At 72.7% G+C, this 57,671-nt stretch carries 48 protein-coding genes and 1 riboswitch (1 of these 49 only partly in view); of the genes, 26 read left to right on the top strand and 22 right to left on the bottom strand.

Annotation, left to right across the window (positions count from 1 at the left end):
• Nucleotides 1-2,677: the 3' portion of a DEAD/DEAH box helicase gene (locus IN07_RS16010; RefSeq protein WP_156119229.1), read on the top strand. 311 nt of this gene lie to the left of the window's left edge; only the last 2,677 of its 2,988 coding nucleotides appear in the window; its start codon lies beyond the left edge, outside the window; the stop codon is at nt 2,675-2,677.
• Nucleotides 2,674-4,035: an Hsp70 family protein gene (locus IN07_RS16005; RefSeq protein WP_036337191.1), complete on the top strand. Its 1,362-nt coding sequence runs from the start codon at nt 2,674-2,676 to the stop codon at nt 4,033-4,035. The genes IN07_RS16010 and IN07_RS16005 overlap by 4 nt, the downstream gene beginning before the upstream one ends.
• A gap of 254 nt (nt 4,036-4,289) precedes the next feature.
• Here the strand turns inward: IN07_RS16005 and IN07_RS25370 are convergent, their stop codons facing one another.
• Nucleotides 4,290-4,730 carry a hypothetical protein gene (locus tag IN07_RS25370; protein ID WP_156119228.1) on the bottom strand — a complete coding sequence of 147 codons (441 nt, stop codon included), beginning with the start codon at nt 4,728-4,730 and terminating at the stop codon, nt 4,290-4,292.
• Between the two features lie 127 nt (nt 4,731-4,857).
• Between IN07_RS25370 and IN07_RS16000 the strand changes: the two genes are divergently transcribed.
• Both IN07_RS16000 and IN07_RS25365 read left to right on the top strand, forming a co-directional pair.
• A complete protein-coding gene (locus tag IN07_RS16000; protein WP_036337190.1) occupies nt 4,858-5,568 on the top strand; it encodes a hypothetical protein in 711 nt (236 codons plus the stop codon).
• Nucleotides 5,569-5,934: 366 nt separating this feature from the next.
• Nucleotides 5,935-6,111: a hypothetical protein gene (locus IN07_RS25365; RefSeq protein ID WP_156119227.1), complete on the top strand. Its 177-nt coding sequence runs from the start codon at nt 5,935-5,937 to the stop codon at nt 6,109-6,111.
• A 47-nt stretch (nt 6,112-6,158) separates the two neighbouring features.
• Here IN07_RS25365 and IN07_RS15990 read toward each other — a convergent pair whose 3' ends face one another.
• Nucleotides 6,159-11,987, bottom strand: coding sequence for a DUF4011 domain-containing protein (locus tag IN07_RS15990; RefSeq protein ID WP_052091348.1), 5,829 nt, complete (start codon nt 11,985-11,987; stop codon nt 6,159-6,161).
• 275 nt (nt 11,988-12,262) lie between these two features.
• On the opposite strand from IN07_RS15990, the gene IN07_RS15985 reads away from it, so the two are divergent.
• From IN07_RS15985 to IN07_RS25360, 8 genes are all read left to right on the top strand, one after another.
• Nucleotides 12,263-12,556: a helix-turn-helix domain-containing protein gene (locus IN07_RS15985; RefSeq protein WP_052091347.1), complete on the top strand. Its 294-nt coding sequence runs from the start codon at nt 12,263-12,265 to the stop codon at nt 12,554-12,556.
• Nucleotides 12,553-13,800: a type II toxin-antitoxin system HipA family toxin gene (locus tag IN07_RS15980; RefSeq protein WP_036337188.1), complete on the top strand. Its 1,248-nt coding sequence runs from the start codon at nt 12,553-12,555 to the stop codon at nt 13,798-13,800. Before IN07_RS15985 ends, IN07_RS15980 begins: the two co-directional genes overlap by 4 nt.
• A gap of 180 nt (nt 13,801-13,980) precedes the next feature.
• Entirely contained in the window at nt 13,981-14,520 is a 540-nt protein-coding gene (locus IN07_RS15975; protein WP_036337183.1) for a hypothetical protein, read from the top strand.
• On the top strand, nt 14,517-15,812 hold the full coding sequence (locus IN07_RS15970; protein WP_036337180.1) for an exonuclease domain-containing protein: 1,296 nt from the start codon (nt 14,517-14,519) through the stop codon (nt 15,810-15,812). The genes IN07_RS15975 and IN07_RS15970 overlap by 4 nt, the downstream gene beginning before the upstream one ends.
• A 13-nt stretch (nt 15,813-15,825) precedes the next feature.
• A complete protein-coding gene (locus IN07_RS15965) occupies nt 15,826-17,304 on the top strand; it encodes an ATP-binding domain-containing protein (RefSeq protein ID WP_036337178.1) in 1,479 nt (492 codons plus the stop codon).
• 246 nt (nt 17,305-17,550) lie between these two features.
• On the top strand, nt 17,551-17,757 hold the full coding sequence (locus IN07_RS15960) for a ribbon-helix-helix domain-containing protein (protein WP_036337326.1): 207 nt from the start codon (nt 17,551-17,553) through the stop codon (nt 17,755-17,757).
• Nucleotides 17,754-18,125, top strand: coding sequence for a type II toxin-antitoxin system death-on-curing family toxin (locus IN07_RS15955; protein ID WP_036337176.1), 372 nt, complete (start codon nt 17,754-17,756; stop codon nt 18,123-18,125). Before IN07_RS15960 ends, IN07_RS15955 begins: the two co-directional genes overlap by 4 nt.
• Nucleotides 18,126-18,261: 136 nt before the next feature.
• On the top strand, nt 18,262-18,405 hold the full coding sequence (locus tag IN07_RS25360; RefSeq protein ID WP_156119226.1) for a hypothetical protein: 144 nt from the start codon (nt 18,262-18,264) through the stop codon (nt 18,403-18,405).
• 122 nt (nt 18,406-18,527) lie between these two features.
• On the opposite strand, the gene IN07_RS15950 is transcribed toward IN07_RS25360, so the two are convergent.
• A complete protein-coding gene (locus tag IN07_RS15950) occupies nt 18,528-19,943 on the bottom strand; it encodes an ADP-ribosylglycohydrolase family protein (protein ID WP_036337175.1) in 1,416 nt (471 codons plus the stop codon).
• A gap of 153 nt (nt 19,944-20,096) precedes the next feature.
• Here IN07_RS15950 and IN07_RS25355 point away from each other — a divergent pair, with 153 nt between their 5' ends.
• Together IN07_RS25355 and IN07_RS25865 are read left to right on the top strand one after the other, a co-directional pair.
• Nucleotides 20,097-21,152: an NUDIX hydrolase gene (locus IN07_RS25355; RefSeq protein WP_197058503.1), complete on the top strand. Its 1,056-nt coding sequence runs from the start codon at nt 20,097-20,099 to the stop codon at nt 21,150-21,152.
• 105 nt (nt 21,153-21,257) lie between these two features.
• A complete protein-coding gene (locus tag IN07_RS25865; RefSeq protein ID WP_197058509.1) occupies nt 21,258-21,410 on the top strand; it encodes a hypothetical protein in 153 nt (50 codons plus the stop codon).
• 91 nt (nt 21,411-21,501) lie between these two features.
• Here IN07_RS25865 and IN07_RS15940 read toward each other — a convergent pair whose 3' ends face one another.
• Nucleotides 21,502-26,079, bottom strand: coding sequence for a cation-translocating P-type ATPase (locus IN07_RS15940; RefSeq protein ID WP_036337174.1), 4,578 nt, complete (start codon nt 26,077-26,079; stop codon nt 21,502-21,504).
• Nucleotides 26,080-26,504: 425 nt separating this feature from the next.
• Between IN07_RS15940 and IN07_RS15935 the strand changes: the two genes are divergently transcribed.
• Nucleotides 26,505-27,050, top strand: coding sequence for a DinB family protein (locus tag IN07_RS15935; RefSeq protein WP_036337322.1), 546 nt, complete (start codon nt 26,505-26,507; stop codon nt 27,048-27,050).
• A gap of 382 nt (nt 27,051-27,432) precedes the next feature.
• Nucleotides 27,433-28,167 carry a matrixin family metalloprotease gene (locus IN07_RS15930; RefSeq protein ID WP_231558412.1) on the top strand — a complete coding sequence of 245 codons (735 nt, stop codon included), beginning with the start codon at nt 27,433-27,435 and terminating at the stop codon, nt 28,165-28,167.
• A gap of 206 nt (nt 28,168-28,373) precedes the next feature.
• On the opposite strand, the gene IN07_RS15925 is transcribed toward IN07_RS15930, so the two are convergent.
• From IN07_RS15925 to IN07_RS24085, 4 genes are read right to left on the bottom strand one after another with little or no spacing between them, the layout of a single operon-like run.
• The gene (locus tag IN07_RS15925) at nt 28,374-30,053 is read right to left on the bottom strand and encodes a GAP1-N2 domain-containing protein (RefSeq protein WP_036337168.1); all 1,680 of its coding nucleotides are present in this window, start codon (nt 30,051-30,053) and stop codon (nt 28,374-28,376) included.
• On the bottom strand, nt 30,050-31,234 hold the full coding sequence (locus tag IN07_RS15920; RefSeq protein ID WP_036337159.1) for a TRAFAC clade GTPase domain-containing protein: 1,185 nt from the start codon (nt 31,232-31,234) through the stop codon (nt 30,050-30,052). Before IN07_RS15920 ends, IN07_RS15925 begins: the two co-directional genes overlap by 4 nt.
• A gap of 1 nt (nt 31,235) precedes the next feature.
• Complete coding sequence (locus IN07_RS25350) at nt 31,236-31,373, bottom strand: hypothetical protein (RefSeq protein WP_156119224.1); 138 nt, start codon at nt 31,371-31,373, stop codon at nt 31,236-31,238.
• Nucleotides 31,374-31,388: 15 nt separating this feature from the next.
• On the bottom strand, nt 31,389-32,492 hold the full coding sequence (locus IN07_RS24085) for a serine/threonine-protein kinase (RefSeq protein ID WP_052091344.1): 1,104 nt from the start codon (nt 32,490-32,492) through the stop codon (nt 31,389-31,391).
• Nucleotides 32,493-32,741: 249 nt separating this feature from the next.
• Here IN07_RS24085 and IN07_RS15910 point away from each other — a divergent pair, with 249 nt between their 5' ends.
• From IN07_RS15910 to IN07_RS15900, 3 genes are all read left to right on the top strand, one after another.
• Complete coding sequence (locus IN07_RS15910; protein ID WP_156119223.1) at nt 32,742-34,469, top strand: putative bifunctional diguanylate cyclase/phosphodiesterase; 1,728 nt, start codon at nt 32,742-32,744, stop codon at nt 34,467-34,469.
• Between the two features lie 101 nt (nt 34,470-34,570).
• Entirely contained in the window at nt 34,571-34,840 is a 270-nt protein-coding gene (locus IN07_RS15905) for a type II toxin-antitoxin system Phd/YefM family antitoxin (protein WP_036337156.1), read from the top strand.
• On the top strand, nt 34,840-35,271 hold the full coding sequence (locus IN07_RS15900) for a type II toxin-antitoxin system VapC family toxin (RefSeq protein WP_036337154.1): 432 nt from the start codon (nt 34,840-34,842) through the stop codon (nt 35,269-35,271). Before IN07_RS15905 ends, IN07_RS15900 begins: the two co-directional genes overlap by 1 nt.
• A gap of 140 nt (nt 35,272-35,411) precedes the next feature.
• Here the strand turns inward: IN07_RS15900 and IN07_RS15895 are convergent, their stop codons facing one another.
• Entirely contained in the window at nt 35,412-35,891 is a 480-nt protein-coding gene (locus tag IN07_RS15895) for an allene oxide cyclase barrel-like domain-containing protein (RefSeq protein ID WP_036337148.1), read from the bottom strand.
• Nucleotides 35,892-35,917: 26 nt separating this feature from the next.
• Nucleotides 35,918-36,286: a hypothetical protein gene (locus tag IN07_RS15890; protein WP_036337141.1), complete on the bottom strand. Its 369-nt coding sequence runs from the start codon at nt 36,284-36,286 to the stop codon at nt 35,918-35,920.
• Between the two features lie 283 nt (nt 36,287-36,569).
• Here IN07_RS15890 and IN07_RS15885 point away from each other — a divergent pair, with 283 nt between their 5' ends.
• The 4 genes from IN07_RS15885 (at nt 36,570) to IN07_RS15870 (ending at nt 43,508) form a co-directional block, all read left to right on the top strand.
• Nucleotides 36,570-38,525, top strand: coding sequence for a GAF domain-containing sensor histidine kinase (locus IN07_RS15885; RefSeq protein WP_156119222.1), 1,956 nt, complete (start codon nt 36,570-36,572; stop codon nt 38,523-38,525).
• The gene (locus IN07_RS15880; protein WP_197058502.1) at nt 38,522-39,163 is read left to right on the top strand and encodes a response regulator transcription factor; all 642 of its coding nucleotides are present in this window, start codon (nt 38,522-38,524) and stop codon (nt 39,161-39,163) included. The genes IN07_RS15885 and IN07_RS15880 overlap by 4 nt, the downstream gene beginning before the upstream one ends.
• Before the next feature lie 108 nt (nt 39,164-39,271).
• Nucleotides 39,272-41,953 carry an MGH1-like glycoside hydrolase domain-containing protein gene (locus IN07_RS15875; RefSeq protein WP_036337312.1) on the top strand — a complete coding sequence of 894 codons (2,682 nt, stop codon included), beginning with the start codon at nt 39,272-39,274 and terminating at the stop codon, nt 41,951-41,953.
• Nucleotides 41,954-42,098: 145 nt separating this feature from the next.
• Nucleotides 42,099-43,508, top strand: coding sequence for a hypothetical protein (locus IN07_RS15870; RefSeq protein WP_064972425.1), 1,410 nt, complete (start codon nt 42,099-42,101; stop codon nt 43,506-43,508).
• An 84-nt stretch (nt 43,509-43,592) separates the two neighbouring features.
• On the opposite strand, the gene IN07_RS15865 is transcribed toward IN07_RS15870, so the two are convergent.
• The 11 genes from IN07_RS15865 to IN07_RS15815 form a co-directional block, all read right to left on the bottom strand.
• Nucleotides 43,593-44,348 (bottom strand): hypothetical protein, encoded by a 756-nt coding sequence (locus IN07_RS15865; RefSeq protein WP_036337138.1) that lies wholly within the window; start codon nt 44,346-44,348, stop codon nt 43,593-43,595.
• Nucleotides 44,341-45,060, bottom strand: a complete 720-nt coding sequence (locus tag IN07_RS15860; protein WP_081975452.1) for a helix-turn-helix domain-containing protein — start codon at nt 45,058-45,060, stop codon at nt 44,341-44,343. Before IN07_RS15860 ends, IN07_RS15865 begins: the two co-directional genes overlap by 8 nt.
• Before the next feature lie 43 nt (nt 45,061-45,103).
• Nucleotides 45,104-45,421: a DUF1905 domain-containing protein gene (locus tag IN07_RS15855; RefSeq protein ID WP_052091357.1), complete on the bottom strand. Its 318-nt coding sequence runs from the start codon at nt 45,419-45,421 to the stop codon at nt 45,104-45,106.
• Nucleotides 45,421-45,801 (bottom strand): VOC family protein, encoded by a 381-nt coding sequence (locus IN07_RS15850; protein ID WP_036337135.1) that lies wholly within the window; start codon nt 45,799-45,801, stop codon nt 45,421-45,423. The genes IN07_RS15855 and IN07_RS15850 overlap by 1 nt, the downstream gene beginning before the upstream one ends.
• Before the next feature lie 111 nt (nt 45,802-45,912).
• Nucleotides 45,913-46,875 carry an ROK family protein gene (locus tag IN07_RS15845; RefSeq protein ID WP_036337134.1) on the bottom strand — a complete coding sequence of 321 codons (963 nt, stop codon included), beginning with the start codon at nt 46,873-46,875 and terminating at the stop codon, nt 45,913-45,915.
• Entirely contained in the window at nt 46,872-47,603 is a 732-nt protein-coding gene (locus tag IN07_RS15840; RefSeq protein WP_036337132.1) for a copper homeostasis protein CutC, read from the bottom strand. Before IN07_RS15840 ends, IN07_RS15845 begins: the two co-directional genes overlap by 4 nt.
• On the bottom strand, nt 47,600-48,562 hold the full coding sequence (locus tag IN07_RS15835) for an asparaginase (RefSeq protein ID WP_156119221.1): 963 nt from the start codon (nt 48,560-48,562) through the stop codon (nt 47,600-47,602). The genes IN07_RS15840 and IN07_RS15835 overlap by 4 nt, the downstream gene beginning before the upstream one ends.
• Nucleotides 48,552-49,421, bottom strand: a complete 870-nt coding sequence (locus IN07_RS15830) for an amino acid ABC transporter permease (RefSeq protein WP_052091341.1) — start codon at nt 49,419-49,421, stop codon at nt 48,552-48,554. Before IN07_RS15830 ends, IN07_RS15835 begins: the two co-directional genes overlap by 11 nt.
• Nucleotides 49,418-50,062 (bottom strand): amino acid ABC transporter permease, encoded by a 645-nt coding sequence (locus IN07_RS15825; protein WP_036337129.1) that lies wholly within the window; start codon nt 50,060-50,062, stop codon nt 49,418-49,420. The genes IN07_RS15830 and IN07_RS15825 overlap by 4 nt, the downstream gene beginning before the upstream one ends.
• 59 nt (nt 50,063-50,121) lie before the next feature.
• The gene (locus IN07_RS15820; RefSeq protein WP_036337128.1) at nt 50,122-51,081 is read right to left on the bottom strand and encodes a glutamate ABC transporter substrate-binding protein; all 960 of its coding nucleotides are present in this window, start codon (nt 51,079-51,081) and stop codon (nt 50,122-50,124) included.
• Between the two features lie 81 nt (nt 51,082-51,162).
• Entirely contained in the window at nt 51,163-51,903 is a 741-nt protein-coding gene (locus tag IN07_RS15815; RefSeq protein WP_456237883.1) for an amino acid ABC transporter ATP-binding protein, read from the bottom strand.
• A gap of 140 nt (nt 51,904-52,043) precedes the next feature.
• Between IN07_RS15815 and IN07_RS15810 the strand changes: the two genes are divergently transcribed.
• Nucleotides 52,044-53,222 (top strand): ROK family transcriptional regulator, encoded by a 1,179-nt coding sequence (locus tag IN07_RS15810; RefSeq protein WP_036337125.1) that lies wholly within the window; start codon nt 52,044-52,046, stop codon nt 53,220-53,222.
• Between the two features lie 137 nt (nt 53,223-53,359).
• Nucleotides 53,360-55,204, top strand: coding sequence for a bifunctional metallophosphatase/5'-nucleotidase (locus IN07_RS15805; RefSeq protein WP_197058500.1), 1,845 nt, complete (start codon nt 53,360-53,362; stop codon nt 55,202-55,204).
• Nucleotides 55,205-55,316: 112 nt separating this feature from the next.
• Here the strand turns inward: IN07_RS15805 and IN07_RS15800 are convergent, their stop codons facing one another.
• Complete coding sequence (locus IN07_RS15800) at nt 55,317-55,853, bottom strand: C40 family peptidase (protein WP_052091340.1); 537 nt, start codon at nt 55,851-55,853, stop codon at nt 55,317-55,319.
• 16 nt (nt 55,854-55,869) lie between these two features.
• Nucleotides 55,870-56,022, bottom strand: a riboswitch (cyclic di-AMP (ydaO/yuaA leader).
• 521 nt (nt 56,023-56,543) lie between these two features.
• On the opposite strand from IN07_RS15800, the gene IN07_RS15795 reads away from it, so the two are divergent.
• The coding region (locus IN07_RS15795; RefSeq protein WP_231558411.1) for an HNH endonuclease signature motif containing protein at nt 56,544-57,671 on the top strand (1,128 nt) is incomplete at its 3' end.

Below are 57,671 nucleotides of genomic sequence, written 5' to 3'. Positions count from 1 at the left end.
CGCCAACAAGCTCCGTCCGAGGATGATCCTTGCCGATGAGGTCGGCCTCGGGAAGACGATCGAGGCGGGACTCATTCTTAAAGAGCTGCGAGCCCGCGAGCAGGTCTCGCGGGTTTTGATCGTCAGCCCTGCCAGTTTGACCCGACAATGGCAGGCGGAACTCACCTCGAAATTCAATGAGCCTTTCGAAATCATAGATGGCGCTGCGGCGAAGTACCTGGGCCGCGGGGGAGTGAATCCCTTTGCGCTGCGTGACAACGTCATCTGTTCGCTGCCGTTCGCGGCGAATGAGAAACGAATGGCTCAAGTCTTGGATGCGGAGTGGGATCTCGTCATCTTCGACGAAGCTCACCGCGTGCGCCGGACGAGGCAGAAAGAGACGGTCGCCTACAAGCTTGCTGATGAACTGAAGGAGCAGGTCAACGGGCTGCTCCTGCTCACCGCAACCCCAGTGCAGCTGGATCAGTACGAACTGTATTCCTTGATCCAGCTAGTCGAACCGGGTATCTTTCGCAACGAAAAGGCTTTCGAGAAGCAGCGTCTCGAGATCCCTATGCTGAACGACCTGATGAAACAGCTCGAAGCCTGGGACACCCTCGATCTCACAGAGCGTGAAGCCCTCTTTAGGCGCGAGAAGCGCCGACTCCAGCGCGCTGGTTGCACGTCTCCGGCCGATCTGGATGACGACGACGTCCTGACGCGGGTGATCGGGCGCGTCGTCGGTCTGCACCCACTGGCCGACGTCATGGTCCGTAACCGCAAGGCGGAGCTAGGACTGGCGGGTAGGCGGAGAGCCAGAACGGAGCTGGTCGAACTCACGGCCCTGGAGCAGGAGCTCTACGCCGACGTCATCGAGTACATCCGTGAGGGCTACAACCGCGCGCGGTCGAGCAAGAACAGCGCGGTCGGCTTCCTCATGGTCACCTACCAGAAGATGCTGACCAGTAGCTCTCACGCGCTCCGGAAGAGCTTCAGGCGTCGTATCGCGGCCCTGCAGGGGGATCGCCAGAGGGTCATCGCAGCAGCGAGGGCGGCAGCAAAGCTGATTGATGAGCTGGCGGATGACCCCGAGGAACTCGGTCTCGTGAGCGACGCAGCCGCAGGGGTCCTCGTGGACGCGTCATACATCGATGTGGAAATCAGGCAGTTGACCGAGCTGGCGGCGCGGTTGGACGACGTGCGGGACAGCAAGATGTCCAAGGCCGTGAAGGTCTGCCAGCGAGTGCTGGAAGACCCCGTTGCGAAAATCGTGATCTTCACGCAATTTGTGGAGACCCAGCTCGCCCTCGCGCAAGCGCTGCGCATCAACGGGTTTGACGTCGTGTTGTTCAACGGCGGCCTCGACGCGGAGGACAAGGAGCGCGCCGTTCGGCGTTTTCGTGAGACCGCGTCGGTGCTTGTCAGCACCGAGGCCGGCGGTGAGGGGCGGAATCTCCAGTTCGCGAGTCACTTGATCAACTACGATCTTCCCTGGAATCCGATGAAGGTCGAGCAGCGCATTGGTCGGCTCGACAGAATCGGCCAGAAGCGACAGGTGAATATCTACAATCTCGTCGCGAGCGGGACGTTGGAAGAGCGCGTGTTGGACGTGCTGCATGACCGCATCCGCCTGTTTGAGGAATCGATCGGTGCCTTGGATCCCATCCTGGGCAACATCGAAAAGGACATCGCACGGCTGGCGCTGTCCGACGAGGCCGATGTCGCCCGGGACTTCTCCGCCTACTCGGAGGAGCTCGAGAAGCAGGTTCGGCAGGCGCAAGCCGTCGAGAAGCGATTGGCCGACTTTGTCCTCGACCGAGCTAGCTTTCGACGCGATCAGCTGAACGAGCTGCAGAAGCACTCGGCGATGGCCACGCAGGCCGACGTAGTGGCCTTCTGTCGCGACGTCCTTGATCAGCACGGCGGCTTCGTCAGTGAGCATGACGATGGTGGCGACTCCGTCGTCCTCTCGCCGCGGGCCATGAACAAGCTCGGCCTGCAGCAAACCAGCTTTCGGGGCGTCTTCGACACAGCGGAAGCGCTGCGTCGGGACGATCTTGACTTCTTCGCATTCGGTCACGCATTGGTCGACAAGCTCGTTGCCTTCGGTGCCTCACTCGAGAACGCGACCGTGGGGTGCCGGCGATCGATGTCCGTGCCGTCCGGGACCTGGGTGGAAGTGGTCTACGAGGTTCGTGTTCGCGGCCTCACCGACCGTGGGGCGCTCGTGCGCCACCTAGTCGGCGAGGACCTCGAGGTGCTCAGCGAGCTGATGACCAAGCGGCCGGCTGACGTGGCCGAGGACGGTGAGGTGCCGAGCTGGACGCCGTCAGCTGTGGCGGCAAGCCAGCGTCTCTGGGACACAGAGTTCGGCGTGCAACGCCAGGAGCGGCTCACTGAGTTCGAAGAAGTACGACAGCAGTTGCTCGATCGCGAGGAGAGCCTCTTCGCTTACCGACGCGACCGGTTGGAGCTCCAGGTCACGCAGGACCGCGAGTGGCTGGAGGCCAGAAGCGGTCCGGACATCAGTGCCAGTGACCGTCGGGTGCTCCCCGCGCGGAAGGGCAAGCTAGCGAAGAATCTTGAGCGTCTCGCGGAACTGGAGGATCGCTTTCACATCGAGTGCGAGGCGATCCGTGCCCGGGAGCTGCAGATGGACTCGACCGTTGCTTGGGCCTCTGTCGTGGTGGGCTCGTGAAGCAAGCCGTCGCTTACGGGATCGACTTCGGAACCAGCAACAGCTCGATCGCTGTTGCCTTTGCTGACGGCTCCACCGACGTTATTGCAGCGGAGCGAGCGGGTGCACCGACACTGCGCTCACTGGTCTACCTGCACCGTGACGGGCAGCGCCTGACGGGCGACGACTCCGTCCGCGCATACCTCACGACGGCAACTGCCCAGACCGCGTGTGGGCGGTGTTCTTTCGTGGACCGGACGCGCGACGGCGCAGTCACGGACTGCCGGCAGCACCACAGGGGTGGCAGTTGCCGGGACAGCCGGTTGCTCGCTCAGGTCAAGCGGGACCTGTCGTCGGAGCACATCGACAGAACCAACAGCTGGACGCGTGACTTCGAGTTGACGGAACTGGTGGCCGTTGTCCTCAGGCGCTTGAAGAAGACTGCCGATCGTGCGACTGGGGAGAACGTCCGGCGCGTGGCCATCGGCCGTCCTGTTCGCTTTCCCGGTGTCGAGAAGCAGCCTGCCCGGCTCCAGGCGCTCGCCGAGCAGCGGCTGTACGACGCCGCTGTGCTGGCAGGCTTCACCGACGTCGACCTCGTTGCGGAGCCTCAGGCTGCCGTCACCGTTGAAGAAGTCAGCGACGGCTTGATCGTGTGCACGGATTTCGGAGGTGGAACCTTCGACGTCGCAGTTCTAGCCAAGAAGGAGAACCGCGGCACGGTCTTGGCGCTCGGGGGGCAGGCCGTCGGTGGCGAGTCGTTCGACAGCCGACTGTTCGACCTCAAGGTCCGCTCGGCGCTCGGGCTTGACGGTCAGGCGGTCAACGTTGACAAGAGTCTGCGTGTACCGGGTTGGCTTCGGGCCGGCCTCAGCTCGCTCTCCGGCTGTCAGGAGCTGTTGCACGACCAGCGGGTGGGACCACTTCTTCGGGATCTCTCGGCGCATGGCGCCAAGGGGGTTGCCGAGGCGCTACGGGAGCTCCTTTACGGGGGCCAGGCGTGGGCATGCCACAAGGCCGTCGAGGACGCCAAAATTCGCCTCTCGAGTCAGCGGGAGGCCCGCATCACCCTGCGCCGACTGCCGCATCTGAACATCGATGTCACCGTGCAGCGGTCGGAGTTCGAGCAGGCCATCCAGTCCGAACTGCGTGCGGTGGAAGGGTGCATCGTGGGCACGCTGGCGAGGGCAGGCGTGGAGCCTCAGCACGTCAGTTACGTGACTCGAACCGGTGGTTCGTCGAGGATTCCGGCCTTCGAGGCGACGCTGACATCGATGTTCGGGGCCGGGAGGATCGTCGACCGGGATGCCTTCACAACAGTAGTGACGGGCTTGGCGCAGTACGCGTACTCCGAGTGGGCGTCATCGAGGAATGCGTGACCGAGCCCTTCGTTCCAACCGGACGCGAGTTCGATGACGGAGACCTGTCCAAGTTCGAGCCCGTCCGTTCGCCACGCCTACCGGGGGAGAAAAGTGCGGAAGCGGCTGCTCGTCGCGTCCACGAATTCGTGCTCGAGGTGAGTCCCCAAGTGGATGAGGAGCGTCCCCTGGACAGCGCTTGAGCGCGATGTCGGATCAGCGGAATCGCCCTGCCGGTCCACCAAGCCGTCCCCAATCACTTCGGCGGGTCGCTCCTACTGCTCCGTGCGGCCGCAGGCGGACGGGCTGGTAGGGAAGCCGAGGCGATCGGCTTCCGCTGCGGCGGCGAACAAGTCGTCGACCACGCGGCGCAAGTGTTCCGTAACGCTGCTGAGGCCCAATCGGTCGCGGACGGCCGCGGCCACAGCGGCGTAGGACCAAAGCAGTTTGCGTTCTGAGGCGTTGAAGGTCGACCAGAATGCTGGTCCGTAGGAGCGCAGGTCGGCGGCGACGCAAGAGGCGTTGTGGATCTTGTCGGCGGCGGTGACAAACAGCGCCTCGTCTGACTTCTTTCTGGCTCGCGAATACCGACGACGTAGGCGCGCTGCCGCTCCTCCCAGGAGCCTTGCCGCGCTGCGCGGTGGCTGGCGGCCCATTGTCGTGGGCTCCGCCGAGTTCCCGATGCTCAGCCCGCGCTCGGGTGGCTGGTTCGTCACCGGGTCAGGCTCCCTGCGCCTTGTCTCTGAGGTGGTCGCCGCCGCGGTCCATGGGGACGACGGGCTTGGCTCAATCCGCTACCACGCCGTGTCATGATGCCGCTTCGTCGCGTCACGGGGGAATGAGATGACTCTGCACGAGAAGTCTGCACAGCAGCCAGTCCCAGCGGGGAGGCGCTCCCTCTGGGAACGGTTCAAGGCGGGCGGTTGGTACTACGTCGTCGTCCTGGCTTCGGCAGGCATCCTCGCGCCGATACCCATGTGGCACGCATGGACGCGGCTCCGCACGCGCTACCTGCTGATCATGGCCAGCACGTACACAGCTGTCGCTATTCTCCTGGTCTACGTGCTGCCCAGCTCGTCCGAGCGCGCTGCGGACGGACAGCCTGCGAGCAATGTCGGCGGGCTGGCCGCTGTTGCGCTCATGATCTCGGCGTGTTTCTTGCTCGTTCGGCCCCGCCGTGAAGTCTTCGGCCTCGGACAGCCGGTGGCGTACCACGAGGACCCAGCCGTGCAGCGCGCACTCGACGGACGCGCCCGACGTGACAGGGCCCGGGCGATCGTCGAGAGCGACCAGCCGCTGGCACGTGAGCTCCGCATCGGTCGTCCAGACCTGCCGCGGGACTACGACGACGGTGGTCTTGTCGACGTCAACAGCGCTCCCGCCCACGTCGTTGCTGACGTGTGCGGGATCGACGCACGCTGGGGCGAGGAGATCGTTGCGGCCCGCGAGCTGCGGTGCGGCGGCTTCTTTCACATCGCCGAACTGCTCATCGAAGTCCAGATGCCTGGGCACGTGGGCGAACGGATCCGGGACCGCGGCGTCTGCATCGCTTAAGCGCTCCCGTCAAATCGCTCTGTCGGATCCCTGTCTCGAAACCCGCGTCCGGTCGTTATGGGGCGGCCGCCCACCGTCGTCTCATCACGGCTGGATGGTGACCGTCACCGGGACGTGGTCGCTGCGACGCGGATGGCGACCCACGTGTCGAAGTCGCCCGACTCGACCGCCGCCCCGTCCGCCCAGGCGGAGGGCGCGAACACGTGGTCGATGTGGAACGGCTGGTCCTGCCGGGCGGTGGTGAAAGTACGTCGGCTCGGTTGGCTGCTCGCCGAGCACGAGCCTGTGGGCCACCGGATCCGGACCATCTGTCGCCGTCGCTAGGCCCTCGACTTCCCTCAGCCGCCGAGAGACGAGGACGTCCCCATGGCCAAGACCGTCGCGAAGTCCAGCAAGAAGTCCGACAAGCTCGCCGCGAAGCTCAAGGCCAAGGCCAAGGCCAAGGCCAAGGCCAAGGCCACCGAGGCGAAGGCCAAGGCGAAGGCGAAGAAGGCGAAGTCCAAGGCGACGAAGGCCAAGGGCAAGAAGGCCAAGCAGAAGTAGTGGCGGCGCGGTCCCGCTCCCTCGGGGTGGGCGGGACCGGCGCGCGATCAGGCGGTGAGCAGGCCGGATGCCGTGGCTGTCAGTCGGCCGGCGGACGTGGCAGCGACCAGGGCCGACTCCAGGACGGCGATCTGGGCTGCGGTGCGGCGGCGGTAGCCGAAGACCTCCAGCGTCTGCGCGAACAGCTCGTCCTTCGTCATCCCCGCACTGGCCCGGCACAGCGCGACCATCGCGTTTCCGATCTCTTCCGGCGCCACCTGCTCCATCGGCCGGGTCGCCGCCGGGTCACGGCGGAAGCCGGTCCATGATGACCGGTCGAGCCCAGCGGGCCACACGAAGTCACCGACCCGAACCGACGCGAACACCAGTGCCGCCAGCGCGTCCTTGCGCGCCTGCGCCACCCGGCCCAGGCCGAACGCGCCGGCCGTGAGCCGGGCCAGCCGGTCGAGGTGGATCGGCCCCTCGGCCTCGGCGCCGGCCTGCAGCACCCGCCCCACCCGCTCGGCCACCCGCCGGTTGCCCAGTTGGTCGAGCAGGCTGCGCTCACCTGCCGGCTCCGGCGTCCACGGCACGAACGGCTCCTCGCAGTCCAGCACCGTCGCCGACGACTTGACCGCCACCGGCTCCGGCGCAGCCGCCGACGTGGGCGCCGGCTCCGGCGCCACCGGCTGGATGGGGAGCGGCTCCGCCGCGGGCGGGGGAGCGACCGGGGTCTGTGCGGCGGCGACCAGCCGCTCCACCACTGCCTCCTGGTCGGCCAGCCAGGCCGGCAGCCACACCCGTTCCACCGCCGGCCAGCGCAGCATCCCGCCGAGCACCTCCACCGGCAGCCCGTCGCGGTCACCGACCGTCCTCCGCCTGGCCCACGCCGGCCCGTCGAGCAGCACGGCCAGCACCGGCACGTCCGGGGCCGAGGCCAGCGACACGGCCAGGTCCACCTTGAACTCCGACAGCCCGACATCGGTCCGCACGATCAACCCACGAGCACGCAGCGCGGCGGCGACGTCGTCCCGGTGCCGGTCGGGGAGCGAGGCGAACCGGGCGTCCCGCGGCAGCGCGTCGGTGCCGTGCGCCGCCAGGTCCAGGTACGCGCGCAGGTGCTTGATCCCCACCGACGAGGTCTGCTCGGCCCGCAGGTCGGCCGGGTCGAAGGAGGAGAACACCACCACCTGCCGCCGGGCGCGGGTGATCGCCACGTTCAGCCGCCGCTCACCACCCGCCTTGTTCAGCGGCCCGAAGTTCAGCGGCAGCTGTCCCCGGTCGTTGGCGCTGAACGCGGTGGAGAACAGCACGACGTCCCGCTCGTCGCCCTGCACGTTCTCCAGGTTCTTGACGAACAGCCCCTCGCCGTCGGTGCGGTCCAGCGCCTCGACGAGCCGCTCGTCACCGGCGTCCCGCAGCAGCGCATCGATCAGCGCCCGCTGCTGGGCGTTGAACGTCACCACGCCGATCGAAGGCGGCTCGTCGGGGGAGAGGGCGAAGCGGCGGCGGATCTCCGCCACGATCGCCTCCGCCTCGACCGGGTTGGTGCGCAGCAGCTTGCCCGCCCCGGACCGGTGGAACGTGCCGTCCACCCGCACCAGCGAGACCCCGCGGCCGTCCGGGGCCGAGGAGGCCGGCCCGTGCACCGGCGCCGGGAACGAGGACAGCCGGTTCTCGTAGTACTGGCCGTTGCTGAAGGCGATCAGCGACTCGTCCTGGCTGCGGTAGTGCCAGGACAGCCACTGCCGCGGCACCCGCGCCTGCACGCACTCCGAGAGAATCGATTCCTCGTCCTCCACCGCGGTGGCCAGGTCCTCGGGCAGCGCGTCGTCGTCGGTCGTCGGCTCGGCGAAGGACGTCGGAGGCATCTGCTTGCTGTCCCCGACGACGACCGCAGCGTGCGCCCGGCCCAGCGCGCCGACCGCGTCGGCGACCCGGATCTGCGACGCCTCGTCGAACACCACCAGGTCGAACAGCCCGGCCCGGGCCGGGAAGAAGCGGGCCACCGAGTCGGGGCTGACCAGCACGCACGGCATGACGGCGGTGACCAGCTCGCCGTACTCGGCGATCAGCCCGCGCACGCCCAGCCCGCCGCGCTGCCGGTTCAGCTCCCGCTGCAGCGCCCCGACCCGACCACCGCGGGCGGTGACGTCGAAGGACCGCGCCGAGACGACCGATGCGGGCAGGGCGGCGGTCAGGTGCCGGCGCACCGCCCGGGACGCCGCGGTGAACCGGGAGATCGCCCGCTCGTGCACCGGCGCGTCGAAGGCGGCCAGCCCGGTGGCCTCCTCCCGTTCGGTCATCGCGGCGCCGGCCAGCCCGAGCTCGAAGGAGCGGACGGCGTCGTCGGCCGGCACCGCGCCGGACAGCAGCGCCGAACGGCCCTCACCCAGCCCGGCCGCGCGTAGCGGCTCGACGGCGGCGACCAGGTCCAGCCACCGGCGCAGCGACGGCACCCCGGGACTCGTGACCGCCCGCTCGGCGCGGGTCGCCTGCCACCGGGCGAACAGCCCGTCGGTGCCCGCCCACGCCGCGAGCTGCTCGGGCGTCGACCGGCAGGCGGTCAGCAGCTGCTGCACCGCCTCCTGCGCGCGGCCGACCGCCGCGGCGGCCGACGGGTTGGTCGCCGGCCCCTGGGCCAGCAGCGCGCGCAGTGCCCCGGGGAAGCCGTCGCCGCCCTCGACCACCGCCCCGGCCAGCCGGAGCCAGTCGACCTCCCGGTCGACCAGGCCGGGATCGGTCAGCGGGTTCCAGTCGCTGGGCACCTGCAGCCCGGGGATCGCGGCGGCCCGGGCGGCCAGCGCCCGCGCCGCCGTCTGCGCGGCGAGCAGCGCCGACGCCAGCGCCGGCACCGCCTTCGGCGCGACCTCGCCGGTCAGCACCGGAGCCAGCGAGTCGCGGACGGCGATCAGCCGCTTCTTGCGGCCGAAGAAGCCCGACTGCGTGGCGGCCTCCCCGGCGGCAGAGATCTCCGCCAGCGGCAGGTCCAGCGCGGCCGGCGTGGCTCCGTCCACGCCCGGTGCCACGCAGAACGTGGCGACGTCGGCCGACAGCGCGGCCGTGTCGTTGCGCCAGCGTGCCGAGCGGGTCTCGTCCAGCACCGCCAGGTCGACCGGCGGGCCGTCCAGCACCCGGGCCAGTCCGATCAGGTCGCCGGGCGTGCGCACCGCGGCCAGCACCGGCGCCAGCCGCGCCGATCCGAGCAACTCGGCGGCGGCGGCATCGACCGCAGCAGCGGCGGTCGCGGCGGCCGGCACGTCGATGTCGGCGACGTCCACGAAGCCCCACGGGTGGCCCGGCCGCGGCCGGGCCAGGTCGGCGACGTCCGGGAGTCCGGCCAGGGCGCGCCGTACCGCCGTCACGTCGTCGGCCGTCAACCCACCGACCGCAGCCGGGGAGACGGGCAGCGGCGGCACGGAGTCGCCCACGCTGAGCACTCCGGTGTGCGCGCTGTACAGCGACAGGCCGGCGGCGTTCTGCTCGTGCAGCCGGGTGGCGTACCGGGCCAGCGAGCGCCGGGCGGAGCGGAGGTCCTCCCCGTCGGCGGCCAGCCCCTGCTCGTCGACCTGCACGGCGTGCTCCAGCGCCGCGCGGATCTGGGCCCGCACCACAGCTGGCCGGCTGCCCTTGTCGTGCAGGTCGAGCGCGAACGGGCCCATCCCGACGGCGTCCAGCCGCCGGGCCACGACGTCCAGCGCGGCGCGCTTCTCGGCGACGAACAGCACCCGCTTGCCGTCGGCGACCGCCCGGGCGAGCAGGTTGGTGATGGTCTGCGACTTGCCAGTCCCCGGCGGGCCCTCCAGCACGAACGTCCGGCCGGCGGCGGCCTCGGCGACCGCGGTCAGCTGCGAGGCGTCCGCCGGCACCGGCACGCCGGCCGCGAGCTCGTCGAGGTCGACCGAGCCGTCCGCGGCGACCGGATCGTCGAACGGATCGGTGGGGGAGTGCACCAGGTGGGCGACCAGCGGGTTCTCGCTCAGCGTCGCCCAGTGCTCGTCCAGGTCCTTCCACAGCCGGAACTTCGCGAACGCCAGGATCGCCAGGTCGGCGGTCGGCTCGACCCGGTACGGCAGCCCCTGCTCGACCAGCGCGATCCGCATCGCCTGGAGCGCGGCGTCCAGGTCGATGCCGGCGCCGTCCTCGGTCGGTTCGGCCAGGCCGGGCACGCTCAGGCCGTGCAGCTGGCGCAGCTTCTCCAGCAGGCAGTAGTTGGGCGTGCTGGTACCGGACTCGTCCACGGTCAGCCGGTACGCGCCGGACCGCGAGTGCGCCTTCAGCACGACGGGCACCAGGATCAGCGGTGAGCGCAGCGGCCGGCCGTCGAGCTCCCAGGCGAGGCTGCCCAGCGCCAGGTACAGGTTGTTGGCGCCGGTCTCCTCCAGCACCGTCTTCGCCTTGTAGGCCATCGCCCGCATCCGGGTCAGATACGAGCTCTCCGGGACGTCGACGTACAGGCCCCGCCGGTCCAGCAGCAGCTCGGTCAGCTGCTCCTGCGGCAGCTCCCGGGCCGACCGCAGCCCCCGCTCGCGCTGGACCGCGGCCAGCTGGTCGCTGGGCAGCAGGGTCAGCGGCGTCCCGCCGTTGACCAGGTCCTCCAACGCGCCGAGCTGCGCATCGGGCACGGTCAGCGCAATCCCGGCGCGCGGCGTGTAGTTGATCAGGCGGTTGCGCAGGCTCAGGTCCAGCAGTGCGTTCTTCCACTGCGCGATCCGCGGCGGAGCGAGCTCCCGGGCCTCGTGCTCCGCCGCCGTCCCGGCATCAGCCGGGCGGGCCGGGGTGCTGTGCACGGCCGGCCGGTACTCGACCACCTGCACGGTGCCGTCGGCGTCGCGGGTGCGGGCCGGCAGCGGGAGGACGCCGTCGCGCCGAGCGCGGTAGACGTCGACCACCCCGATGACCCGGTCGAGGTCGCCGGTGAGCCAGGCCGCGTACGACGGGCGGTGCAGCTCGTCGAAGCCGACGGGCTCCGAGTGGGCGGACTGAGCGCGGGTGGTGAGCATGGTCGTCTCGACCAGCCGGATCAGCCCCAGGTCGACCAGGTTCACCAGGCTGGCGACGTCGGTGGTCGCGGAGCTCTGCGCCGACAGCTCCTCGCGCCAGTAACCGAGGAAGGCATGTCCCTCGACCAGCCACAGCAGCGGCCGGATGCCGGCCTGCTCCAGCGCGGCAGCCAGGACGACGACCAGGTCCAGGCAGGTGCCGACCCGCTCGTCGAGCACCTCGCCGGGCGTGCGCACCTTCTGCCCGGCGTCGGCCCAGCTGGCCGGTGGTTCGCTGTAGCGGACGTCGCGGGCCTGGACGGCGGCGCAGATCGCGGACGCGACCGCGTCCACCCGCTCGGCGCCGGACTGGTAGCCCTGGATCGACGGACTCCCGGTCTGCGTGCGCAGCACCTCGGCGGCCTCGGCGACCAGCGCGGTGATCGACGGGTGGTTGGGCAGGACGTGGGCGGCGAGCATCTCCATCGCCAGCTCCAGCGGAGTGGCCAGCCACTGCGCCGCGGCCAACACCTGCACCGGCACGCGCGCCCGGCCGAGCACCTCGCTGTCCTTCTCGACCAGGACCGACAGCCAGCCGGGACGGCGTTCCTCGACCTGCAGCATCGCCGCCGGGTCCAGCCGCAGGCCGACGTCGGTGAGCACCGTGGTGTGCCCGGGGTCGATGTCGGCGAACAGCTCGACGGCCTCGCCGATCGGGCCCGCGGCGTCCCGGACGCCCACGTGCACGCTGGCGTGCCGTACCGGCTCGCCATGCCCGGTCAGCACCAGCTGGGAGACCACGACGATGCCGTTGTGCGCGAGCGCGTAGCTGAGCACGGGCACAGCCGTGACCTCGACGCTGACCCTCGCCGCCATGTCGATCGCCGCCGGCCGGACGTCCACGGGGTCAGTCATGCGCCTTGTCTACCGGCCTGCGGCGACGAGTCCGGGTCAGGCCGTGACGGGTGTGGCAGGTGGGGCGCCAGCGGACGAAGCCCGTCCGAAGGGAGGCGGTGTCAGCGGGATGCGGCGGCGACTGTCGTTGCTACAGCAACGACTAGCTCGTTGGAGAGAGAACTGGGTAGATCGATGCGCTTTGTCGTTACGATCGCAACGATAAAGACCCATCAATGAGGTGAGCAGCCCATCGAGGGCCTTATCTTCGCTACAGCAACGACAGGGAGGATCACGTGTCATCACCTGCGGGCCCGCGGCGTCGCCGCAAGGACGATCTGACCGGGGTCGGTCAGGTGGTCGCCGACCGGCGGCTCACGCTGAACCTCACCCAGGCCGAGCTCGCCGACCTGGCCGGAGTCGGCGTCTCCTCCGTCCGGACGCTGGAGACAGGGGCCCACACGTTGACCCTCGCGGTCGCCCTGGCCGTTCTCGACGCCCTCGGGCTGGTGCTGGCCGTCGGCCCACGGCCCGCGCTCGACGCGGTCCCGGACGCCGTGCTGCTCCGACCCGGGACCGGCTCCCGGTGACCACGCCGTCCGTCGCCGACCTGGTCGGTGTCGCGGAGGCTGACGTCTACAAAGCCGGCCTCCTGGCCGGCCGACTGCGCCGGGACGGCGATGACGTCGAGTTCCGCTACACAGACGACTACCTGGCCGATGCCGCCCTGCCGGCGATAGCCGTCTCGCTCCCCAGGAACGCCGAGCCGGTGCGCGCCACCGCAGGGGCAGTCCCGCCGTTCTTCGCCGGCCTGCTCCCGGAGGGTGCTCGCCTGCAAGCGGTCATGGCTGGGGCCCGGACGTCGATCGACGACCACCTCACCCTGCTGCTGGTCGTGGGTTCCGATGCCATCGGCGACGTGCAGGTGCTCCCGAACGGCGCGCCACCCACCGACCCGGCCCTGCTATTCGATCCGGACAAGGCGGGGACGAGCGACTTCGCCGACGTCTTCGCGCGTGCCACGTCCACCGATCCCGACCAGCTCGAGCGGGTCGCGCTGCCGGGGGTGCAGGTCAAGGTCTCTGCGGCGATGCTCTCCACCCCGGTCGGCACCACCTCCGGCCCCGCCATCCTGAAGCTCGACCCGAACGGCTACCCCCACCTGGTCGAGAACGAGCACTTCTTCCTCGGCATGGCCCGCGCATGCGGCCTGCCGGTGCCGAACCACCGGCTGATGTCCGACCGAGCCGGTCGGCTGGGCCTGTTGGTGGAGCGCTTCGACCGGATCAAGGCAGCCGGCGCGCCGCCGCGCCGACTGGCGCAGGAGGACGCCTGCCAGGTGCTCGGCCGCTACCCGGCAGCGAAGTACCGGCTCACCTTCCAGGAGGCGGCGACCGGTCTGGCCCGCGCCGTCGAGGTGGCCGGTGGCTCGAGACCGCTGGCGCTGCGTCGCATCCTGGAGACAGCGGCCTTCAGCTACCTCATCGGCAACGGCGACCTGCACGGCAAGAACCTGTCCATCCGGCAGGCGCCGTCCGGTCTGTGGGAGGTGACCCCCGCCTACGACCTGCTGTCCACGCAGCCGTACTCGTCCTGGCGCGACCCGATGGCGCTGCCGATGTACGGCCGGGCGAACCGGCTGAGCCGCCGGTGGTGGCTCGACGCGGCGCAGCGACTCGGCCTGGCCGAGCGGGCCCTCGCTCGCGCGCTCGACCGGCTCGTCGACGTCGGCCGGGCACACCTCGACCGACTGGACGAGATCGGCTTCGGCGATGCGACGACCGACCGGCTCCGGGACCTGATCGCGACCCGGTGCGACGAACTCGCAGGCTGAGGGGACCGGAGTCCCGGGGCGATGGAGGTCGACCCGGTCAACCCTGCAGGTCCGAACACCTGGCCCGCGAGCGGCGCCTGAGCCGCGTGTGGCTCATGGGACGAATTCGTTCCGCAGACGCCGGATCCCGTCGGTTCGCCATGTCATGGTCCGCCTCGTTGCACCCAGAGCGGGGGACGCATGAGCGGGATCATCGTGGTCGATCAGCCGACCGACGAGCAGGTGGCCATCTGGCAGGTGAGCGTCGGTGACGGCCTCGAGTCGACGATGGCGGGCGCCTGGGTCCTCCCGGCGGACGACGAACGGATCGACGGGCTGGTGCGCGGACGCCTCCTGGTGACCACCGAGTCAGCCTCCGGGCGGTTCGGCTCCGGAGCCGGTCCTGCGGCTCTCGCGACGGCTGTCCGCCAGGAGATCGCCGACCTGGACCGGGCCTTCGCCGGGCACCTGGCGTCGCTTCCGTCGGCCCGCCGGAGCCTCGTCCGTCCGCGGTGGCCTTCCGTTCCCGACACGGCCACCGCCGAGGCCGCCGGCGATCCGCTCGCCTCGCGGGCCCTCACCCTGGCCCGCTGGGTCTCCGACCTGCTCACCGCGTGGGACGAGGTGGAGAGCCAGCGGCTCACCCGGCCGTTCCTGCTGTCCTCCGGCGGGGAGGCCGCCCGCGAGCACCCGCCCGGCTGGCCGGCTGCGCCGGGGACGACGCAGGAGGAGGCAGCGTGAGCGTCGCCGTCCTGGACCTGGAGACCACCGGCCTGCGCCCCGGCGTCGACCGGGTGGTCGAGGTGGGCGTCGTCCTGCTCGACGACCGCGGTGAGGTCGAGGGCGAGTTCTGCACCCTGGTCAACCCCGGGCGCGACGTCGGACCCACCTCGGTGCACGGCATCTCCGCCCGCGACGTCGCCGACGCACCGGCCTTCTCCGACATCGCCGGCTACCTCAGCCACCTGCTGGCCGGCCGGCTCGTCGTGGCGCACAACGCCCTGTTCGACCTGCGGTTCCTGGGCCGGGAGTTCGGCCGCGCCGGCGTGCCGATCGGGCTGTCGCCGTCGCTGTGCACCATGCGCCTGGCCCCGCTGTTCTTCGGCGCGGGCACTCGCTCCCTGCAGGCGCTCTGCGACTACATGTCCATCCCGTTGGAGGCACACGCCGCGCTGAACGACGCCCGTGCGACCGCCGAGCTGCTCCTCCGGATGCTTGCCTCCGACCTCGGCACCGAACCGCTGGTCGGCGCCGGCCTGGCCGTCCGGTTCGCCGCCGATGGCGGCTACGAGGGCTTCGAACCGCTCGACGCCGTCTGGGCCGACCTCGTCGCCCGGGCGGTCGAACCCGGCCCGTGCTCGCCCTGCGCCCCCTGTCCTTCGGTGCCCCGGGACGCGGCCACCGCGCTGTCCCGCCGGCGTGATGGCTACCTCGGCGGGCTCGTCGCGGCCCTGCCCGCGCTGGACGGCGCACCGCCGAGCATGGCGCCCTACCTGACCGTGCTGGACGAGGCGCTCGAGGACCGGCTGGTCAGCATCACCGAGGCCGATCAGTTGTTCTCCCTCGCCGCCGAGCTCGGCTGCGGACCAGACCACGTGCGGGCCGCGCACCGCCTCTACCTCGATGCGCTGGCCACCACGGCGCTCGCTGACGACGTGGTCACCGACGCCGAGCTGGCCGACCTGCGACGTGTGGCCGAGCTGCTGGGGATGGAGAGCCGGGACGTCGACGTCGCGCTGACCATGGTCCGCTCCGGCGCGAAGGTCTCGCTGCCTCGCCGGCCCGGGCTGTTCTCCGCGGGCGACAAGATCGTGTTCACCGGCGAGATGTCCCGCAGCCGCGCCGACCTCGAGCAGGCTGCTCGGGGCGCCGGCCTGGAGCCGATGTTCTCGGTGTCGGGCAAGACGAGCCTGCTCGTTTGCGCCGATCCAGACTCCCAGTCGGGCAAGGCCCGGAAGGCTCGCAGCCTCGGGGTGCGGGTCATCGGGGAGGCGGTCTTCTGGGAGTCGCTGTCCCTGGCGGGCGCCCGGTGAGCAGCAGGCCCGCGTGACCGCGCGCGTGTACCCGGTGGAGCCGGCCTTCGAGTCACCCGCCGAGCAGTCGTTCGTCCAGACGCTGCGCGACCAGTTGCCCGACGACGCCGTCCTGTTCTGCAACCTGCGCTTCACCGACCGGTCGTTGCGCGACTTCCTGTACCGGCACCCACGGTGGTCCCGGGGCAACCCGCGGTCAAACCACTTCGTCGCGCTGCCGACGACCGTGCTGCCCACCGACTTCGCGGCTCCGGACGCGCCCCGCTGGCTGGTCATCGACAGCACGGAGACCAGCCACGCGGCCGGCCGGATCGAGTCGGCGCTGCGCCGCACCGAGGAGGAGCACGACGCGCCGACCCCGGACGACGTCGAGCTGCTGGTCGACTGCCTGGCCGGGACGGCGATCCCGCAGGCCGACCTGGTCGCCGACCTGGCCGAGCGGGAGGCAGCCTGCGACCTGCTCACACACGCACAGGCGAAAGTGCTCGACTACCTGAGCGGCAACCCCAGGGTGGAGATCCGCGGCGGTGCCGGCTCCGGCAAGACCTGGCTGGCGATCGAGAAGGCCCGGCGACTCACCGCGGACGGCCAGCGGGTCGCGTTGATGTGCTACTCCCGCGGCCTCGCCGAGTACCTGCGGCGGCGCGTGCTGACCCTCCCGACGCGGCAGCGACCGGTGTACGTGGGCACCTTCCACAACCTCGGGATCAGCTGGGGCGTGGCTCCCGGCTCCGACGACGACAGTTCGTACTGGGAGCAGCAGCTGCCCGAGACGATGGCGTCGCTGGCGGAGGGGCTGCCGGCGGAGGAGCGGTTCGACGCCATCGTGATCGACGAGGCGCAGGACTTCGCCGAGTCGTGGTGGCCCGCCGTCCTCGCGGCGCTGCGGCGTCCGGACGACGGCTGCCTGTACGTGTTCTCCGACGAGGGGCAGCGGGTGTTCGCCCGGCAGGGCCGGCCTACGGTGCCGCTGGTGCCGATCGAGCTGCCGGAGAACCTGCGCAACACCAAGCAGATCGCCGGCACGTTCAGCAGCCTCGCGCCGGCGCAGATGCGGATCCGTGGCGGCAGCGGCGTCCCGGTGCGGTTCCTCCCGTGCGCGGCGGAGGACGCAGTCAGCGTCGCTGACGACGCAGCCGACGCGCTGCTCGACGAGGGCTGGCCGCCGGAGTCGCTGGCGGTGCTGACCACGTACAGCCGGCACCCGGTCCAGGTCGAGCGGCAGGCCGCCGGGCAGGACGCCTATTGGGCGACCTACTGGGACGACGATGACCTCTTCTACGGGCACGTGCTCGGCTTCAAGGGGCTGGAGCGGCCAGCGGTCGTGCTCGCGGTGAACGGTTTCCGGAGCGAGGAGCGGGCGCGGGAGATGCTGTACGTCGGGCTCTCCCGGGCGCGTGACCTGCTCGTCGTCTGCGGCGATCTCGAGCTGATCCGCCGCGTCGGCGGGGAAGCCGTCACGCGGCGGCTGACCTCGGGACCTCCCCGATGACCGCGCCCAGGAGCCTCGATGCAGCGGAGGTGGCGACGACGCCAGCCCGGACGCCGCCGACATGACGTCGAACGCCTCGAGCGCGGCGCACGGCATCGAGGACGACCCGGCCCTCGAATCGATGCTCGACGACTGCTCCACCGTGGTGGCCCCGGGGTCGACGTCCACGTGGACCTCGACGCCTCGCCGATCGGCCAGGCGGCGTCTCGCACGCCCTTGGTGGTATCACTTCGGTACCATCGAACGATGGCCATGACCCTGCGGACCGACGACGAACTCGAGCGCGCACTCACCGCGCTCGCGGAGGCGGAGGGCACCTCGCGCCAGGAGATCGTCCGGCGCGCCGTCCTGGAGCGGTATGAGCGAAGCGGCCACGCCGCTCGCGTTCAGGCGAGCTCGGGCCGCCTGATCGAGAAGTGGGGCGACGTGCTCGACCGGCTGGGCACGGTGTGAGCCAGGTCGAGCACCTCGAGCTAGACGACCTCCTGGCTCTCGTCCGGGCGCTGGACACCGGCCCGGTGCGGGATGTGGGCCTGCTGGACTCCGCGGCTGCGCGGCCCCGGGCGACGGCTTTCGGAGAGCCGGCCTACCCAACGTTGTCGCTGCAGGCCGCCGCGCTCCTCCACTCACTGGTGGGCAACCATGCGCTCGTCGACGGGAACAAGCGACTGGGCTGGTTGGCCACAGTCGTCTTCCTCGACCTCAACGCCCACGAACCGGAGCTGAGCGACGACGCCGCCTTCCAGCTGGTCATGGACGTGGCGGCCGGCTCGGCCGAGGTCGAGGAGATCGCCGAGCGACTTCGGGTCAGGTCGCGCTGACCCGCCGCGGATGCCGGGCATGACGAGCGGGTCACCCGAGGGGCAGGTCACGGGCGACGCCGCCGGCCGCAGCGACTCAGCGCGACGCACGCGCCGGCGTCGGTGTCCCCGGTGCGGGCAGCTCGGGGCACTTCCCGTGATCTACGGCCTTCCAGACATCACCGCGATGGACCTCGCCGCCGAGGGCAAGCTCATCCTCGGCGGCTGCATGCTCGGGTCGGATGATCCCGACTGGCTCTGTCTGCCCTGCGCGAAGGGGCCGGATCCGCAGACCGACTGACCGGTCAGCTCACCGCGGGACGACGACCGTCTCCGGCACGTGGTCACTCCGACCACTTTCACCCAGGTGTCGAAGTCGCCCACCTCGACCTTCGCCGCTCGTAGCCAGGCCGGTCGGCTGACTCAGCCACTCGCTGCGCCGGTCGACCGGGGCAGGCGGTCCAGCGCGGCGGTGAAGCTGTCGTTCCACAGACCCAGGTACGGCCACGCGTCCAGCACCCTGGCCGTCGCCTCCGCGGCCGACAGGCCCGCCGTCCGGCGCAGCCACGCCCGCAGCACCAGCCCGGTGCGGGACGCCCCGCCGTGGCAGTGCACCAGCACCGGCCGGCCCTCGGCGCGTAGCGCCGCGATGTCGTCGAGGACGTCGGCCAGCACGGCGTCCAGCTCGCTGTTCGCGTCGTCGTCGGTCAGGTACGCGTACCGCTGCACGTCGTGCCCGAAGGGCTCGCCGGTGCGGCACAACGAGACGACGGCGAAGTCCCGAGCGCTGATCCGCGCACCGTCCAGGTCGGCGGCCCATACACCGGGCAGCACCTCGCGCGGCTCGATCCGAGCGCTGCGGGCCGCTACGTGTCGGTTGGTCGGGCTGCCGTCCAGGGTCATGGCGAGGGCGTGCAGGTCGGCCAGGTCCCAGCGCTTGTCGGCGTAGCCCGGCACCCGGCCGTGGACGACGGAGGTCCACCGCATCGGGATGCCGGCGATGCCGAGCATCGCACCGGCCAGCCCGCCGGCGACGGCGGCCACCGTGTCGGTGTCACCACCGAGGTCGATCACCCGGCGCAGCAACGTGGCGAAGTCGCTCGCGCCACGCAGCGCCCACACCGCCGAGCCGAGCGTCGGCCACACCGCGCCGTTGCTCTCGGTCGCCTGGTCCGGCGTCCAGTCCTGTGCCAGCACGGTCGCCCAACGGCCGCGGTGCTCCGGCGTCACGAGCTCCAGCGTTGCGGGTATCGCGGCCAGTGGGTCGCCGCCGTCCAGCGCCACCCGCACCAGCTCGTGGAAGACCGCGCAGCCCTCACCGGCCGACGGGTCGCCGTGGGTGAGGGCGGAGATCCGCCGGGCGGCGTCCATGGTGGCCTCGGTGCCGGACCGGGCGAACCAGATCGCGGCCGGCGTCGTCCGCATCAGCGAGCCGTTGCCGGCCGCGTGCCCAGACCGGGCGAAGTGCTCGGCCGCGGCGACGTCCCACGGCCGACCGGAACCGAGGACGGCGCGGGTCTGGTTCCCGGCGTCCGGCGCGCCGGCGCGCAGCCAGGTGCGGAACCGGTCGAAGAGGTCGGCCTCGTCCAGACCGTCCCGCTCGACCAGGGACGCCGCCACCAGCAGCGCCATCTGGGTGTCGTCGGTGAACTCGCCCGGCTCCCGGTCCACCGATCCGCCGCCGCACATCTCGGTGGCCACCCCACGGGCTTCGGTGGGGAAGCGGGCGGAGAACTGGCCGGCCGGGCCGAAGTCGAACGGCGCGCCGAGAGCATCGCCGACGGCGGAACCGATCAGCGCGCCGGCGACGCGTTGGTCGCGCGGCATGGGTCTGGGCATCTGGCCTCCCTCCCGGTGGCACGGCGTGCAACCGCGTACGAGTCAGCCGCACACACGCCCTACGGTCAACGGGTGAGTGACCAGGGTGAGCAGAACCGTTCATCGGCGGGTCACCAACGCCCGTCCGTCGCGGTGGACACCGCCGTCCTGACGGTGGACGTACGGAACGGAGCTCTCGGGGTCGTCCAGCACCAACGCCCCGACGGCGGGGAGTGGGCGCTCCCCGGGACCTTCCTGCACGAGGGGGAGACGCTGGCCGACGCCGTCCTCCGCTCGCTGTCGGAGCAAGTGGGCCTCCGCGGGACGCGCCCGCAGCAGCTGCACGTCTTCGAGGATCCCGAGCGCGATGACCGGGGCTGGGTCCTCTGCGTCGCGCACGTCGTCCTGGTGCTCGCCGAGGACGTCGACCCGGTGGTGGCGAGCCGGGACGACGTCCGGGTGGTGCCCGTGGAAGACGCAGTCGGGCAGCCGTTCGACCACGACGTGATCGTGCGCCTGGCCGTCGACCGGGTGCGCCAGGACTACGCGCTGCACCCCGACCCGGCCGGCCTGCTCGGCGAGTCGTTCACCCTCAAGGGCCTGCAGGCGCTGCACGATGCGGTGGCACCGCAGCCCGGGCCGGGGGAGAGCCGGCCGTCCATCGACACGTTCCGGCGCTACATGGTCGGCAAGGGGCTCATCCAGCCCACCGGGGAGTTCGCCCGCAAGGAGCGGCCGGGCGCCATGGGCAAGCCGGCCGAGCTCTACCGCCGCGCCGGGGAGAGCCGGGACCTGACCGACGGCCTCGGTGTCCGCCCGGTGCGCAAGGAACGCGACCGGGCCGACCGGCCGGTGGACGACGCGGGTCCGGCTCGTACGTTCGGTGAGCTGGGTGCGCCCAACGTGGCACCGGCGATCCAGCGGCTCGTGGACGAGGTCGGCGCACAGGTGCCGGTGACGCTCACGGTGATGCCGCACTACGTGGCCGTGCGGCCGGCGGGGGAGGAGCGGGTCGCTGCCTACGCCCGGCCGCAGACGCTCTCCGTCGGACTCGACCCGGACGCCGCGGTCACCGTCACCGACGACCACCCGGACTTCCGGCTCGAACGCACCTCAGCGGCGACGCACCACGTGCACGTGCCCGCGTCCGCGCTGGACGAGGCGGCGCGCCGGCAGGTGGCCCGCGCGGTGCTGGAGCAGGCCCTCGCCCGCATCGCCGGCGCGCACTGAGCCTCGGGGAACCCGCCGGGAGTGGATCTCGTCGTCCTGGGGCACAGGTCCGAGGATCGCGGCCAGCACCGGCCGCTTCACCAGAGGGAGACCACCATGGCAGGCATGATCCGCAAGCTCCTGATCTCCGGCGTCGCGTCGAAGGTCATCCAGGAGGCCCGCAAGCCGCACAACCAGGCCAAGATCAAGAAGGCGATCGCGGACTTCCGGAACAAGCGCGGCGGCGGAGGTCGCCCGGGCGGCACCACGCGCTACTGAGCCGGGTTCCGGGGCCGCCTGCGGCTCCCGGCCGCCGGTAGCCGCGTTCCTCGAGGCCGGCCCAGCGGCGATCGATGCACGGCCGGGCGACTCACGCCGGGTGGCTGCGCCACCGGGCGATGAGGCCCGGGACCAGTTCTGCGCCCGCGGCACCGACGGCGGCCGACCCGAGCACCACCGACCACGACACCGGGTCCAGCGGCGTACAGCCGAAGAACCGGCTCACCCCGGGGGTCTGCACGATCCCCACGAGGACGGCGAGCGAGCCGGCCACGGTGGCCAGGACCAGTGGGCTGCGCCGACCCGACCACGCGGTCTGCGCCAGTTGGGTGGTGATCAGCGCGGCCAGACCCATCGTGCTGGCCCGGCCGGGCAGCGGCCCGGTCAACCGGCCGACGACCCAGGCGCCGGTGGCGCCGGCCGTCGTCGCCGCTCCCCGGACCAGCACCATGTGCCGGACCGCGTCGGTGAACCCGCGGTGGGGACCGGCCCGCAGCACGGCGGCGAGCGGGTGCCCGGCGAGCGGGCCGTCGTCGTCCCCGGCCGGGACGTGCCGCGGCGCGGCGACCGCGACGGCCAGCGCCGGGAACATGTCGGTGAGCAGGTTGACGAGCAGCAGCTGGCGAGTGCCCAGCGGCGCCCGCCCCCCGACGGCGGTGCCGAGCACGGTGAACGCCACCTCGCCGGCGTTGCCGCCGACGAGGATCGACACCGCGTCGCGGACGCGGGACCACATCGCCCGGCCCTCGGCGATCGCGTCGACCAGCCGAGTGAGGTCCAGGTCGGTGAGCACCAGATCGGCAGCGGCGCGGGCGGCCGGCGACTCCGCGCCCTCGACCCCGACGCCGACGTCGGCCAGCCGGATCGCCGCGGCGTCGTTCACCCCGTCGCCGGTCATCGCGAGCGTCGCCCCCGCCCGGCGCAGCGCGGCCACCAGGGTGACCTTCTGCTCGGGCGAGAGCCGGGCGAACACGGCCGTCTCGCGGACGATCCGGGCCCGCTCGGTGTCCGACGCCCGGGCCAGTTGAGCGCCGGTGACCACTCGGTCGGCGTCGGGGACGCCGGCCTCGGCGGCGATGGCGCTGGCGGTCCCCGGGTGGTCACCGGTGGCGACCACCACCCGGACGCCGGCGGCCCGCAGTTGCTCCACGGCGCGCACCGAGGACTCGCGCAGTGTGTCGGCCAGCCCGATGAACCCGCGCAAGGTCAGCCGGTCGGCTGCCTCGTCGAGGTCCTCGGGCAGGCCGTCGACCGCGCGGTCGGCGACGGCGAGCACCCGCAGCCCGTCGCCGGTCAGCTGCCGGACGCGGTCGCGCACCTGCGGGTCGTCGGCGCAGCGGCGGAGCACCACCTCCGGGGCGCCCTTGACCACGAGCCGGCCGTCCCGGACGGCGGCGGAGAAGCCGCGGCCCGCGGTGAAGGCCAGCGCCTCGTCCGGCGCGCCGTCGTGACCCAGACCGCGATCGGTGGCGGCCGCCACGACCGCGCGGTCGGTCTCGTGCGCCCGGTCGTCGCCGTTGCCCATGCCCGCGGCGGCCAGCCGGAGCAGCTCCGGCTCGGCGGCCTCGTCGTGGGCGGCGCCGCCGTCGGTGCCGCCGTCCGGACCGACGGGGACGAGACGCGCGACGCGCAGCCGGTTCTCCGTCAGCGTGCCGGTCTTGTCGAAGCAGACGGTGTCGACGCGGCCGAGCGCCTCCAGCACCCGGGCGCTGCGCACCACCGCACCGCGCCGGGACAGCCGCCGGGCCGCGGCCTGCTGGGCGACCGTGGCGACCAGCGGCAGCCCCTCGGGGACCGCGGCCACCGCAATCGCCACCCCTGCTGCCACCGACTCGCGGAGCGGGCGGCGCCACAGCAGGCCCAGCGCGGTGACGGCCGCGCCACCGGCGAGCGTGAGCGGCAGGACGGCGCGGGTGAGTTCGGCCAGCCGGGCCTGCACGCCGGCCGGCGGAGCCGCGCCCCCGGCGGCGCGCGCGGCCCGGCCGGCCTGCGTGGCCTGACCGACGGCGACGACGACGGCCCTGCCGCGGCCGGCCACCACCGTGGTCCCGTCGAAGAGCATGCAGCTGCGGTCGGCGACCTCGGCCCCCGGAGTCGGGGCCACCGACTTGGCGACCGACAGCGACTCGCCGGTGAGCCCGGATTCGTCGACCTCCAGGTCCTCGACCTCGAGCAGCCGGGCGTCGGCGGCGACGACGTCGCCGGGTTCGACGAGGACGACGTCGCCGACGCGCAACGCGGTCGCGGGCACATCCTCACTCCCGCCGTCGGTCTCCCGGCGTGCGCAGTGGCCCTGGTCGAGCAGCAGCGCTTCCAGGGCGGTCTCGGCGCGCAGCCGCTGCAGGCCGCTGACGACGGCGTTGATCCCGGTGACGCTGCCGACCAGGAACGCGTCGGTGGCCTCACCGAGGACCGCGGTCGCCGCCGCGCCGGTGGCCAGGACCGGAGTCAGCGGATCGGCGAGCTCGGCGGAGACCGTGCGGGCGAACCGGGCCGGTATCCGGACCGCGGGCACCTCGGCCACCCGGCGGGCCGCGGCGGGCACGCGGCCGGGCCGGTGCTCGGACTCCCTGGGCAGGTCGGCCAGGCGGCGCACGACCTCGTCGGGCTCCAGCGCGTGCCAGGGGGTGTGCGCGGTCGGTGCCGGGACAGGGCGGCCGGCGGCACGCACGGCGACCCAGCTCCCGGTGGTCATCGTCATGACGGTCGCCCACTTGCCCGGCGTCGTGGCCCGGCGCTGGCCGTAGCGGGCGCTGCCGACAGCGGCGAGCAGGCCGCCGAGGACGTTGCCGGTCAGCGCGGTGCCGGCCGCGCGCCGGCTGACCGCCTTCGCATCGGGAACGGCGGCGACGATGCGGCAGGCGTCGGCCAGCCCGGGAGCGGTGACCAGGTCGGCACCCCAGGCCGGGCCCCGGCCCTCGAGAACCGGGGCCACCGCGATGTCGGAGGCCAGCAGTGCCGGGCCGTCCACCGCGGACACCAGCAGGACGCCGCGCCCGTCGGACTGCAGCCGCCGGACCGTGTCGACCAGGCCCTCCTCGGCGGAGGTCACGTCGTCGGCCAGGCCGGCGATCTCCCGCGTGCCGACGTGCCGGGAGAGGACCAGCCGGAGGCCGGCGTCGGCGGCGGTGGTGAGCAGCGACTCGGCGTGCGGGTCGAGCTCGGGGGCGACCATGGCGGTGCCGACCCGGCGGCGGCCCTTCAGGAGCGAGCGGACCTCGCCGCCCGGTGCGTCGGACGGCGTACGTGGTGGGCCGAGCCGGAGCCGGCCGGTGCCGTTCCCAGCAGCGGCGTCGGCATCGGCATCGTCGTCGGCGAGCAGGCGGGCGGCGGCCGACCAGACGTCGGCGTCGTCCCATCCATCGGCCTCGGCAGTGGCCTCCACGACCGTCGGCGGTCCGGTGCACAGCGTCCGGCCGTCGACGACGACGGTGTCGATGCGGTCGAGCCGGCGGTAGGCCGAGCCGTCCAGCGGAAGGATGCCGCGGCGGGACAGCAGGAGGTCCAGGACGGCGGCGAAGGACTCCCGGCCCTGGACGGCGGCCTTCGGCGTGAGGGCCTTGAGCAGGTCGGCGGAGCGGCCGGGGCGGCGGGTGAGCGCGACCAGACCGAGCGCCGCAGCGAGTTCGGTGGGCGCCAATCGTTCGCGGTAGGTCTCGATCGGGCCGGCCGGCAGGGACCCCGGTCGCGGGCCGGGCGGCTGCTCGGGCGCAGCGTCGTCGGGCGCGGGTCGGCAGAGCTCCCGCTCGCGGCGCCGCCAGACCTGGCGGCGCGCGCGCATCTCCAGGGCCCGCTGGATCGCGGCGGCGGCATTGAGCGCCGGCACGGTGGGGCTCTGGGTGAGGGCGTGCAGCAGCGCGCCGGTGCCTTCGAAGACCAGGTCGGTGCCGATCGGTCCGACGCGGTCGGAGACCGCCCGCTTGAGCCACTGCTGGGTGTCCAGCAGCGCCATCAGCAGGGTGGCGTGCCGGTGCACCGCGGGGATCGGCAGGACCTTGGCGGCGGCGGCCACGCCGACGGCGGCGGTGTCGACGGCCGCGGCGAGGACGGCGGCCAGCAGCGGTTCGAGGTCGGCCGGGTGGTCCGGGCGCTGCGGGAAGACCCCCGTGGCGCCGCGGGCCTGCTCGATCTCGGTCACCACGCCGACGACGTCGTCGAGGGTGACCCGGCGGGCGTCGACGGCGACCAGCACCCGGCCGACGACGTCGTTGACCGTCGCCCACTCGACGCCCTCGAGCCGCTCCAGCTGGCGGCGCAGGGCGGTGCGGGCCTCGGGAGCCTCGTCGTCGGCGGGCGCCTCGACCTCGATCTGGAGGCGGTCGCGGTCACCCCAGACCCGTCGCGTGTGGCGGGCGAGCGGCGGCTCGACCATGCCCCTCGCCGCGTCGACCAGGTCGTGCAGGTGGCCGCCGGGGAAGGGGTCGGCCCCGGTGACCAGGGTGCCGACCGCCCGGGTGCCAGAGACGGCGACGTCCCTCGCGAGGTGGATGGAGCCGGTGGCCACGGTGGCCCCTGCTCTGGCGACCCGGGAGGTGACCGAGGCCGTCTCGCCCAGCAGGCCGGCACCGACCACCACCGGCACGGCGGCCAGCGCAGCGGCGCCGGTGGCGAGGCGCGTGGCCTCGCGGGCGGCGCTGCCGGCCCACGTGATCAGGCGGAGCGGAGCCATGGGAACCCCCGTATGACGACGGTCACCAAACGGTACGTCGTCGGCCGGTCCTTCGCGTCGGTGTGGTTCGTGCGGCCGATCCCGGCAGTCGCGTCAGCGGGGTCCGCTACCCGACGGCGAGGCAGGTCGGAACCCGGGGCGCGGAGTGACCCATGGGGTGACTCACGGTCGGCCGTCGTCCGGATCAGCCGTTCGTCGGTGTCATGCTCCGACGGCGACGTTCGCGTCCCACGCCGAGCGGTTGTTCGTGGAGGCGCTGCAGGAGAAGCTGCCCGACGACGCCGTCCTGTTCTGCGCTGCGCGCCGTGCTCGACGCGCTGGACGGCACGGGCGCTCAGGGGAGTGCCGGGACGTGAATCACGGACGCCGGCGATGAGCGGGACGGAACGGCACCCCAGCGGCGGATGACCGGCGAGGATGACGGTGTGCCAGCCGACCGCCGTCCGGCGTTGCCGCCGCTCGCCGGCGAGGAGCACGTCTGCCTGTCGTGCCCGTTCTCCTACGTCGATCACGACGTCGACCGCGCGTCAGCGGTCATCGCGGCCATCCCGGCCCGAGCCCGGGCGCTGTTCGGCTCGCTCGACGATGCGACGTGCCGGCAGCCCGGCCCGGACGGCGCCTGGTCAGCGGTGCAGTACCTGTGCCACCTGCGCGACGTCTATGCCACCTCCACCATCCGGCTGCACCGTGCGCGCACCGAGGACGACCCGGCCCTCGAACCGATGCTCAACGACCTGCGGGCCCGCCGCTTCGGCTACCGCGACGCCGCCGTCGAGCCAGCGTTGGACCAACTGCAGGCCCACGTCATCGGCTTCCTGGCCGAGATCGAGCGAGTCCGACCCGGAGAGTGGGGCCGCCCGGTGCACCGCCTCCCGGACGAGCACCGCAGCGCGCGGTGGCTGGTCCGGCAGGCAGCGCACGAGGGCGTCCACCACCTCCGCGACATCACCGAGGTCTCGCGGCAGCACTGACGGTCGCGGGGGCTTCGCGTGCGCTCCGCGGGAGCCGACTGCGCGTGGCCTACGCATTTGGTTGTTGCACCACATCCGTGCTCACCCGTGCGGGCGACGAGGGCTCCACGCGGAACCGGCGGTCGGCTACGAACAGCAGCGGAACACGATCGGCCGACGATGGGGTGCAGTGCGCCAGCACGACGACCGGTCGCACGCACCCACCGGACTGCGCACCTCACCGACGGGTCGGGTCCCGCAGTGGGTCCTCGACGAGTCCGTCGGTCGGACCAGCCCGGTCGAGCCGTGGCGGGCCTGGACGCCAGCGCAGCCACCCGCTCGCCGCACAAGGAAGCGGCGGACGTGGACGGGCATCGGGGGAGCGCTGCTGGTGGTCGCTGTCGTGGGGTCTGCCGCCCTCACGTTCGAGCTGCTGCCCGGCCTCGAGGCGACAGCCACTGATCGCACCGGGCCGACGGCCGGCATCGAGGCGGCCGGCAGGCCGCTGGGCACGCCTCTCGCCCCTCCTGCGGGCGGCGGGACCCACCAGTTCGCGCAGCTGCAGGACGACGGGGTGACGCCGATCGCCTACGACCCGTGCCGGCCGGTGCACTACGTCGTCCGGCCGGACAACGAGCCGGTCGGCGGCGACCTGCTCATCTCCGACGCCGTCGCCCAGATCTCAGCGGTCACCGGGCTGCAGTTCGTCGACGACGGCGCCACCGACGAGGCCCCGAGTGACCAGCGCGATCCCTTCCAACCCGACCGTTACGGCGACCGGTGGGCGCCCGTGCTCGTCACCTGGGACACGGTCGCCGAACAGCCCGACCTCGCCGCCGACGTCGCGGGCCTGGCCGGCAGCCTCTCCGTCTCGTCCGGCGAGGGGCCAGGCGTCTACGTCACCGGCCTGGTCGAGCTCGACGCCGCCCAGTTCACCGAGATCCTCAGCCGACCGGGCGGTCAGGCGGTCACCCGCGCGATCGTGCTGCACGAGTTCGCGCACCTGGTGGGCCTGGACCACGTCGACGACCCGACGCAGCTCATGTACCCGACGACCTCCGCCGTCCTCGACTTCGCCGCCGGTGACCTCACCGGCCTGAGCCGGCTGGGCGCGGGAGCTTGCGTCCCCGCTGTCTGACGGTCGACAGCCCGGCGCCCGGAAGCGGAACGTAGAGACAAGGGGAGCGATCGCCAGTGCATGGGCGCACGAGTGCCCACCGACACCCTGTCCCCCGACGCTCGTGCTCTGGTGCGCCAGTACAGCCAGAGCACGAGCGTGCGCCGACGACGTGTCGCTGACCAGCGCCGGCGAGCTGCTGTGGTCGGTTGTCGGGTGCGCGAGGTTTACCGGCGACGCCGCGGCCACATCCCGGTCTTCCGGCGCCCTTCGGATGCCTCCCCGCCCCCACCCGCGCCGAGAGCACCAGCGGCGAGCCGGGCGACCTCACCCGGCCAGCCGTCGTCCCCGGTCAGCACCAGGAAGTTGCGGGCCACGATCGCGGCGACCTCCTCGTCGGCCAACCCCGAGCGGAACAGCACGTCGCGCAGCGCCCAGCCCTGCCCGGCCAGATCACTGGCCGCCACGGTGACCGCCAGCCGTTCCACCATCGACGCCGCCAGCCGCTCCGCCGCCCAGGGCAGCGCCGACCGCACCACCGACGGCGGGGTGGAGCCACCGAGGGTCAGGAACCAGTCGGGGTCCTCCAGCAGCAGGTGCCCGAACAGCGATGCGGAACTCGCCGGCCAGGCGTCGACCCCCGCCCACTCCCGCACCAGCGCCTCCTGCACCACCGGCCGGCTGGTGGCCAACCGGGCCAGCCCTGCGAGGTCGTCGGTCAGCTCCAGCAGTGCCACGGGCTGGGGGAGCGTCACCGACTCCTCGACCAGCGCGGCCGCGGCCCCGCCGACCTCGGTCAGCCGGCGGCCGCGCGCCAATTCGTCGACGAAGGCCTCGCACAGCTCCGCCCGGGTCAGCCCGGTGAAGCCGGTCGGTACGGCCGCCCTGGCCGCGCCGCCGAAGACGGCGGTCAGCGCGGCGTCGAGCTCCCGGTCGCGCAGCCGGTCCCAGGCATCGGGGTGCTGGGCGAGCGCCGTTCGCAGCGCCGTTTCGACCTCCGGGGACGACGCAGCCACCGCGCAGGCGACGTCCACTGCGTCCGGGGAGGACAGCCACCACCCGGCCTTCTCCGACTCCAGCACCCCGACCAACTGGGGCGGGGTCAGCGACGCGGGGTCCATCCCGGTCCAGGTGTCGGTGAACAGCCACCGGTCGAGGGTCTCCAGCTTGCGCACGTTGTCCGAGCACAGCTCCTTCTTCGCTGCCGCCTCCAGCAGCGCCCGTGCCCGTGCGGTGTCCTGCCCGTCGGGCACGACGTCGTTGGGCACGTCCGACCCCACGTGCACCCGCACCGGAGCCGCGTCGCCCGAGGCGGACGCCGTCCCCACGTGCAGGGCGACGGCCGAGGCCAGCGCCCGCGGCAGCACGTCGAAGACCGCCTCGGCGACGTCGCGCCCCGAGGCCGTCCGGGCCGGCAGCCCGACCACCCCCGCACCGGCGGCCACCGCAGCGAGCACCAGAGCCACGCAGGGCACGAGGGAGTCGACGTCGTCGGCGGTCAGGGCCGACAGCGACCGGCGGGCCGACGGCACCTCCACCGCCGGCGCCTCCCGCGAGGGTTCGGCCGCTGCCGGGAGTCCGTCGAGGAACCCGCCGCCGCTGCGGAACGCCAGCACGTCCCGGGGCGTGACCCGGCCGGCGCCGTCCCAGAGCAGGTGCACCAGGTAGTTGCCCGGCCGGCCGAACGCGTCGGTCCCGGCCGGGACCTTGCGGTAGGCGATCCGCCCGCCGGCGGTGTGCAGCAGGCCGAAGGACTCCTCGACGTCGAGGGAGATCAGCGGGCCGAGCGTCGCGCGGCTGTCGCCGACCTCCGCAGGCCAGTCCGGCGACAGCTGGACGACGCCGAACCCCGGCCCCTCCAGCGTCCGGCTTGCCGACGTGTAGACCAGTTGCGGGCAGGTGGTCATCGGCGCAGCCGATCGGCGGCGCGGGGCGAGACGCCGTCCAGGTCCAGCCCGTCGCTGGGCAGGAAGCGGTGCCGCGCCAGCAGGACCAGCAGCGGTTCCAGGCAGCCCACCGGGCTGATCGAGGGATAGGCGCCGTCGCTCGCCTCCGACCCGGTCGCGGACACCGCGTGCACGGTCGGGTCCGGCAGCCGGGTCAACAGTGTCGTCAGCAGGTTGCTGCCGCCGTTGACCTCCAGGAAGTCGACCAGGCGGGCGCTGTTGTCGCGCACCTCCTCGAACAGGCTGGGCAGCCCGGTGACGCTGATCTCCGGGTTGCGCAGCGTGTCGGCCGGGAAGTCCGGCCGGGTGAGCAGCTTGTCGGCCTTGCTCAGGATCACCCCGGTCGAGACCCCTTCCAGGAAGCCGTCCCGGCGCAGTCCGCGGGCCGAGCGCAGCAGATCGGCCAGGTTGACCAGCATCTGCGTGGGCCGGGCCATGCCCAGCGCGCCCTCGCCGGGGTCGGCCACCGTCTGCAGCCCCGGGAACATCCCCGGCGAGAGGACGACGAGCACCGCGCTGGCCACGTACAGGAACTTGCTGAACTGCCCCAGGTCCTCCTTCCGGTAGAGCTGCTCCCCGGAGGCGTCGAACAGGACGACGTTCATCGACCGCTCCGGCCCGCCCTGCGTCGCCCGCCGCAGCACCAGCGTCAGCGGCTCCGGCGACTGGCCCTGCTCCAGCAGCGGCGGGGTCAGCGGCAGTTGCCGGTGGTCGACCAGCAGCGGCTGGTGGTACTGCCGTTCGAACCGGTCGGCGCTGTACTCGTCCAGCTCGACCGAGATGTCCAGCGGGGCGAGAGCGCCGGCGTGCAGCGCGTCGATCAGCACCGTCAGGTAGGTGCTCTTGGAGGCGCCGGTGAGGCCGACCACGCCGACGACGACGGTCGGCCGGGTGGCGTAGTCCGGCGGCAGCCGGTGGCCGTTCGGGCAGACCGGCACGGCGTCCACCGCGTCGGAGGCCGCCGCCCTCGCCTGGGACGACGGGCCGGGCGCGGGCTGGCCACCCCACCGCCCCTCGCTGAAGCGCTGCCACGCGCTTCGCCGCGGGACCGGCACCGGCTGCGGCCCGCCGAACGGGCTGCGCAGCAACGGCACGGGGAACGACTCCAGGCACCGCGGGCAGACCAGGTCCTTCTTCGCCATCTCAGGCCACCAGCGAGACGTAGCCGAGCAGCGTCGTGATCGCGAACACCAGCAGCAGCACCCGCTGCCGCCGCAGGTACCGGTGCCGACGTGCTTCCAGCGCCTGCTGGGCCATCGCCCGCTGGTACAGACCGGACACGACGCCTCCTCGGGATCAGAAGATGATGAACGTGACGACGGTGAGGACCACGGCGGTCACCAGCCCGAGCACGACGGCGCCGGCGATCGCGGCCGCGTAGCCGGTGGGGGTGTCGGCGATCGCCCGCTCCAGCCGGGAGAGGTGGTAGCGGACTGCCTCCCGGACGGCGACGACGGACCGCAGGTCCTGCAGCACCGTCCGGGGGGAGGGGATCTCCGACGGCTGCTCCAGCCAGCGGGTCTGCTGCTCGACGTCGCGGGCCAGCTCCGAGATCGTCGGCCGCCGGTCCGGTGGGACCCGCAGCGCGTGGGACACCGGGTCGAGCAGGTTCGGCGGCACGGCGGAGAGGTCCACCCGGCCGGCCTGCAGCTCCAGCCAGTAGTCGGCCGGCGCCAGCTCGTCGTCCGGATCGACCGGGTGCCGGGCCCCGGCCGCGTAGGCGATCACCATGCCCCAGCTGTAGACGTCGCTGGCCTCGGTCAGCGGCAGCCCCTGCAGCTGCTCCGGGCTGGCGAACAGCTTCGACCCGAGACCGGCCAGCGCGGTGGTGACCGTGCCGGCGGGCCGCTCGGCACCGAGGTAGCGGCTGATGCCGAAGTCGACGAGGAACACGTCCCGGTCGGTGATGATGATGTTGGCGGGCTTCACGTCGCGGTGGACCACCTCGGCCGCGTGCGCGTCCCGCAGTGCGCGGAGCAGTCCGATGGCGATCCGGCGCAGCTCCTCGGCGTTGAGGCCGCCCTCCCGGGAGGCGAGGAACTCGTCCAGCGGCGTCCCGGCCACGTACTCCTGCACGTAGTAGGGGCTGGCCGCATCGAGGTCCTGGTCGACGATCTGGGCCACCCGGGGACTGCGGATGCGGGCGGCGTTCTCGACCTCGCGGGCGAACCGCCTCCGGACCAGCTCTCCAGCACCGGCCGGCAGGCACTTGACGACCACCAGCGGGTCAGCTGACTCGCTCCGGCCGACGAAGACATCGGCGCCCTGCCCGCCGCGCGGTAGCCGGCACAGCAGCCGGTAGGGCCCGATCTCCGGCGGGTCACCGGCTTCCAGCGGGTGCACGCGGCGGTGCCCGAACCCGTCGGCCAGCCCCTCGGTGGGGGACGAGGCATCTGACATCCTGCCGCGCCCCTCCCGTCGTCGGATCGACCGCGGCCCACGGTAGAGGCCGTACCTGTGCCTGCACCATGAGTCCGGATCGCTCCGCCGTGCCCAGGGTGACCGGCGTCCCGGCCGACGGGCGCGCCTCACCCCGCAGAGGTAGCGGAACCGGCCAGTCCCGCCCGCAAGGTCAACTGCGCCCACCACCGGACCGACCACAACCTGGTGACCTGGTCGACGGCGCCTGCGGTGGCGACACCCCGGATGATGGCGCGCGTCCTCGCGACCTTCTACGTCGCGGCCGGGGTCGCCGGGATGCTCGCCGTCTTCGGTCCGGACGCCGGCCCCGAGGGACGCTGGGCCATCTTCGGCCTGGCCATCGTCGTCCTGGCGTGCGGCGCCGTGGCGTTCCGCTGGGGCCCGCACTGGCCGCGCCGGGTGTTCCACTGGCCGGTCGCGTCGGCCGCCGGGCTGGTCGCCGTCGCGGTGACGGTCAGCCCGGACGCCGCCACCGCGATGGCCGCGGCCTCGATCATGGCCTTCGTCGCCGTCGACGCCTGCTTCTTCTTCAGCCTCCCGCTCGCCTGGCTGCACATGGCGTTCGGGATCAGTGCGGTGACCGCCGCACTGCTCGCCCAGGGCGACGTCCCGGCGTCGATCGCGCTGGGGCTGGACGCGATCATCGTCGCGCTCGGCACCGTCGTCCGCGGCCTGGTCATCCGGGCGTCGAGCGCGAGCCGCGACCCGCTCACCGGGCTGGCCAACCGCCGCGGCTTCGACGACGCCCTGCACGAGCTGCGCACCGCGTCCTCCCGCACCGGTGAGGCGCTCTCGGCCGCCCTGATCGACCTCGACCACTTCAAGCAGATCAACGACACCGCCGGGCACGAGGCCGGTGACCGGGTGCTCTGCCGGATCGCCGACGTGTGGCGCCGGGAACTGCCGCCGTCCGCCGTCTTCGCCCGGCACGGTGGCGACGAGTTCGCCCTGCTGCTGCCCGGCGTCGGTGGTGACGAGGCGCTGAACCTGGTGCGCCGGATCGCCGAGGAGCACCCGGAGATCGGGATCTCCTGCGGTGTCGCCGAGCACCGCCCTGGCGAGGGCGCCGCCGAGCTGATGCGCCGGGCCGACCGCGCGCTGTACGACGCCAAGGCCGCCGGCCGCGGCCGGTGCGAGCTCGAGGGCGGCAACGGCTCGGCGCTCGCCCGCGACCTCGCGGCCGCGCTCGCCGCGGGTGAGGTGGCGGTGCACTACCAGCCGATCGTCGCCCTGCCGGACGGCGTCGTCGTCGGGGTCGAGGCGCTGGCCCGCTGGACCCATCCCGAACGCGGCCCGGTGCCGCCGGAGGAGTTCGTCGCCGTCGCCGAGCAGAGCGGGCTGGTCTTCGCCCTCGGGGCGCACGTGCTGCAGACCGCCTGCGCCGCGCTGGCCGGTGTCCGCACCCGGGCCGGAGAACAGGTCACCCTGGGCGTCAACGTCTCCGGCCGCGAGCTCAACGACCCGGGCTGCGCACAGCGGGTGCAGGACGTGCTCGCCGCGACCGGGTTCCCCGCGCGGCACCTCGCGCTCGAGGTCATCGAGAGCATGCTGGAGGGCGAGTCGCCGGCTGCCGTCGCGACGCTGCACGCCCTGCGCGCCGTGGGGGTGGTGGTGTCCATCGACGACTTCGGCACCGGCTACTCCTCGCTCAGCCGGCTGGACACGCTGCCGGCCGACGTCCTCAAGCTCGACCGCTCGTTCGTCGAGACCGTCAGCTCCTCACCGCGCCGGGCGCAGATGCTGCAGAGCCTGGTGACGATGTGCCGGGGCCTGGGCCTCGACGTGGTCGCGGAGGGGGTGGAGACCGCCGAGCAGGAGGCCGCGGTCCGCGCGATGGGGTGCACGTTCGCGCAGGGCTGGCGCTACGGCCGGCCGGTCCCGCTGCCCGACCTGCTCGCCGGCCTCCGTGCCGGCCACGCCGACCACCTCCTCCTGCAGGTCGCCCGCCCCGCCTGACGGGAGCGGCGCGCCAGCGGGACGACGACGCCCGGGGGCTTGCCGACAGCCCCGGTGAGCACCTAGCTTCTGTACAGCGCAGGTGTACATCGGGAGGCGACATGACCGGATCGGCTGATCGTCCGTCGCACACCGTGAGCGTGGCCGAGGCCCGCTCCCGCTTCAGTGAGCTCCTCGACGCGGCAGAGGCGGGGGAGACCGTCGTCATCACCCGGCGAGGCCAGCCGGTTGCCGAGCTCACGCCGCACCCTCGGGCACCCCGCGCGGGGACGCGTGACCTGAGCTGGCTCGCTGAGGAGACGGCGAAGATCTCCTACGACCAGGTCGACTCCGGTGACCTGGTCCGCGGGATGCGAGACGAGCGGTACTGATGCTCTACCTCGACACCAGCGTGCTCATCGCTCTGGTCACCGCCGAGCCGCGCAGCGCGAGGGTGCGCGCCTGGGCCGAGGGCGTGCCCGACGTCTTGGGTACGTCTGACTGGGCGGTGACCGAGGCCGCGTCGGCGCTGTCGATCAAGCAGCGCTCCGGGCACCTGACCGATGTCGAGCGGTCGGTCGCCGACCGTGCGCTCGCGCGGTTGATCGACGAGAACGTCGAGGTCCTCGGCGTCCATCGGGCCGACTTCCGCGTCGCGGCCCGGTTGTCGGCCCGGCCGGTGCCCCCGCTGCGCGCCGCGGATGCCCTGCACCTGGCCGTGGCCGCCCGGCACGATGCGGTCGTGCACACGCTGGACGATCAGCAGGCAGCCGGGGCGCTGGCCAACGGCATCGACGCCGTGATCCCGGCGCCGCGGGCGTGACCGCACCGGTCCAGCGTCGTCCGATCTGCTGAGTCCGCGGGGACGACGACGGCGCGAGCGCGCAGCGTGCGGCTCTCGGTCGCCTGGTCCATCGCGCAGCCGGGGTGCCGACGCGACGGTGTCGGCACCCCGGGCACGGATCAGCGGACGTGGATCTCCAGGTCGACGATGTCGGTGTCCGGTCGGAAGGTGCCGCGCACCTCGCCGCCGGCGTCGGCGTACCGGCCGGTGCCTCCGGTCACCGCCCAGACGTAGCCGGTCGGCCCCTGGCTCGGGTTCTCGTCGAAGGCGCCCTGCACGGTGATCGTGCCCTTCGGCAGCGTCAGCGTGGCCGCGCAGTGGCCGACCAGCCGGGTCTCGGTGAACTCGGCCAGCGTGCAGCTGCCGGCCGAGCTGCCGATCGACCGCCCGTCACGCCGGACGTCGTCGAGGAACACCTGGGTGTCACCCGCGCTCGGCCCGGGGTCGCCGAGGTCGAGGTCGGTGTTCCGGACGACCTCCGTGGACAGCCGCAGCGGCTGGTCGCCGGCTGCGGCCGGCACGACGGTGAGCAGCGAGCCGGCGACGAGCACCACCCCGGCGGCGCCGATGGCGGCGGGGCGGGACACGGTTCGGGACATGGCACGTCTCCTTCGGGGAGCGGGGATCAACCGGTGAACGCGAGGTAGAGCGCGCCGACCCCGATGAGGACGGCGAGGACGGGGGCGGCGGCCGCGGAGGCGGGCAGCCGGCCGAGCCGACGTTGGGCCGAGACCGCGAGCCCGGCCGCCCCGCCGGCGAGCACCGGCGGCAGCCCGGTCCAGAAGACGACGATCGTGACGACGCCGAGGCCGGCCAGCAGCAGTGCGCGCCGGGCGGTCCGCTCCGGCGCGACGGCGCGGGCCCGCGCAGTGGCCAGACCGACGAGGACGCCCGCGACGGCGACGAACGCGATGAGCAGGGCCAGGCCGCCCCAGCCGCCGTTGCCGCCGTTGCCGCTGAAGTCGATCCCCCACTCGGCGGGGCGGACTTCCACGGTGTCTGTACGTACGTGCCCACCAGCACGCAGACGAGGGCGACGCCCGCGCCGGCGGCGGTCCAGCCGTCCGGTGCCGGCAGGGCTCGGCGGTGGGCAGTGGGGCTGAGGGTGGTCATGGTGGTCCTCCGGGTGCCGGGTGGGGAACGGACGTCGACCACGGTGGCCGCCTGCGCCGACCCGCCGGATGAGCGCGACGACCCGGTCGGGCCGGGAGGACGTCCCGGTCCGACCGGGAGACGAGGATCCCCGTCCGGGACGCCGCCGGGGCCACACTCACGGGATGAGGTCCCGCGCGAGAACCACCGGCTCCGCGGTCGCGGCCGTGGTCCTGTGCGCGGGAGCAGCGGTGCTGGCCGCCTGGGTCGACGCGAGGGCACCACGGCTGGGCGTCTCGGTGTCGGGAGGCGTGTACGCGGTGGGCTGCGCCGCGGTCGGCGCGCTGCTGGTGCACCTCCGTCCGCGCAACTCCATCGGCTGGCTGCTGGTGTCCGTCGGCGTCCTGCAGACGCTCAGCGTCGGGAGCAACGCCTACGGCGGGTACGGCGTCGACGTCGCCGAGCCGGACTGGCCGCTCGCCCACGTGGTCGCCCAGGTCGGCGCGATGGCCTGGCTGCCGTCCCTCGTGCTGCCCGCCACGGTGCTCGTGGCGATCTACCCGTCGGGGCGGCTGCCGGCCCGGTGGTGGCGGTGGCCGGTCGGCGCCGTCGCGGCCGGCCTCGCCGTCCTCACTGCGCTCAGCACCCTCGACCCGGAGTCCTACGACGACGTCGTCCGCTCCCGGCCGGCCCCCGTCTCGCTGCCACCCTCCGCGTGGACGACGGCGGCGCTGGCCGCCGCCGCCGCAGCCGTGCTCGGTGGGGCCCTGGTCATCTGGGCCGGGACGGCGGTGCGGCTGGTCCGCGCCCGCGGGGTGGAGCGGCAGCAGCTCGCCTGGCTGACCGTCGTCGTCCTGCCGCTGATGGTCGTCGTGTTCGTGGTGCCGGTGCCCAACTGGCTGTTCGCGGGGCTGGCGTGGATGGTGCCCGGGTCGGTGCTGGTCGGCGTGGTCTTCTACCGGCTGCTCGGTATCGTCGTCAGCCGGGCGCTGGTGTACCTCGCCCTCACCGGCGCCGTCGTCCTGCTCTACCTGTCCCTTGCCGCAGCGGCGGCCGCCGCGTTCGGGCGCACCCTCTCGCCGGTCACCGGCGCCGTCGCCGCCGCACTCCTCGCCGTGGCGCTGAGCCCCGGGCGCGCCCGCCTGCAGGCCGCCGCCGACCGGTTCGTCTACGGCCGGCGTCGCGATCCGGTGGCGGCGGTGACCGAGCTGGGCGACCGGGTGGCCAGCGCTCCGGAGGGCGACCTGCTGCCCGCGGTCCTGGACACCGTCACCGCGGCGCTGCGGTCCCCGGCGGCCCGCGTCGTCCCACCCGGGACGGCGCCGGCAGCCGAGGGTGCGGTGCCGGTCCCGCTACGGGTCGGCGGGCAGGACGTCGGCACGCTGGTCGTCGCGCAGCGCACCCCTGGTGAGCCGTTCACCTCCGCCGACCGGCAGCTGCTGGCCGTGCTCGCCCCGCAGGTGGCCGTCGTGGTCCGGGCCCTGGAGCTCACCGGGGCACTCGAGCAGGAGCGCGTCCGGGTGCTGTCGGCGACGCAGACCGAGCGCGACCGCATCCGCCGCGACCTGCACGACGGACTGGGCCCGACCCTGGCCGGCATCGGGCTCGCCGTGCAGGCGGTGCAGGCCCAGCTGGGCGACCGGGCCGATCCCGGGTCGGCGGCGCTGCTCGCCCGGCTGAAGGACGAGGTCGACGCCGCCGTCGGCGAGGTGCGGCGGATCCTGGACGGGCTGCGACCGGCGCCGCTGGACGCCGTCGGCCTGGTGGCCGCCCTCCAGCGGCACGCGGCCGCCCTCAGCTCCACCGTGCCGGTGCGGGTCACCGCCGAGGAGCTGCCGCCGCTGCGGCCCGACGTCGAGACGGCGGCCTACCGCATCGCGCAGGAGGCGCTGACCAACGTGGCCCGGCACTCCCGCGCCCGGTCGGCCGAGCTGGGCCTGCGGGCCCGGGACGGCCACCTGGAGGTCGCGGTCGCCGACGACGGCGCCGGTTTCGGGCCGGCCGACCCGGCACGGTGTGACGGCGTGGGGCTGGACTCGATGCGCACCCGGGCGCAGGCGGTGGGCGGGGACCTGACCGTGACCAGCGGCCCGTCCGGTACCCGGGTGGTCGCCGGCCTGCCGCTGGAGGTGTCCCGGTGACCGTCCGCGTCGTCCTCGCCGACGACCACCCGATGTACCGCTTCGGGCTGCGGGCCGTGCTGGACGCGTCGCCGGAGGTCGAGGTCGTGGGGGAGGCCGCCGACGGTGCGGAGCTGCTGGCCCAGGTGGAGCGGTGCACGCCGGACGTCGTCCTCACCGACCTGTCGATGCCGCGGGTGTCCGGCGCGGCCGCGGTGGACGAGCTGTCCCGCCGGCACCCCGCCCTGGGCGTGCTGGTGCTGACCATGCACGAGGACGACGCGTCGCTGTTCGGGGCGCTGCGGGCCGGGGCCCGCGGCTACCTGCTCAAGGGCGCCGACCGGGAGGAGATCGTGCGGGCGGTGCTGGCGGTGGCCGGCGGCGACGCCGTCTACGGAGGGGCGGTCGCCCGCCGGGTGGTCGACGCACTGACCGGGTCCGGCAGTCGGGCGTCGGTGCTCCCGGAGCTCACCGACCGGGAGCGCGAGGTGCTCGACCTGCTGGCCGCCGGGCTGTCGACCGGGCGGATCGCCGCCCGGCTCGCGCTGTCGGACAAGACGGTGCGCAACCACGTCTCCGCCGTCCTCACCAAGCTGCAGGTGCCCGACCGGTCGGCTGCGGTCGCGCGCGCCCGCGCGGCGGGCCTGGGTGGCTCCTGACGGGGCAGCCGGTACGGGCGCGACGGGCGAGGCGGCCACGGGTGAGTCTCGTCTCGGACGGCCCGGTTCGACACGAGGACGCAACGCAGCCGTGGGACCGTGGTCGTCGTGTCTGCCGCGCCGCCTGAACCCCAAGACACCCCGACCCCTCGCAGCGCCGAGCACGCGCGACTGGCCGAGTCGGCCGACATGGGCGCTCCATGGCGGATGTGGGGGCCGTACCTGGCCGGCCGGCAGTGGGGGACCGTCCGCGAGGACTACTCCGCCGACGGCGACGCCTGGGCGTCCTTCACCTTCGACCACGCCGTCGCCCGCACCTACCGCTGGGGCGAGGACGGCCTGGGTGGCATCTGCGACCGCTACGGCTTCCTCAACTTCTCCGTGGCGATGTGGAACGGCAAGGACCCGGTCCTCAAGGAGCGGCTGTTCGGCCTGACCAACGGCGAGGGCAACCACGGTGAGGACGCCAAGGAGCACTGGTGGCCCACCGACGGCACGCCCACGCACTCCTGGATGCAGTGGCTCTACCGCTACCCGCAGGCCGAGTTCCCGTACGCACAGCTCCGTGAGGAGAACGCGAAGCGCACCCGGCTGGAGCGGGAGTACGAGCTCGCCGACACCGGCGTCCTGGACGAGGACCGCTTCTTCGACGTCCAGATGACGTACGCGAAGGCATCGCCGGACGACGTCTGCATCACCGTCAGCGCCACCAACCACGGCCCCGAGGCCGCACCGCTGCACCTGCTCCCGCAGGTCTGGTTCCGCAACACCTGGTCCTGGGGCCTCGACGACCGCAAGCGCACGCTCGCCGCCCAGGACGAGGAGGTCGCGGCGGTCGTCGCCGAGCACGGCTACCTCGGTCGCTGGGTGCTCGCCGCCGACGGCAGCCCCGACGTCCTGACCTGCGACAACGAGACCAACGCGGTTGCCCTTTTCGGCGCCGAGAGCAACGCCAGCGAGTACACCAAGGACGGCATCGACCGCCGCGTCGTCCACGAGGACAAGTCGGCGGTGAACCCCGACCGGACCGGCACGAAGGCCGCGTTCTGGTACCAGTGGGACGCCGTCGAGCCCGGCGAGACCGTCACCGTGAAGCTCCGGCTGACCCAGGCCCAGCCGGAGCAGCAGATGTTCGGTGCGCAGTTCGACGAGGTCCTCGGCCTCCGGAAGGCCGAGGCCGACGAGTTCTACGCCGGCGTCATCCACCCCGGGCTCTCCCACGACGACCGGCACGTGGCCCGCCGCGCCTACGCCGGCCTGCTCTGGACCAAGCAGCTGTACCGCTTCGACGTCGCCCGCTGGCTGGACGGCGACCCCGACGTCCCGGCGCCCGCGTCGCGGCGCGCACGAGGCCAGCGCAACACCAGCTGGCGGCACGTCGCGCTCGCCGACGTGATCTCCATGCCCGACGAGTGGGAGTACCCGTGGTTCGCCGCGTGGGACACCGCCTTCCACACGCTCCCGCTGGCGCACGTCGACCCCGACTTCGCCAAGGAACAGCTCGTGCTCATGTGCCGCGAGTGGGCGATGCACCCCAACGGGCAGCTGCCGGCCTACGAGTGGGCGTTCGGTGACGTCAACCCGCCGGTGCACGCCTGGGCGGCCTGGCACGTCTACCGGCTCGACGGCTACCGCGACCAGCAGTTCCTCATCCGGGTGTTCACCAAGCTGCTGATGAACTTCTCCTGGTGGGTCAACCGCAAGGACGCCGACGGGTCGAACGTCTTCGAGGGCGGGTTCCTCGGGATGGACAACATCGCGCTGTTCGACCGGTCCGCACCGCTGCCGCCCGGCTACCGGCTGGAGCAGTCGGACGCGACCAGCTGGATGGCGTTCTACTGCCAGCAGATGCTCAAGATCGCCCTCGAGCTGTCACAGTTCGACCGGGCGTGGGACGGCGTCGTCACCAAGTTCTTCGAGCACTTCCTCGCGATCTCCGAGGCCATGAACGCCTTCGGCTCGCACGAGGTGTCGCTGTGGCACGAGGACGACGGCTTCTTCTACGACGTCCTGGTCGCACCGGACGGGACGACGGAGTCGCTGCGGGTGCGCTCGATGGTCGGGCTGCTGCCGATCCTGGGCGCCACCGAGATCCCCGCCTGGGTCGCCGAGCGGTTGCCGGACGTCGCCGAGCGGGTGCGCTGGCTGCAGAAGCGCCGGCCCGAGCTGATGGGCCCGCTGCGCAGCCGGCGGGCGCCGGAGGGCCGCAGGCTGCTGCTCTCGCTGGTGGGCAAGGAGAGGCTGCAGCGGATCCTGCAGCGCATGTTCGACACCGAGGAGTTCCTCTCCCCGTTCGGCATCCGGTCGCTGTCGAAGTCGACCGGCCAGGTGTTCGCCAACGTCGGTGGCCGCGACGTCTCGATCGAGTACGAGCCGGGGGAGTCGCGCACCGGGCTGTTCGGCGGGAACTCGAACTGGCGTGGGCCGGTGTGGTTCCCGGTGAACGTGCTGCTGGCCGACAAGCTGCGCACCCTCGGCCGGCACTACGGCGACTCGTTCACCATCGAGATCCCCACCGGCTCGGGCACGCAGTGCACCCTGGTGGAGGCCGCGGACCTGATCGACAACAGCCTCACCCGGCTGTTCCGCCCGGTGGACGGCAAGCGCCCGGCCGACGGCGACCGGATCGAGTCCAGCGACTCACCGCTGTGGCGCGAGCACCCGACGTTCAGCGAGTTCTTCGACGGCGACACCGGTGAGGGCCTGGGCGCCACCCACCAGACCGGCTGGACCGCCCTGGTGGCGCACCTGCTCAACCCTCGCCTCCCCGCCGACCCCCGCTGGACCTAACCCATGCCTTGAACCGCAGGCTCCGTGATACGCAAGTGTCGGGACTGGCGGCGGAAGTGCTAAAGCCCGTGCAACTCAGCGTTCGGACGTCTTCGCTCGTTAGTGTCGAAAACGACTGGCCGACTGATCGAAGGGCGCAACGGGGATGGCTGAAGAGAGTTGGCATGAGGCGCGGTTGATCCCGACGTCGGGGATCAACGGAGCTGAGGAACAGGAGCGTCGCGCCACGTCGGCTCTCCTCGCAGTGCTCACTGCCGTTCGAGAGTTCGGCCGTGGCCTGACGCAGCCCTTCGGCGCGCCAGCGGGCAACATCGAGGCCTTCATCGAGGTCCCGTTCATGCTGGGGGAGAAGCGCTGCTACCCGGACGGGCTCATCAGGGTCACTCGAGGGCAGCGCAGTTGGACGGCGCTCGTCGAGGTGAAGACGGGCACGAACGAGCTGGCCACTGAACAGCTCGAGAACTACCTCGACATTGCACGTGAGAACGGCTTCGACGCGCTGATCACCGTCAGCAACGAAATATCGCCCTTGGCCGGCCAGCACCCCACCAAGGTCGACAAGCGCAAGTTGCGCAAGGTGGACATGCACCATCTGCCGTGGAGCCAGATCCTCGCTGAAGCAGTGGTCCAGAAAGAGCACCGCGGGGTCGCCGACCCAGATCAGGCTTGGATCCTCGGCGAGCTGATCCGCTATCTGGAACACCCGCGATCCGGGGCCCTCGAGTTCGAGGACATGGGCGCGTCGTGGGTGCCCGTTCGCGACGCTGTCGGGACAGGGACGCTGCGGGCCTCCGACAAGGGCGTCTCCGACGTTGCTGCCCGCTTCGATGCGCTGCTGCGGTATGCGTCGCTGCGATTGGGGCGAACACTCGGCACCGAAGTCGTCCCCGCGCTGACCCGACGCGAGCTGGCGGAGCCTGCCCTCCGGACCGCGGCGCTGGTCGAGAGCCTCGTCAAGGAAGGACGGCTCTCCGGTGCCATCCGGATCCCGCATGCAGTCGCGCCACTGAACATCGAGCTGGACCTGCGCGCAGGCCGCGTGACCTGCCATGTCGACGTCGATGCTCCGCGTGAAGGGCGACCGACCACCCGGGTCAACTGGCTCGTTCGGCAGCTGAAGGTGGCGCCCGAGTCCGTCCGCATCGAGGCATTCGCCATGCATGCTCGCGGCGCCGGGGCGACGGAGCTGCTCAAGACAGTCCGTGAGGACCCGGCCGTCCTGGTCCAGGACCCGAAGCGGGAGATCCGCAGCTTCCGAGTTGCGCTCACCAGTTCGTTGGGGACAAAGCGTGGACGAGGCCGGGGAGCGGCGATCGACTCGGTGCTGGACGCGGTGGAGGCCTTCTACGGAGAGGTGCTGCAGAACCTGAAGACGTGGACTGCCGCGGCGCCGAAGATGCGGGAAGTGGCTGATCTGCCCAACGAGACGTCGACTGCTCTCGCGAGTACGGCCCTGTCCTCTCAGGACGGCATCGAACCTGCGTCAACGGCAGCTGAGGACGTGGAGGAGTCCTTCGAGTCTGCTCCCGGTGAGGGAGCGGCTGCCTCCGCTTGAGGCGAGAAGCCGGTCATCGCAATCATGCGATGGCCGGCGTCCCGCTGGTCCTGGCCCGTCGACCAGTCAGCCCCATGGCAGCGGTCAGGGGCACAACAGCTCAAGTGCCGCCTGGCCGTTGCGGCGGGCGTCCTCGGGGAGGAGGAGCCACGGCGGTGCGGTGGGGTCCGCGAGGTGATCGCGGAGGTGCAGCAGCCGCGACCGGTCGCTGCCCGAGGGAGCCCGGTCCTCAAAGGGGTCGATGCAGGCCAGCAGCACGGCGGCGTCGGTCAGGTGCCGGTCTCGGTCCCGGGTGTCCGCTCTGTGCGCCGCGGACTTCAGGATCAGCGCACCGAACGCATCGGGCACGCTGATCGTCGTCGGCTCCAGCCCGGCGATCTGCAGCTCAGCGGACACCGTGCGTCGCAGCGCCTGTGTCCCGCCATCGACCTGCACCAGGTCGTAGCCACGGAACCGCTCGAGCGCGCGGGGTGGAGCGTGATCGGCAGCGACCACGTCCACCACCGACGTCACGAGGTCGATCACGGCGCCGCCCCGTACGAACCGGTGCGCCGTGCCGGTGCGTGGGTCGAGGCTGGGTCGGAGCTGGTATCCCAGTCCCTCCAGCGCTGCGGCCACCTGAGCGGCCCGCCCCCGACCGGTCTCGACGTGCAGCAGGACGTCGACGTCGTTCGTCGGCCGCACGATCGGCAGCCCTGCGACGACGGCGTGCAGCTGGACCATCAGCCCACCGATCAGCGTCCACGCCTCGGCCGGGACCGCAGCGGCCAGCTCGGCGACGTCGGGCCACGGGCGTACCCAGCCGCCGGTTGGAGTGGGTGGTCGAAGCGGCTCAGCCACGCAGGGCCACCAACGCCCGGTCCAGCAGGCGAACACCGGTGGAGCGTTCGCGCGCGTCGATGGATCCAGCGAGGTCCAGTCCGGCCAGCACCCGACGCCGTCCGACAGCGAGTTCGGAGACCACGTCCAGTGACATGCCGGTCGCCCGCAGGACGACGCGGCCGCCTGGCTCGGGTTCGAGTCGGAACCGGCTGACCAGGCGGTTGAGCGCGGCGTCAGCTACGTACCCGTCGAGCCGGTCGACGGCAGCACTGAGGTCGCCGGCGCCCTCGGTCGCGCCCGACCCGACGACCTCCCGGGCCAGCGGGCCGAGCGCGCGCGGGTGGGCGCGGTAGTGGCGACTGTCCGCCCGGTTGCGCGCGCGCGACGCCAGCTCTGCTCCGTCGATCTCGCGGAGGACGGCCCGTAGTCGGGACCCCTGCGCCTGGCCGAGCCACCGGGCCGGAAGGCCCTCCAGCAGCGCAACTGCGGCCCATGCGGTCGGCTCTTCCCACGCCCGGAAGCGACTGCCCGCCCGCTGGGCCAGCCAGTGGGCGACCGACCCGGCGTCGATGCGGTCGATTCCGATCGCCGTCAGGTCGCCGCCCGCGACCAGCCGCTGCACATGACGTGCGGAGACGCCGAGCCGCTCAGCGGCCTGCTGCGTGGTCATCAGCGCCATACGGACAATGTCGGTGCAACGACATGATCGGTCAAGTCGACGCGCAACCATGGAGTGACGTATCGGGCAGCATCCTGCCGGGGAAACCGTCGGATCAGCCGGCCGTCGCTCGAGATCGGGAGCCGACGGGGTGGGCGGTGGTGATGCGCTCCGTCAGGTGCACCTCGACGGTGTCGCCGACCTGCTTGCCGATCGCGTCGCGGAGCGCTGCCGCCACCGGCAGCTTGTGCCGCCCGTCGCCGAGCGCCATGAAGGAGCTGCGGAACGGACGCCCGTCGATCGTCCCGCTGACCTTCACCAGGCCCCGGGTGCCGAAGAAGGCGACCGAGTCGAGCCACACCAGGTAGGTCCACCCGCCGGCCGCCGGGCTCAGCTGCAGCCGGGCGGTGAACCGCTCGTCGAGGGCGGTCATCACGCCCCCTCGACCAGCACGAGGGCGTTCCCGTCCGGGTCGCGGACGGTGAACATCGGCGGGGCCATCTCGCCCATCCGCAGCACCTCGTCGTCGACGTCCACGCCCCGCTCGCGCAGCTGCGCGTGGGCGGCGTCCGCATCGGCCGTGCCCAGCCGGATGCCCGGTGGGAAGCCGCTGTCGGTCGCGATGAGAGCGATCGTCGTCCCCCCGCCGGCCGGCGCCACCTCCACCCAGCGCATGCCCGGACCCAGCTCCGCGTCGCGGACCACCTGCAGGCCCAGATCGTCCACGTAGAAGTCCAGCGCCCGCTGCAGGTCCGTCACCACCACGGTCGTCGTGGCGACCCGGATGACGGTGTCCGTCGTCGTCTGGCTCATGACGTTCCCTCCCTGCCCGACGCGCGCCGCCGGGCAGAGATGAAGATCTCGCTGCTCCAGCCAACTCATCGCGGGAGCGGGGTGAGGGGCCAAAATCGCGACTTCGGCCCCTCAGGGGATGGGGGCGCCGAGGAGGGCGTGGGGGGTCCAAGTCCCGAGGGCGTCGGCGTGGCCGGCGGAGCGAAAGGCCAGGGCGGCGGCGCCGATCCAGCCGGCCTCGCTGCCGAGCTCGGCCACCCGAACCGGCGGGGCGGAGCGCCACGCCAACCCCGCCGCCAGCCCGGCTCGGACCGGCTCCAGCAGGGCGTCACCCGCCGCGGTGAAGCCGCCGCCGAGCACGATCGTCGTCGGGTCCAGCAGCAGCGTCGCGGTCACCAGCCCCTGGGCCAGCACCTGCATCGCCTCGGCCCACACCCGGTCGGCGTCCGCGTCGCGGCCCAGCCGGGCGACGACGTCCTCGGCCGGCAGGGAGACGCCGGAGAGAGCCGCGTAGCGGCGGGCCAGGCCGGCGCCCGACGCGTACACCTCCAGGCACCCGCTCTGCCCGCACGTGCACGCCTCGCCGCCGGGCACCATCGGGATGTGGCCGAGCTCCCCGGCCGCCCCGCCGTCGCCGGTCACCGGCCGACCGTCGGTCACCAAGGCCGCAGCCACCCCGGTACCGATGGTCACCAGCACGAAGTCCTCGACGCCGCGCGCCGCCCCGAGCAGCTGCTCGGCGAGCCCCGCCGTCCGCACGTCGTGGCCGGTCACCACCGGCAGCCCGGTCGCCTCGGCCAGCAGCGCCCGCAGCGGCACATCCCGCCAGTCGAGGTTCGACGCGTAGACGACTGTGCCGCTCGCCTCGTCGAGCATGCCGGGGGTCACCACGCCGGCCCCGACCACGTCCAGGTGCTGGTCACGCGCGGCGGCGGCCAGCGAGCGCAGATGGCCGGCGATGGCGGCGACGGTGTCCGTCGCCGGGTCGGTGGGCCAGCGTTCGACCACCACCGGCCGCCCGTCGCGGGTGACGACCGCGCCCTTCATCGAGGTGCCGCCGACGTCGATCGCCAGCACCGCAGGAGTGGTCGTCACGAGGCGAGCGCCTCGAGCACGGCCCGGATCGGCTCGGCGGAGGTCGCCAGCCGCGGGACGGCGTAGTCGACGCCGGTGGCCGAGCCGGCGGCCGAGGAGACGACCGGCGAAGCCGCCCGCAGGTGCACCTCCGGCACCCCGGTCTCCGCGACGAGCGAGGCCACGTTCGACCCGCGCACCGACCCGCCGGCGAGCACGGTGATCCGGTCGCCCGCCAACTCCACCAACGAGCGGAGCACCGCGGTCCCAGCGGCAGCGGTCGGCGCGCCACCCGAGGTGAGCACCCGGCTCACCCCCGCGGAGATCAGCGTGGGCAGCGCAGCCGGGAGGTCGGGCAGCGTGTCGAACGCGCGGTGGAACGTCACCGGGCACGGCCCGGCGGCCTGGACCAGTCGGGACAGCACGGCGGCGTCGATCGCGCCGTCCGCGGTCAGCGCCCCGACCACGAACCCGACCTGCGCCGATGCAGGCAGCGCCCGGGCGGCGACGATGTCGGCGAGCATCACGTCGACCTCGGCGGGGGAGTACACGAAGTCCCCGGCGCGCGGCCGGATCAGCACCTGCACGCCGATCCGCGACACCTCGGCGAGGACCGTGGACACCAGCCCGATGGACGGCGTCGTCCCACCCTCGGACAGCGCCGCGCACACCTCGACCCGGTCCGCACCGCACTCCTCGGCGATCGTCGCGCCGGCGACGTCGTCGATGCAGATCTCGACCGCGGTCACCGGCCCTCCAGCCAGGCGAGGACGTCGGTACCCGGCTCGATCGCACCGACCGGCACCCCGCCGCCGAGCACCGGGAGGGCGGTCAGGGAGGCAGCGGCGGAGACGTCCACGCCGAGCCCACCGAGCACGGTCAGCGCCAGCAGGGTCGTCGCTCGCGGGTTGCCGTCGACCACCTTCATCGCCACCGCCTGGCCGTCCGGTCCGGCCACGCCGATCACACCCTCCGCGCCGCCCTTGGCCACCGCGCCCGGCACGAGCTCCATCACCGCGGAGTTCTGGTGACCGGTGCCGCCGACGAAGAACGGGTGCGTCCGCATCGCGCCGGCCACCTCGGCAGCCGGACCCTCCGTCGCCAGCGACAGCGCACGGAAGGCCGTGGCCAGCCCGCGCACCGTGGTGCCGAACAGCGGGGCGCCGCAGCCGTCGGTCGCGTCGTGCCGCACCGGCGCACCGGTCCACTCCGCGGTCACCGCGCGCACGTGCTGCTGCAGCGGGTGCCCGGGGTCCAGGTAGGAGGCGGTCGGCCAGCCGTTGACCGCGCAGGCCAGCAGCATCGCGGCGTGCTTGCCCGAGCAGTTCATCCGCACCGTGCTCCGCTCGGCGCCGGCCCGGATGAGCGCGACCCGGGTCGGCTCGTCCTCGGGCCAGTCGACCGGGCACTGCAGCGCCGACTCCTCCAGCCCTGCCCGCTCCAGCAGCCGGCGCACGACGTCGACGTGCGCGTCCTCGCCGGTGTGGCTGCCGGCGGCGATCGCCAGCTCCGGCCCGGTCAGCGGGGCGCCGGCGGTCAGGCAGGCCAGCGCCTGCAGCGGCTTGGTGGTGGAGCGCGGCAGGATCGTGGCGTCGGGGTCGCCGAGGGACAGCGCGACGGAGCCGTCGGCGTCCAGGGCGAGCAGCGAGCCGAGGTGCCGGCTCTCCACCAGTCCCGAGCGGCGGACCACGGCGAGTTCAGCGGACAACGGGGGTCTCCAGTTCACGATCGGCGGCCTGCTCGGCGGGGCCGGACGGCGGCGCCACCTGGCGCCGGACCCGGGTGCGCAGCCGTGCGGCCAGGTAGGACAGGGCGCCGTTGAACACCAGGTAGATCAGCGCCACCACGAGGAAGGTCTGGATGAGCAGCCGGTTGTAGGCGCTGAGCACCTGCGCTCGGTACAGCAGCTCGGTGAAGGCGACGACGTAGCCCAGCGAGGTGTCCTTGATCAGGCTCACCAGCTGGGTGACCAGCGACGGCGTCACGTGCCGCAGCGCCTGGGGGAGGACGACGAAGCGCATCGCCTGGCTGCGCCGGATGCCCAGGCTCAGCGCCGCCTCGGTCTGCCCACGCGGCAGGGCGAGGACCCCGGCCCGGACGATCTCGGCGACCACCGCGGCGTTGGCGATGGTCAGCGGCACGACGAGCTTCCAGAGCACCGGCAGGTTGATCCCGTACGCCGGCAGCCCGAAGAGCATGAGGTAGATCAGCAGCAGCACCGGGAGGGTGCGGGCCACCTCGATGTAGCCGGTGCACAGCCAGCGCAGCGGCCGGTTCTGCGAGAGCCGGCCGATGGCCAGCAGCACCCCGAACGCCCCGGCCAGGACGGCGACCAGCGCGGCCGCCAGCGCGGTGCCGCGCAGCCCGACCAGCAGGTAGGACCAGATCGGCCAGTCGAGGAACGGCGTCCACCGGTCGGCGTCCAGCTGCCCGGTCCGGCCGAACTGCACCAGCGCGAGCGCGAACACACCGGCCAGCGCCAGGGCGCTGACCACCGAGCCGAGCAGGATCCGCCGCCGGGCGCGGGGCCCGGGGGCGTCGTAGAGGAACGCACCACTGTGGCTCATCGGTGGATCGCCACCTTCTTCTCGATCCGCCCGGCGGCCAGCCCGATGGCCAGCGCGAGCGCCATGTAGGTGAGGCCGGCGGCGGTGAAGATCGGGATCGGCTGGGCCGCGACCAGGTTCACCTTGTTCGTCGCGGAGGTCAGCTCGACCACGCCGACGGTGGCGGCCAGGGCGGTGTTCATCAGCAGCGCGATCATCACGTTGCCCAGCGGCTGGACGACGGCGCGCACCGCCTGCGGGACGACGACGTGCCGCAGCGTCTGCGACAGCCGCAGCCCCAGCGCCCGGGCGGCCTCGACCTGCCCGGACGCGACGGTGTTGATCCCGCTGCGCACCGCCTCGGCCACGTACGCCGCCTCGTAGACGGTGAGCACGACGATCACCGTGGTGGTCAGCGGCATCAGCAGCCCGGCATCGGGCAGTGCGAAGACGGCCAGCAGCAGCAGCGCCAGCAGGGGGACGTTGACGAACACCTGCACGTAGGCCCAGGCGGCCCCGCGCAGCACCGGGATGGGGCTCACCCGGGCCACGGTGATCAGCACCCCGAGCACCAGGGAGCCGGCCGCGGAGATCACCAGGATCAGCACGGTCGTCCCCAGCGCCCTCAGCAAGGGGTCCAGGTTCTCGATCACTGCAGTCACGTCGTCGTCCTCTGCTGGCTCTGCTGCTGCCTCAGGGCTGCTGCCTCAGGGGTGCCGGGTCAGGAGCCCGGCACCGAGCCGATCTCCGGCGGCGTCGGGGCGTCGCCCTCGACGACCGTGCCGAGGGTGGCCTCCCAGATCTCGGCCCACGAGCCGTCGTCCTCGATCTCCTCCAGCCAGGTGTTCACGAAGTCCTTGAACTCCGGGTCCTCCGGCGGGAGGCCGATGCCGTAGGGCTCCTCGGTGAACGGCTGGACGGCGATCTTGATGTCGTCGTTGGCGTTCGCCGCGGCCAGCAGCAGGGTGTAGTCCTGCACGTAGGCGTCGCCGCGGCCCTGCACCAGCGCCTGCACCGCCTGCGGGTCGGTGGCGAAGCTGGTCACCTCGGCGCCGGGGGCGACCTCGGGCACCGCGGTGACCGCCGGGGTGTTCGCGCCGACGATCACGTTCTTGCCGTTGAGGTCCTCGATGCTGGAGATGTCCTCGTTGTCGGCGGCGACCGCCACCGCGAGGCCCGAGGTGAAGTACGGGCCGGCGAAGTTGATCTGCTCGGCCCGCTCCTCGGTGATCGTGTAGGTGTTGAAGACGACGTCGACGGTGCCGTTCTGCAGCAGCGCCTCCCGGGTCTCCGACGCCGGCGGCACGATCTCGATGTTCGGCTCGCCCAGGATGTAGATGGCCAGCATCTTCGCCAGGTCGATGTCGAAGCCCTCGACGTCCTCGGGGCTGCTCGGGTCCTGCTGGGAGAGCAGCGGCGCGTCCAGGGCGGCCGCGACGCGCAGCACGCCCCGCTCCTTGATCTCGGCCATCGTGGACTCGGGGAGGATCAACTCGTCGTCGGCGACCGGCGCGTCCTCGTAGACGGCGTCCAGGCCGGAGGCGGCGGTGTCGTCGCCGCCGCCGGGGACGGCGTCGGACGAGGAGTCGGACGAGCCGCACCCCGCGACCGCCACCGAGGCGGTGGCCAGCACGGCGGTGATCAGCGGGAAGCGGCGCCTGGGAAGGCGGATGTCACTCATGCCTTGCCTTTCTGATCAGCCCGGCCGGGGGAGCGGCGCCGGGCGTGGGGTGGGCGGGTCCGCCCGGGGTGCGCTCGGCCGTCAGTGGGCCAGCACGTTGGAGAGGAACGAGCGGGCGCGCTCGCTCCGGGTGGCGTCGAAGAACTCCGCCGGTGGGGCGACCTCGACGATCTGACCGGCGGCCATGAAGACGACGCGGTCGGCGACGCGGCGGGCGAAGCCCATCTCGTGGGTCACCACGACCATCGTCATGCCGTCGGCGGCCAGCGAGGTCATCACCTCGAGGACCTCGTTGACCATCTCGGGGTCCAGCGCCGAGGTCGGCTCGTCGAAGAGCATCAGCTTCGGGTGCATCGCCAGCGAGCGGGCGATCGCGGCGCGCTGCTGCTGGCCGCCGGAGAGCTGGGCGGGGACGCGGTCGGCCTTGTCGGCGATGCCCACCCGCTCCAGCAGCGCCATCGCCTCGCTGCGGGCGGTGGCCTTGCTCGCCTTGCGCACCTTCAGCGGCGCCAGCATCACGTTGTCCAGCACGCTCAGGTGGCCGAAGAGGTTGAACGACTGGAAGACCATGCCGACGTCGGCACGGAGCTGGGCGAGCTGGGCGCCCTCCGCGGGCAGAAGCTGGCCGTCGACCCGGATCTCGCCGGCGTCGATCGGCTCGAGCCGGTTGATCGTGCGGCAGAGCGTCGACTTGCCCGACCCCGACGGCCCGATGACCACGACGACCTCGCGCGGGGCGACCTCCAGGTCGATCGAGCGGAGCACGTGCAGCTCGCCGAAGTGCTTGTCGACGCCGCGAAGGCTGACCATCGGCGTTGTCACGGGCGTGCTCCTCACGGTCGGCGTTGAACGTTGGACGAAGGCTAAGTGGCGATCCTTACAACGAGAAGTCCATGAAGTATTTCCACTTCCGGAGTAAGCGGCCGTTGCTTCGCACGACGGGCGTTGCTTCACTGATCGGCATGCCCACCCCCGCCGGTGACCGGTCGGCCACCTCTCCGAGCGAGGTCCTCTCCTTGGTCCGGCTCGGCCGCGCCACCTCGCGGGCCGACGTCGCCCGCGAGACGGGGCTCTCGGCGACCACCGCGGCCGCCCGGGTGGAGATGCTGATCCGGCGGGGCTGGCTGGTGGAGACCGGCACCGGGCCCTCGGCCGGCGGGCGGCCGCCGCGCCGGCTGGAGATGCGCGGCGCGGCCGGCCTGGTGGTCGCGGTCAGCCTCGGGGAGCGGCACGCGGCGATCGCCGTCCTGGACGCCGCGGGTCGGCAGGTCGCCGAGCGGCACCTGCCCATCGCGGTCTCGGACGGCCCGGAGGCCGTGCTGCGCACCGTGGTGACCGCGGTGGAGGAGGCGGTCGCCGGGCTGGACGACGCCCCGCCGCTGCTGGCGATGTGCGTCGGCGTGCCCGGGCCGGTCAGCGCGCGCACCGGCCTGGTCGTCTCCCCGGCCCGGATGCCCGGCTGGAACGGCGCCGACGTGGCCGCGATCGTGCGGCAGTGGCTGCCGGTGCCGGTCATCGTGCAGAACGACGCGAACCTGATGGCGCTCGGCGAGCACGCCGCCGGCGGGTCGCCGGCCGAGCAGATGGTGTTCGTGAAGGTCGGCTCCGGCATCGGCTGCGGCGTCATCGCCGGCGGGGTGCTGCACCGGGGGAGCGGCGGGTTCGCCGGGGACATCAGCCACACCACCGTGCCCGGCGCCCCGCCGGTTCCGTGCTCCTGTGGGCGGGTCGGCTGCCTGGACGCCGTGGCCAGCGGCGCCGCGCTGGTCGAGCAGCTCGCCGAGCGCGGGGTCGACTCCTCGGGCACCGAGGGGATGCTCGACCTGGCCCGGGACGCGCACCCGCTGACCACTCAGCTGCTGCGCGAGGCCGGCGGCAGCACCGGCACCGTGCTCTCGACCATCCTCAACTTCTTCAACCCCGAGCGGCTGGTGATCGGCGGGCACCTGAGCAGCGCCGAGGCCTTCGTCGCCGGGGTGCGCTCGGCGATCTACGCGCAGTGCCCGCCGATGATCACCGACGGCCTGGAGATCGCGGTCAGCCGCGTCGGCCAGCAGGCCGCCGTGCTCGGCGCCGCCCGGGAGGCGCTGGACCTGGCCTTCTCCCCGGAACAACTGGCCGCGCGCGCCGCCGCCCGCTGAGGTCGGTCGGTCCACCCGGTGCTGCGTGCGCGAACACCTCGTGACCGATGTCGACTTGTCGGCATCTCTCGTTACGTTGGCTCAGCAACCGCACAGCCGGCCCAGCAGGGGCGGCTGACGAGCTTGGGGGAGATCGCGTGCGCAGACGGACGACGGTGACGGTCGCGGCAGCGGTGCTGGCGATGAGCGTCGGGGCGGTGACCCCCGCGGCGGCGAGCCCGGGTGGTCACGACAACGGGCACGGGAACGGCCACGGTCACGGGAACGGCCATGGGAACGGCCACGGCAAGGGGCACGACGGCGGGCACGGCAAGGGGCAGAGCCTCGAGCTCACCATGCTGGCCACCACCGACATCCACGGGCGCGCGCAGGACTGGGACTACTTCCGCGACGCGCCGTACACCGACAGCGCCGGTGACGCGACGGGCCTGGCCCGCGTCTCCTCGGTCGTCGACTCGGTGCGGGCCGAGAAGGGCGCGGACAGCGTCTTCGTCGTCGACAACGGCGACTTCCTGCAGGGCACGCCGCTCACCTACCTCGCCGCCCAGCAGCCGCCGGAGGCCGAGCACCCGATCGCGGCGGCCTACGACGTCATCGGCTACGACGCCCAGGTCGTCGGCAACCACGAGTTCAACTACGGCCTGGACACCCTGGCCGGCTACGTCGACGACGTCGACCACCCGGTGCTCGGCGCCAACGTCATCGACGTCGCGACCGGCGAGCCGTACCTGCCGCCGTACACGCTGCAGGAGATGAAGGTCCGCGGCGCCAAGCCGGTCACCGTCGGCATCATCGGCCTGACCACGCCGGGCTCGGCCATCTGGGACCGGAACAACGTCGAGGGCCAGGTCGAGTTCCGCGACATGGTGGAGACGGCGGAGGAGTGGGTGCCGGTCGTCGCCGAGCAGGCCGACGTCGTCGTCGTCCTCGCGCACGCCGGGGTCGGTGGGACGTCGTCCTACGACGACCCGGCCGTCGGCACGGAGAACCCCTCCGACGTCATCGCCCGCACGGTGCCCGGCATCGACGCGATGGTCGTCGGCCACACGCACCGCGACGCCCCGTCCCAGGTCGTGGTCAACGAGGTCACCGGCGAGGAGGTGCTGCTCACCCAGCCCTACCGCTGGGGCGCCACGGTCAGCCAGGTCGACTTCGAGCTGACCAAGACCCGCGGCCAGTGGGACGTCACCGAGGCCACGGCCACCGCGCTGCGCACCAGGGACTACCCCGAGGACCCCGACGTCCTCGCCGTCACCGACGAGGCGCACCAGGCGACGGTCGACTACGTCAACCAGGTGGTGGCCACCTCCACCGAGGAGCTGACCACGCTGACCAGCCGGTACGAGGACACCCCGATCCTCGACTTCATCCAGCAGGTGCAGACCGAGACCGTCGACGCCGCACTCGCGGGCACCGAGTGGGCCGACCTGCCGGTGCTGTCGATCGCCGCGCCGTTCAGCCGGGAGGCGGTCTTCCCGGAGGGCGACGTCACCATCCGGGACATCGCCGGGCTCTACGTCTTCGACAACACCCTGGAGGCGGTGGAGATGACCGGCGCTCAGGTGCGCGACTACCTCGAGGAGTCGGCGAGCTACTTCACCCAGGTGCCGGCCACCGGGCCCGTCGACCCGGAGACGATCACCAACGCCGACGGGACGCCGGACTACAACTACGACGTGCTCTCCGGCGTCGACTACGACCTGGACGTGTCCCGGCCGGTCGGCGAGCGGGTCACCCGGCTGGAGATCGACGGTGAGCCCGTGGCCGACGACGCCCGCTTCGTCGTCGCGGTGAACAACTACCGGCGCTCGGGCGGCGGCGGCTTCCCGCACATCTCCACGGCGCCGGTGGTCTACAACGAGCAGCTGGAGATCCGCCAGCTGCTCATCGAGTGGGCCCAGGAGCGCGGCGTGATCGACCCGGCCGACTTCTACGTGGAGAACTGGCAGCTCGTCCGCGACGGCGAGCTGCTGCTCGACTGACCCTCCGGAGGGGCCGGGGTCGCGACCCCGGCCCCTCCGACACGACGAACGCCCCGCTCCCCGGTCTGGGGGAGCGGGGCGTTCGTCGTGCGCCTGCCCTCGGGCGAGCGGGTCAGACCAGACGACGCGCGGAGTGGTAGCCCCACATGGTGTCGACGTTGATGGTGCGGACGACGTCCCCGGCGGTGGGGGCGTGCACCATCAGGCCGTTGCCGATGTAGATGCCGACGTGGCCCACCGGGTCGTAGAAGAAGACCAGGTCACCGGGCTGCAGGTCGGCGCGGGCCACGGGCACGCCCATCGTCGACTGCATGCGGGAGGAGTGCGGCAGCGTGATGCCGGCGGCCGCGTAGGAGTACTGCGTCAGCCCGGAGCAGTCGTAGACGTTCGGGCCGGCCCCGGCCCAGACGTAGGGCTTGCCCTGCTGGGCGAGCGCCGTGTCGACGATGATCTGGGCAGCTGCGTTGGGAGCCGCGACCGGGGCCACCGGTGCCGCGACGGGTGCTGGGGCGGCCGCTCCACCGCCGCCGACCGAGGCCTGGGCGGCCATCGGGGTGAGGGCGACGCCCGCGCTGGCGAACAGCGCGATCAGTGCCCGGCGACCGGAACGGGAGGGACGACGGGCGGGGGACGTGCGAGTGGTCGTCATGGACGACGAGTTCTCCTTGTTCTCCTCGACCGCCTACCGAGTTAGCTGACGGGTTCGGGCGGGGAACTCGCCCGGCGCTCCGGCACTCGCGTGCCGTTGCGCTTCACCCCAGAACTGCGGTGGGTCCCCGGTCCGGGCGTTCGCGGCGACGTTGCGGCGGTTGCCCGGTTCGGCGGTGCTCGCCGGTGTCACCGTGTGTGGCGACTCAGGGGCCGGCAGGCGCGGATGACGGTAGGGCTGTCACGGATTTGTCACAAAGTGCCGCCCGTTGCGGTTCCGACACCCCGTGGGGCTGCAACACGCCCGGGCGGCGCGGACGACTCGCCGAGCTGACGTCGGCCAACGCTGGAGCGCGCCTCCGGCGAGGTCGGCTCTCGCCGCCTGTTCCCGCCGGGAATCCGATTTCTGGTCGGACGGCGGGTGGGCACGTTTCGTGTGCGACGCGACACGGCCCGCTGCAGGAGTCGTCACGTGATCGGTTGTCGCGTCGACCAGCGCTTGAGGCGGCCCTGGTCGCTGATCACGCCTGCCGCGCTGGTGCCCGGGCGGACGCGTTGACGCGCCGCGGTCGGTCGTGTCAAGGGACTGTCGGTATCTGTGGACAGGCGTCTGACCTGCAGATTCGCCTTGCTCGGAGCTCGTGACGAGACTAGTATTCGTACACAGGTTCGAATACGTCGGGAGGTGTCCGTGAGCGAGTTGGTGTCGGCTCTGGACGCCTTGGCGGCCGACGATCTGCACTCGCTCACGGACGGGCAGGTGCTGGACCGGACGGCGTTCCTGGTGCAACTGGTCAACCGTGCGTCGGCGGAGTTGACCCGCACGGTGCGGCGTGCGGACGTCGTGCAGGCGGCGGAGCGCGACGGGTTGAAGAGCATGCGGTCGTGGCTGATCGGGCACGCGCGGCTGTCGCAGGCGGAGGCGTCGCGGATCGTGCGGTCGGGGCGGGCGTTGGAGCACTTCCCGGCCCTGTCGGCCGGGTTCGCTGACGGGTCCGTGACTGCGGCGCAGGTGAACGTGGTGGCCGAGAAGGTGGGGCCGGGCGAGGCCGCCCGCGCGGCCGAGCAGGGCATCGACCTGGCCGCGTTCGACCGGGTGTGGGCGCGCGTGGCGGCCGAGTCGCCGCACCAGTCGCTGGTCGCTGCGGTGCAGGCCTTCGAGGACGCACTCGACCCCGACGGCCCCGAGCCGGACCCGACGGAGGGGCGGCGGTTGAGCATCGCCAAGCACGCCGACGGCACGATCACCGGCCGCTTCGACCTCGACGCCGTCGGAGGGGAGAAGGTGCAGGCGGCGATCGAGTCGATCGTGCAGGCCCACCGCCCCAAGGGGGACGACCGCACCCGCGCCCAGCAGAACGCCGACGCCCTCGTGCAGTTGTGTGACAACCAGTTGGCCAGCGGTGATCTGCCGATCCTGCGGACGGTGAAGCCGCACGTGGTGGTGGGCATCGACCTGGACGACCTGGTCGACCCGGCCACGGGTGCCGGGGCGGCGAGCACCGGGTTCGGGTCGACGATCTCTGCGGCCCGGGCCCGGTGGATCGCCTGCGACGCCAGCGTCTCCCGGATCGTGATGGGCCCCGACGGGGTGCCGCTGGATCTCGGCCGGGACCACCGGGTGGTCACCCCGGGCCTGCGCAAGGCGGTGGAGCGGCGGGACGAGTCCTGCGTGTTCGCCGGCTGCGGCGCCCCGTCCTGGTGGTGCGATGTGCACCATCTCGTGCACTGGCTGCACGGCGGCGAGACCAACCTGCAGAACTCAGCGCTTCTCTGCGAACGGCACCACACCAAGGTCCACCACGGTTTCCGGGTGGAG

The organism is Modestobacter caceresii, from assembly GCF_000761485.1.
Lineage (GTDB): Bacteria > Actinomycetota > Actinomycetes > Mycobacteriales > Geodermatophilaceae > Modestobacter > Modestobacter caceresii.
The sequence above is the reverse complement of the archived record's forward strand: the minus strand, read 5'-3'. Positions and strand labels throughout refer to the sequence as shown.

Coding starts and splice junctions, on each gene's coding strand:
- IN07_RS15900 (WP_036337154.1), top strand. CDS start 34,840: ATGCTCTACCTCGACACCAGCGTGCTCATCGCTCTGGTCACCGCCGAG.
- IN07_RS15800 (WP_052091340.1), bottom strand. CDS start 55,853: ATGACGACCACTCGCACGTCCCCCGCCCGTCGTCCCTCCCGTTCCGGT.
- IN07_RS15885 (WP_156119222.1), top strand. CDS start 36,570: ATGAGGTCCCGCGCGAGAACCACCGGCTCCGCGGTCGCGGCCGTGGTC.
- IN07_RS16000 (WP_036337190.1), top strand. CDS start 4,858: ATGACTCTGCACGAGAAGTCTGCACAGCAGCCAGTCCCAGCGGGGAGG.
- IN07_RS15910 (WP_156119223.1), top strand. CDS start 32,742: ATGGCGCGCGTCCTCGCGACCTTCTACGTCGCGGCCGGGGTCGCCGGG.
- IN07_RS15860 (WP_081975452.1), bottom strand. CDS start 45,060: ATGGTTGCGCGTCGACTTGACCGATCATGTCGTTGCACCGACATTGTC.
- IN07_RS15975 (WP_036337183.1), top strand. CDS start 13,981: ATGAGCGGGATCATCGTGGTCGATCAGCCGACCGACGAGCAGGTGGCC.
- IN07_RS15850 (WP_036337135.1), bottom strand. CDS start 45,801: ATGAGCCAGACGACGACGGACACCGTCATCCGGGTCGCCACGACGACC.
- IN07_RS15895 (WP_036337148.1), bottom strand. CDS start 35,891: ATGTCCCGAACCGTGTCCCGCCCCGCCGCCATCGGCGCCGCCGGGGTG.
- IN07_RS25365 (WP_156119227.1), top strand. CDS start 5,935: ATGGCCAAGACCGTCGCGAAGTCCAGCAAGAAGTCCGACAAGCTCGCC.
- IN07_RS15920 (WP_036337159.1), bottom strand. CDS start 31,234: ATGGCGAAGAAGGACCTGGTCTGCCCGCGGTGCCTGGAGTCGTTCCCC.
- IN07_RS15950 (WP_036337175.1), bottom strand. CDS start 19,943: ATGCCCAGACCCATGCCGCGCGACCAACGCGTCGCCGGCGCGCTGATC.
- IN07_RS15820 (WP_036337128.1), bottom strand. CDS start 51,081: ATGAGTGACATCCGCCTTCCCAGGCGCCGCTTCCCGCTGATCACCGCC.
- IN07_RS25865 (WP_197058509.1), top strand. CDS start 21,258: ATGATCCGCAAGCTCCTGATCTCCGGCGTCGCGTCGAAGGTCATCCAG.
- IN07_RS15855 (WP_052091357.1), bottom strand. CDS start 45,421: ATGACCGCCCTCGACGAGCGGTTCACCGCCCGGCTGCAGCTGAGCCCG.
- IN07_RS15925 (WP_036337168.1), bottom strand. CDS start 30,053: ATGACCACCTGCCCGCAACTGGTCTACACGTCGGCAAGCCGGACGCTG.
- IN07_RS15960 (WP_036337326.1), top strand. CDS start 17,551: ATGGCCATGACCCTGCGGACCGACGACGAACTCGAGCGCGCACTCACC.
- IN07_RS24085 (WP_052091344.1), bottom strand. CDS start 32,492: ATGTCAGATGCCTCGTCCCCCACCGAGGGGCTGGCCGACGGGTTCGGG.
- IN07_RS15940 (WP_036337174.1), bottom strand. CDS start 26,079: ATGGCTCCGCTCCGCCTGATCACGTGGGCCGGCAGCGCCGCCCGCGAG.
- IN07_RS15830 (WP_052091341.1), bottom strand. CDS start 49,421: ATGAGCCACAGTGGTGCGTTCCTCTACGACGCCCCCGGGCCCCGCGCC.
- IN07_RS15870 (WP_064972425.1), top strand. CDS start 42,099: ATGGCTGAAGAGAGTTGGCATGAGGCGCGGTTGATCCCGACGTCGGGG.
- IN07_RS15810 (WP_036337125.1), top strand. CDS start 52,044: ATGCCCACCCCCGCCGGTGACCGGTCGGCCACCTCTCCGAGCGAGGTC.
- IN07_RS15905 (WP_036337156.1), top strand. CDS start 34,571: ATGACCGGATCGGCTGATCGTCCGTCGCACACCGTGAGCGTGGCCGAG.
- IN07_RS15990 (WP_052091348.1), bottom strand. CDS start 11,987: ATGACTGACCCCGTGGACGTCCGGCCGGCGGCGATCGACATGGCGGCG.